This window comes from Pseudomonas sp. BRM28 (assembly GCF_002939405.1).
GTDB classification, from domain to species: Bacteria; Pseudomonadota; Gammaproteobacteria; order Pseudomonadales; family Pseudomonadaceae; genus Aquipseudomonas; species Aquipseudomonas palmensis.
Window position 1 is genome coordinate 906864 of the sequence record NZ_PEFV01000001.1, and the last position, 54275, is coordinate 961138.

Here is a 54275-nt window from a genome sequence, read left to right on the forward strand (position 1 = left end):
CTGGACCATGTTGAACAGCTTGCTGACCACCGTGGCAACACCCTCGAAGTGCCCGGGACGGCTGGCGCCACACAGCCCTTCGGACAGGTGCGGCACGCTGACCAGGGTCTGGGCCGCCATGCCGTCGGGGTACATTTCTTCGACGTTGGGGGTGAACAGCAGGTGGCAGCCGGCCTGCAGGAGTTTTTCCTGGTCGGCGGCGAGGGTGCGCGGGTACTTGTCGAGGTCTTCGTTGGCGCCGAACTGCAGCGGGTTGACGAAGATGCTCGCCACCACGAAATCTGCCCGCTGCGCGGCCTTGGTCACCAGCGCGGCATGCCCGCTGTGCAGGTTGCCCATGGTGGGCACGAAGCCGATGCGCTTGCCCTCGCTGCGTGCGCGGGCGACCGCAGCGCGCAGTTCAAGGATGGTCTTGACGGTATTCATGCGCTGAACCCATGTTCGGTGCCGGGGAAGGTCACGCCCTTGACGGCTTGCACGTAGGCACCGAAAGCACCGGCAATGTCGGGCTGGCCGAGCATGAAGTTCTTCACGAACTTGGGCACGCGGCCGCTGAGCGACAGGCCGAGCATGTCGTGCATCACCAGTACCTGGCCATCGGTGGCGCTGCCGGCACCGATGCCGATGACCGGGATGGTCACGGCCTGGGTGATTTCCGCCGCCAGCTCGCTGGGCACACATTCGAGCAGCAGCATGGCTGCGCCGGCCTGCTCCAGGGCGATGGCGTCGGCGCGCATCTGCCGTGCCTGGTTCTCCTGGCGGCCCTGGACCTTGTAGCCGCCCAGGATGTTCACGGTCTGCGGCGTGAGGCCCATGTGCGCACACACCGGCACGCCGCGTTCGGCCAGCAGGCGAATGGTCTCGGCCAGCCAGGCGGCGCCCTCGACCTTGACCATGTGCGCGCCGGCCTGCATCAGTGCGCCGGCATTGGCGAAGGCCTGCTCGGTGGTGGCGCAGGCCATGAAGGGCAGGTCGGCCAGAATCAGCGCACCCTGGTTGCCGCGCTTGACGCAGGCGGTGTGGTAGGCCATTTCGGCGTTGGTCACCGGCAAGGTGCTGTCATGGCCCTGCAGGACCATGCCCAGGGAGTCACCCACCAGCAATATTTCCACGCCGGCCTGACTCGCCACCTTGGCAAAGGTCGCGTCATAGCAGGTCAGCATGGTTATTTTCTCGCCCTTGGCCTTGAGGCCTTGCAGGGTGGTCAGGGTTACTTCTGGCATGAAAGGAATCCTCGTTCAGGCGCTGTGAAAAACGACTGCGTACAACGCGTGTATTCATCTACTGGAACAGCACATCATCGATTGTGGTGTTTGGAGTACAACCCTGTTCCAGGCCTATATACGCCTTATGCGGCGCCGGGGCGCTGCGGGACGCCTATAGTCGTGAGCACGAAGACTGAAGTCAATTACCCTGTTACCGCATTGTTACGAAGGCGCTGTTACGGGCGTTACCGCGTGGGGGAGCGCCCGGTTACAGGCGCTCGAGGCCAACGAACGGGCATTCTGCCAGCAATCGCGCGAGGGGGCGCTGGTCGGGCAGGCAGAAGTCGCCGGGCACCAGCTCTGCCAGGGGGTACAGCACGAACGGGCGTGCGTGCATGTGATAGTGGGGAACCTTCAGGCGCGGCTCGTCGAGCACCTGATCGGCATACAGCAGGATATCCAGGTCCAGGGTGCGTGGGCCCCAGCGTTCCTTGCGTTCGCGGCCCTGGTCGGCCTCGATGGCCTGCAGGGCATCGAGCAGCGCCAGCGGCGCCAGCGAAGTATCGAGCGCCGCAACCGCGTTGGTGTAGCGCGGCTGGCCAGGCGACAGCGAGTCGCTGGCGTAGAACGACGACACACCGGCCAGTTGCGAACCCGGCAACCGGCCCAGCGCCTCGAGGGCGCTGCGCAGTTGCTGTTGCGGGTCGGCCAGGTTGCTGCCCAGGCCGATGTAGGCACGCACCATGCGGCGTTACTCGCCTGCGCCGTCGGCGCGCTTGCGCTTGCTCGGGCTGCGCTTGCGTTTGCGCGGGCCCGCGCCTGCGCCGTCGTCGCGGCTGCCCAGGTCACGGATCATGTCGCGGCGCTCGCTGTCGTTGCAGTCCTGGTAGTCGGTCCACCATTGGCCCAGGCCGTCGGTTTCCTCGCCCGCGCTCTCGCGCAGCAGCAGGAAGTCGTAGCCGGCGCGAAAACGCGGGTTGTCCAGTAGCAGGTCGGCACGTTTGCCGCTGCGCCGTGGCAGGCGCTCCTGCATGTCCCAGATCTCGCGGATCGGCATCGTGAAGCGCTTGGGGATCGCAATGCGCTGGCACTGTTCGGCGATCAGCTCGTGGGCGGCTTCCTGCAGGGCCGGGATCGGCGGCATGCCGCGGCTCTGCAGGCGCAGGGCACGCCCTGGCAGCGCCGGCCAGAGCATGGCGGCGAACAGGAAGGCCGGGGTGACCGGCTTGCCTTGCTTGATGCGCAGGTCGGTGTTGATCAGCGCCTGGCTGATCAGGGTGTGGGTGTAGGTCGGCTGGTCTTCCAGCGCCTGGGCACTGGCCGGGAACAGCGGGTCGAACAGTTGCAGGTCGACCAGCATCTCGAAGGTGTCGGCCGCATAGCCGGACAGGAACAGCTTCAGGGTTTCTTCGAACAGGCGTGCGGCAGGGATTTCGCGCAGCATCGGGGCCAGCTCGCGGATCGGCTGCACGGTGTGCTTTTCGATACCGAAGTTGAGCTTGGCCGCGAAGCGCACCGCCCGCAGCATGCGTACCGGGTCTTCCTGGTAGCGCTGCACAGGGTCGCCGATCAGGCGGATCAGACGGTTGCGGATATCGTGCACGCCGTTGGCGTAATCGAGAATGCGCTCGCTGACCGGATCGTAGTACAGGGCATTGATGGTGAAGTCGCGGCGCTGCGCGTCTTCTTCCAGGGTGCCGTATACATTGTCACGCAGGATGCGCCCGCTCTCGTTGCGTGAAGAGGTGTGGCTGTTCTCTTCCTCGACCTCGGGATGGTTGGCGCGGAAGGTGGCGACTTCGATGATTTCGCGACCGAAATGGATATGCACCAGCTTGAACCGCCGGCCGATGATCCGGGCGTTGCGAAACTCTGCACGGACCTGTTCGGGGGTGGCACTGGTGGCGACGTCGAAGTCCTTGGGGGTAATGCCCAGGAGTTGATCGCGAACGCAACCGCCGACCAGGTAGGCCTGGTAGCCTGCGTTCTGCAGGCGCTCGACGATGTTCACCGCGTGGCGGCTGAACTGGCCACGTTGCAGTGAATGCTGGCCGCTATTGATCACTTCGGGCGTGGTGCGAATGTGGTGCTGGCCACGCACGGTAGGACGGAATGACTGGAACAACTTCTTCAGCATGGGATGCACTGTTTGAAGGAATGTTCGGCCAAAAACGAAGAATGGCCGCATGATGGGCGGGGATTCTAGCATTTACTCGAAGGATGGTGTAGGCGGGTGCATCGGGCGGGCTGAAAGCCGGAAACTACAAGGGGAGCCGAAGCTCCCCAAGAAGTAGTTGCATGCTCTTATTGTTCTTTTGCCGGGCTTCTTGTTTTTGTTGAGTGCCCTACCCACAAAACCGCAAGGCTTGTGGGTGTTCTCCCTAACCGGGAGTCAAGAGCAAACGGATTGCTTTGGTCGCTGAGGTTGCAGTGATCATGCGATCCAACCAGTTCAGGCCCTGCTTGAGTGCAGTTTTTGTTGTTCTCTGCCTGGTTGTGGGGCAAGCCCCAAATACAACTCCTCTCCAAAAGAATCAGTTAGCTGCGCCTCCGCCGTCTTGTTCTTATTGTGCGTGAGCCGATTCGTCTTATTTTTATTGTCTTTTGCAGTGCTTGTTATTGTTCTTGTACCGAACATATAGCAGGTGCCGTGCCAACTTTTGCAAACCCCAGTAAAACAAGGGGTTAGGCGGTTTTGGGGGCGTCTGGCGGGCATAAAAAAACCGGGGATTCGTTACCGTATGCCCCGGTTTCTGTTACGTGATCAGCGTGAGGTAACATTTTTTTCACACGCCCTGGTGTTACCTGCCGGTAACACCGGTGCGCGTGCTGGTTCAGCTTTCGCTGGTGGCCCCGCTCTTGCGCCGCGGGATACCCAGGCGCTGACGACGTTCCCACAGGCATTTGCGGCTGACACCGAGCTTGCGGGCCAGCTCGGTCTCGGTCATGTGGTCCTGGTGTTCGAGTACAAAGTGCTGGAAGTAGTCTTCCAGTGACAGGTCTTCGGTCGGTTCGTGGCTGGTGTTGCTGGCGGCGCCACCGGCAGACGGCAGGCCGGCGAACACGTCATCGTCTTCCAGGTCGGCCAGCTCGATGTCGATGCCCAGCAGGTCGGCAGAGATTTCCGGACTTTCGCACAGGATCACCGCGCGCTCCACGGCGTTTTCCAGCTCTCGCACGTTGCCCGGCCAGGAGTAATGACGAATGGCCTGTTCGGCGTCATGGGCGAACTTCAGGTCGTTGCGCCCGATGCGTGCGCTCTGGCGGGCGAGGAACGCATTGGCGATCTCGTTGACGTCGGCGCCACGCTCGCGCAGGGCGGGCAGCTTGAGGGCGATCACGTGCAGGCGATAGTAAAGGTCTTCGCGGAACTGGCCGACCTTGGCCAGGTTCTTCAGGTCGCGGTGGGTGGCGGCAATCAGGCGCACATCGACCTTTTGCGATTGCACCGAGCCCACCCGTCGGATCTCGCCTTCCTGCAGTACGCGCAGCAGGCGGGCCTGGGCTTCGAGCGGCAGTTCGCCGATCTCGTCGAGAAACAGCGTGCCCCCGTCGGCCGCTTCGACCAGGCCGGCACGGCCGGCGCTGGCGCCGGTGAACGCGCCCTTTTCGTGACCGAACAGCTCGGACTCGATCAGGCTTTCGGGAATCGCCGCGCAGTTGACCGAAATCATCGGCGCCTTGGCCCGACGTGACAGGTTGTGCAGCGCGCGCGCCACCAGCTCCTTGCCGGTACCCGATTCACCCTGGATCAGTACATTGGAGTCGGTGGGCGCGACCTTGCGGATCTTGCCGTACAGGTCCTGCATCGGCGGGCACGAGCCGATGATGCCGATTTCGCCATTGGCATTGCCCGGCTTGTCCGCCGGGGCCGCCTTGGCGCCGGCGCTGCTGCGCTCGGCAGGGGCGGCGGGGGCGTTCTGGCGGTCGCGCAGGATGCGGGCGACGGCCTGGAGCATCTCGTCGTGATCGAAGGGCTTGGCGATGTAGTCCACTGCGCCCATCTTCATCGAGTCGACGGCCGAGCGCAGACTGGCGTAGCTGGTCATGATCAGCACCGGCTTGCCTTCGCCCAGCTTGATCAGCTCGGTACCCGGTGCGCCGGGCAGGCGCAGGTCGCTGACAATCAGGTCGAAGCTCGGAATGCTGAAGCGTTCCTGGGCCTCCTGTACCGAGCCGGCTTCGCTGACCTGGTACTGGTTGCGTTCGAGCAGGCGACGCAAGGCCGAGCGGATGATGGTTTCGTCTTCGACGATCAGAATATGCGGCATTGATTCAATTCTCTCGACGGTCTCAGTTCACAGCGGACGTCGCTACGACATGACGCGGCAGGGTCACACGGATCCGGGTGCCACGCTGGCTTTGAGTATCGGCCGGGCTGTCGATGGTGATTTGTCCATAATGCTCTTCCACGATGGAATAGACCAGAGCGAGCCCCAGCCCGGTGCCTTCGCCCGGATCCTTGGTGGTGAAGAAGGGTTCGAACAGCCGGTCCATGATGCTCTTCGGAATGCCGCTGCCTTCGTCCTCGACGATCAGGTCGACGGTGTGCTCGCTGGATTCGCTCTTGACCCGTACCGCCGTGCCGGCCGGCGATGCATCGCGGGCGTTGGACAGCAGGTTGATGAGTACCTGCGCCAGGCGCTGCGGATCGCCATCGACCCAGTGCTCGGGGTCGCACAGGTTGAAGAACTGTACTTCGAAATTGCGCCGGTTCAAGGCCAGCAGACCGATGGCATCCTGCGCCACTTCGGCCAGGCACACCGGTTCGTCACTGTGCTGGTGGCTGCCGGCGTGGGCGAAGCTCATCAGCGACTGGACGATGCGCGAGATGCGCTTGGTCTGCTCCAGGATCTGGCTGCTCAGCTCGGTGATCTCGCCGTCGTCCTCGCGCTCTTCACGCAGGTTCTGCGCCAGGCAGGCGATGCCGGTGACCGGGTTGCCGATTTCGTGGGCGACCCCGGCGGCCAGGCGGCCGATGCTGGCCAGGCGCTCGGAGTGCACCAGCTTGTCTTCGAGCATCTGGGTTTCGGTGAGGTCTTCCACCAACAGCACCAGGCCGCTGTTGCCCGGTGCCAGGGGCTCGTCGATGGCCGCCTTGTGCAGGTTGAGCCAGCGGGTCTGCCCGTCCAGGCCCAGGCGCTGTTTGTGCAGGTGCTCGTCGGGCACGTTGATGAACCCCAGCAACAGGCCGCGCCAGGGTTCGCCGATGGTGGTCAGGCGCGAGCCGACCACACGCTTGGCGGGGATGCCGGTCAGCTCTTCCATGGCCCTGTTCCACATCAGGATCTCCTGATCCTTGGCCAGCGAGCAGACGCCCATGGGCAGCTCCTGCAGGGTCTGGCGGTGGTAGCGGCGCAGGGCATCGAGCTCGGCGGCCAGGCCGGTGAGGCGCGAGTGATAGTCTTCCAGGCGGCTCTCGATGAAATGGATGTCTTCGGTCACGTAGTTCTCGCTGCCCGACTTGTACGGCAGGAAGGTCTCGACCATGTCCTGTGCCACGCTGGGGCCCATCAGGCCCGACAGGTTGGCCTCGATGCGGTCGCGCAGACGTCGCAGGGCGTACGGGCGGCGTTCGTCGAAGGGCAGGTACAGGTCGCGCAGGGCTTGCTCGACTTCTTTCTGCGCGGCCTTGGCGCCCAGCGGCTTGGCCAGCTGGGTGGCGAATTCCTGCGGCGAGGCGGCGTGCAGTTCGCGCCGTTGCGGACGGCGCACGTTATCCACGGCGCAGGCCTCGGCGGCGGCGACTTCCTCGGCGCTGGCGTTGCTGAACAGCGAGATCAGGGTGAACAGCAGCACGTTGGCCGCCAGCGAGGCGATCGCCGCCATGTGCCAGCTGGTGTCGTCGAGCACATAGATCATGTTCAGCAGCGGAATGTAGAAGCCCTGCAGGTTGCCCACCAGCGGCAGCAGCATGGTCACCATCCACACCAGGATCCCCGCCAGCAGGCCGGCGATGAAGCCGCGCCGGTTGGCGGTGGGCCAGTACAGCACCGACAGCACGCCGGGCAGGAACTGCAGGGTGGCAACGAAGGCGACGATGCCCAGGTTGGCCAGGTCCTGCTGGGCGCCGAGCAGCAGATAGAAGCCGAAACCGGCGGCGATGATCGCCACGATCAGCGCGCGGCGCGTCCATTTCAGCCAGCGATAGATGTTGCCTTCGGCCGGCGGCTGGTACAGCGGCAGCACCAGGTGGTTCAGCGCCATGCCCGACAGCGCCAGGGTGGTGACGATGATCAGTCCGCTGGCGGCAGATAGCCCGCCGATGTAGGCCAGTAGCGCCAGAGCCTGATTGTTGGCGGCGATGCCCAGGCCCAGGGTGAAGTATTCCGGGCTGGTGCTGGCGCCCAGCTTGAGCCCGGCCCACAGGATAAGCGGTACCGCCAGGCTCATCAGCAGCAGGAACAGCGGCAGGCCCCAGCTGGCGCTGACCAGCGAGCGCGGGTTGAGGTTCTCGGTAAAGGCCATGTGGTACATGTGCGGCATCACGATGGCCGAGGCGAAGAACACCAGCAGCAGGGTGCGCCACGGGCCTTCCTGCAAGGGTGTGTGCAGCGCGGCGAGGGCGGTCTGGTTCTGCAGCAGCCACACCTCCAGCTCGTGCGGGCCGCCGAACACCCCGTACAGCGCATACAGGCCGATGCCGCCCAACGCCAGCAGCTTGACCACCGACTCGAAGGCGATGGCGAACACCAGCCCCTCGTGTTTCTCGCGGGTGGCGATATGGCGTGAGCCAAAGAAGATGGTGAACAGCGTGATCATGGCGCAGAAGGCCAGGGCCACGCGACTCTTGACCGGCTCGCCGGTGAGGATGCTGATGGAGTCGGCCACGGCCTGGATCTGCAGGGCCAGCAGCGGCAGCACGCCGATCAGCATGAAGATCGTGGTGAGGGCGCCGGCCCAGGTACTGCGAAAGCGGAACGCGATGAGGTCGGCCAGCGACGAGAGCTGGTAGGTGCGGGTGATCTTCAGGATCGGATAGAGCAGCACCGGGGCGAGCAGGAATGCACCGGATACTCCCAGGTAGCAGGCCAGGAAACCGTAGCCGTACTGGTAGGCCAGGCCGACTGTACCGTAGAAGGCCCATGCGCTGGCGTACACGCCCAGCGACAGGGTGTAGGTCAGTGGGTGGCGGATGATCGAGCGCGGGATCATGCCGCGCTCGCTGATCCAGGCCACGCCGAACAGCACCAGCAGGTAGGCGGCGCTGATCAGGATCATCTGGGTCAGGCTAAAGCTCATCGGCATCACGTTGGCTCTGCAGGATAAAGGTCACGACGATCAGGATCAGCCACAGCAGGTAGGGGCGATACCAGGCGCCGGTGGGTTCGATCCACCAGTCCATGATGGCCGGGGAGAACAGGTAGATCCCCACTACCAGAAGCAGGACCAAGCGATAGATGTACATGCGGGCCTCGTTGGCTGTGGACGCTGCGTGCCTGGGCTTATTATTGGCGCAAATCGGCGTCGATGGTAACGGAAGGGCCGGTGCCTGCAAACGACCTTCGCCAGAATGCCCAACGAATTGAATTTGTTGGGCTTTGTGCAAGCTGTTTCGGCCTCTTCGCTGTCCAGGTTCTGTACTGGCCTGGAGGGCAACGGTGCACCGATGGGCGCTGGCCTGCCAGCGAAGGGCTCAGCGCCTGTGTCAGCAGTGGGCAGCGATCAATGAAGGTCGGCTTCCGGCACGCTCAGGCGCCGGGGCAGGGCGTCGGTATTCCAGTGCTGGGCGGCGTGCGCGAGTACCTCGCTCGGCGTACCCAGCGCCATGCCCGCCTCGACCGGTTGGCCGAGAGCACGCAAGGCCCGCAACAGCAAGGGTGTGGCCTGGTCCGCCGGCAACGGTGCCGAGCGATACGACTTGCCCAGTTTGTGCCCGTCGGGCTGGGTGATCAGCGGCACATGCAGGTAGCGCGGCTGCGACAGGCCCAGCAGCTCCTGCAGGTACAGCTGGCGCGGAGTGTTGTCGAGCAGGTCGGCGCCGCGCACGATATCGGTCACGCCTTGCCAGGCATCGTCCAGCACCACTGCCAGCTGGTAAGCGTACAGGCCATCGCGGCGCCGGATCACGAAGTCGCCCACCTCGCGTCCCAGGTGCTGCTCGAAGCGGCCCTGCAGACGGTCGGTGAAGTGATAGCTCAGCTCGGGCACGCGCAGGCGAATGGCCGCGTCCTCCTGGGCGTGGCCCAGGTTGCGACACAGGCCCGGATAGATACCGTTGTACCCTTCCAGCTGCTTGCGCGAACAGGTACAGGCGTACGCCAGGCCCTGCTGGAACAGGCGCTGCACCATGGCGGCATAGGCGTCGTGACGCTGGCTCTGGTACACCACTGCGCCGTCCCAGTGCAGGCCGTAGTTTTCCAGGGTGTGCAGGATGGCGGCCTGGGCGCCGGGGGCTTCGCGCGGCGGGTCGATGTCTTCCATGCGCAGCAGCCATTGCCCGCCCACCGCGCGTGCGTCCAGCCACGAGGCGAGGGCGGCGACCAGCGAGCCGAAATGCAGAAAACCACTGGGGGTGGGGGCGAAGCGCCCGATGTAGCGCGGGGTGTTCATCACAGGCGGGTAGATCCGACAGCCAGAAATGAAACGGGGCGCCTTGAGCGCCCCGTTCTGTTCAGGTCAGGCCTTGCCGACCTGTTTTTCCTTGATTTCCGCAAGGTTCTTGCAGTCGAAGCACTTGTCGGCAGTAGGGCGGGCCTCCAGGCGGCGCACACCGATTTCAACACCGCAGTCTTCGCACCAGCCGTAGTCCTTGTCCTGGATCAGTTGCAGCGTCTTGTCGATCTTCTTGATCAACTTGCGCTCGCGGTCACGATTGCGCAGTTCCAGCGCAAACTCTTCTTCCTGGCTGGCACGGTCTGCCGGGTCGGCAAAGTTGGCTGCCTCTTCCTTCATGTGGTCTACAGTCCGATCCACTTCCTTCATCAGGTCCTGCTTCCACTTGTTCAGGATGGAGACAAAGTGGGCCCGCATGTCATCGCTCATGTACTCCTCACCCTTACCAGCTTCATAGGGGGTGAAGTCGCCAACGGCTTGAACGGTTTGTTTCTTTTCTTGGGTGGACATGAATAGACCGCCTCTCACTCTTCTAATCCATTGCGCAGGCTTCTCCATCTCCGGCGCCCGCCGGCCCTGCGACTGCGAGCCGCCGAACTTACCAGATCGAATCGGGGCGCGCTACTCCCGGTTGTCTCCCCGGTTGACCACGGCTTTACCCACACGTTCGTTCCCATGCATGGGTAGAATCATCATTTTAGACCCATTTGAGAGAAGGCCATGGCCCAGCCCTACAGTGCGCGCAGTCGCGCCATCGAACCCTTTCATGTCATGGCGCTGCTGGCGCGGGCCAACGAACTGCAGGCAGCCGGGCATGACGTGATCCACCTGGAGATCGGCGAGCCGGACTTCACCACTGCCGCGCCCATCGTCGAAGCCGGCCAGGCTGCCCTGGCCGCTGGCCACACGCGCTACACCGCGGCACGCGGCCTGCCTGCGCTGCGCGAGGCGATTGCCGGGTTCTATGCCCAGCGTTACGGGGTGAACATCGACCCGCAACGCATCCTGATCACCCCGGGCGGCTCGGGCGCATTGCTGCTGGCGGCCAGCCTGCTGGTCGACCCAGGCAAGCACTGGCTGCTGGCCGACCCGGGCTACCCGTGCAACCGGCACTTTCTGCGCCTGGTCGAGGGCGGTGCGCAACTGGTGCCGGTCGGCCCCGAGGCCAACTACCAGCTCAATGCCGACCTGGTCGAGCGTTACTGGGACAACGAGACCGTCGGTGCACTGGTGGCCTCGCCCGCCAACCCCACCGGCACGGTGCTCGACCGTGAGCAACTGGCCAGCCTGTCGCAGGCCACCCGTGCGCACAATGGCCACCTGGTGGTCGACGAGATCTACCACGGCCTGACCTACGGCATCGACGCCCCCAGCGTGCTGGAAGTCGATGACGACGCCTTCGTGCTGAATAGTTTCTCAAAATATTTCGGCATGACCGGCTGGCGCCTCGGCTGGCTGGTAGCGCCGCCTGCAGCGGTCGCCGACCTGGAGAAGCTGGCGCAAAACCTCTACATCAGTGCGCCGAGCATGGCCCAACATGCTGCGCTGGCCTGTTTCGAACCCCGCACGCTGGCGATTTTCGAGGAGCGTCGCGCCGAGTTCGCGCGGCGTCGCGACTTCCTGTTGCCGGCCCTGCGCGAGCTGGGCTTCGGTATCGCGGTGGAACCGCAAGGGGCGTTCTACCTGTACGCCGATATCAGCGCGTTCGGCGGTGATGCCTTCGCGTTCTGCCAGCACTTCCTCGAAACCGAGCACGTAGCCTTCACCCCGGGCCTGGACTTCGGTCGTCACCAGGCCGGGCACCATGTGCGGTTTGCCTACACCCAGAGCCTGCCGCGCCTGCAGCAGGCGGTCGAGCGGATCGCCCGCGGTTTGCGGAGTTGGCAAGGCTGATGCGTTTTTTCCCCGAACTTGAGCAGGCGCGCCTGCTGCGTCGCTACAAACGTTTTCTGGCCGACATCGAACTGGCCAACGGCGAACAGATGACCATCCACTGCCCCAACACCGGGTCGATGCTCAACTGCATGCTGGAGGGCGGCAAGGTCTGGTTCAGTCGGTCCAGCGACCCCAAGCGCAAATTGCCGGGCACCTGGGAAATCGCCGAGACCCCGCAAGGCCGGCTGGCCTGTGTGAACACCGGGCGGGCCAATGCCATCGTCGAAGAGGCGCTGCACGCCGGGCGCATCACCGAGCTGGCCGGCTTCACGGCGCTCCGGCGGGAGGTGGCCTATGGCGAGGAACGCAGCCGCATCGATTTTCGCCTGGAGTACCCCACAGGGCCGGCCTATGTCGAGGTCAAGAGCGTGACCCTGGGCTTCGACGGCTCGCGGATAGCGGCGTTTCCCGACGCGGTGACCCAACGTGGCGCCAAGCACCTGCGCGAACTGTCGGCACTGGTGCGCCAGGGTGTGCGGGCGGTACAACTGTATTGCGTGAACCTGAGCGGCATCGATGCGGTGCGCCCGGCCGAGGAAATCGACAGCGCCTATGCCGCGGCCTTGCGTGCAGCGGCAGCCGAAGGTGTCGAGGTGCTGGCCTACGGCGTGCACCTGGACGGCGAGCAGATCAGCATCGACCGCGCATTGCCGGTGATGCTCACGTAATGAGCCAGATGCCCTGGCTGTCTTCCCGGCAGTCCAGGGCCTGCAATGCATCCCCGGTACAGGGGCCGGCCACGCATTCACCGGACTCCGGCACGAACAGTGCGCCGTGATGAACGCAGGCGATCAGTTGGGCGCTGGGGTCCAGGAATTGGTCTGCCTCCCAGTTCAGGCCGATGCCACGATGCGGGCAGCGGTTGCGGTACAGGTAGACGCGGCCCTGGCGACGTACGCCGAACAGGTCGATGCCTGCGGCCTTGAAGCCGCGGCTCTGGCCCTCGCCCAGCTCGGACGGGCGGCAAAGAAGGTGCATGGGTAGGTTCACTTGAAGAAACGAGAGTCGGCTTGACGTCCAAATGCAAATAATTATCAAATTGCCCGCAATAGCCGTGCCCGGCGTCTTTATACCGCGAGTACGGGCACTGCCCAACCGTTATCCACCTGGACAACGGTCCGCCTTCATCTAAGGAAGCCTTGCTATGCGCCGACGTGCCAGCCTGATCGCCCTGTGTATCGGGCTTGTTTTCAACTCGGCGGCCCAGGCCGAACCCCTGGCCACCCGCTGGGTCAGTGCCGGCGGTGCGCTGAGCGAGTGGGTGGTGGCGCTGGGCGGCGAGTCGCGGCTGGTGGGCGTCGACACCACCAGCCAGCACCCGGCGAGCCTCAAGGCGCTGCCCAGCATCGGCTATCAGCGTCAGCTGTCGGCCGAAGGGGTGCTCAGCTTGCGCCCGGACCTGCTGGTGGGCACCGAGGAAATGGGCCCGCCAGAGGTGCTCAAGCAGCTCCGGGGGGCCGGGGTGAAGGTGGAGTTGTTTTCGAGCACGCCCGAGCTGCAGGCCGTACATGGCAACCTCCGGCAACTGGGCCGCCTGATGGGCGACGAGGCGCAGGCAGAGCGCCTGTTCGGCGAGTACCGGCAGCAGCTTGACGGGCTGGCGGCACGAATCAAGGCAGTGCAGGGCAGTCAGGCGGCCCCTGGCGTGATTCTGCTGGTGGGGCATGGCGGTGCCAAGCCGATGATCGCGGGCAAGGGGACCGCAGGCGACTGGATGATTCGCCAGGCCGGCGGGCGCAACCTGGCCGACAATGACGGCTACAAGAACTTCTCGGTCGAGGCGCTGGCGGCGCTGAACCCCCAGGTGCTGGTGTTTGCCGATCGCAGCCTGTCGGGCGAGGCGGCGCTGCAGGCCCTGCTCAAGGAAAACCCGGCGCTGGCGGCCTCTCGCGCAGCACGGGACAAGCGTCTGGTCGAACTTGACCCGACCTTGCTGGTGGGCGGCCTCGGGCCGCGTCAGCCGGCCAGCCTGCAAGCGCTGGCGCAAGCCTTCTACCCGGCGGCCAAGGCGCAACTGGCCCCATGAATCGACTGGTACCACCGCGTGCTCTGTTCATCGGCCTGAGCCTGCTGTGCCTTTTGGCGGTGTGGCTGTCATTGGCCCTGGGGCCGGTCAGCCTGCCGTTGCTCGACACCCTGCGAGCCGGGCTGCGCCTGATAGGCGTGCCGATTCAGGCCCAGGGGCTGGAGCAGGCCGAACTGATCCTGGGCCAGATTCGTCTGCCGCGCACCTTGCTCGGGCTGGTGGTCGGCGCGGTGCTGGCGATTTCCGGGGTGGCGATGCAGGGCCTGTTTCGCAACCCGCTGGCCGACCCCGGCCTGGTCGGGGTGTCCAGCGGTGCTGCACTCGGGGCGGCGGTGGCGATTGTGGGCGGCAACTGGCTGGGGGGCGTGCCCGAGGTGTTCGCGCCCTATCTGTTGTCGATCTTCGCCTTTCTCGGCGGGCTGGGCGTGACCGCGCTGGTCTACCGGTTGGGCCGGCGTGACGGTCAGACCAGTGTTGCCACCATGCTGCTGGCGGGCATCGCCCTGACCGCCCTGGCCGCCTCGGTGGTGGGGCTGTTCACTTATCTTGCCGATGACGCCACGCTGCGTACGCTGACGTTCTGGAACCTGGGCAGTCTCAATGGCGCAAGCTACACGCGCCTGTGGCCGTTGTTGCTGGTGGCGGTGGTGGTGACCTGGTGGCTGCCACGCCGGGCCGAGGCGCTCAATGCCCTGCTGCTGGGTGAGTCGGAGGCGCGCCACCTGGGTATCGAGGTCGAAACACTCAAGCGCGAACTGGTGTTCTGCACCGCGCTGGGCGTGGGGGCGGCGGTAGCGGCGGCGGGGTTGATCGGTTTTGTCGGGCTGGTGGTGCCGCACATGGTGCGACTGTTGTCCGGCCCCGACCATCGCGTGTTGCTGCCGGCGTCGCTGCTGGCCGGAGCGTCGCTGCTGCTGTTCGCCGACCTGATCGCGCGGCTGGCACTGGCGCCGGCAGAACTGCCGATTGGCATCGTCACTGCATTTATCGGTGCCCCCTTCTTCCTTTTTCTGCTGCTACGGGGGCGTGCCTGATGCTACGGGTGGAGAACCTGCAGGTGGTGCGCGGGCAGACCCGGGTGCTCGATGGCATCACCCTGGGCATCGAGCCGGGGCAGGTGCTGGGTGTGCTGGGCCCCAATGGTGCTGGCAAGAGCACCTTGCTCGCAGCGTTGTGCGGCGAATTGCCTGCCCATCATGGCCGTGTGCTGCTGGATGAGCGTGCGTTGGGCGACTGGAGCGGTCATGAGCGGGCACAACGCCTGGCGGTACTGCCGCAGACTTCAAGCCTGGGCTTTGCGTTTCGTGTCGAGGAGGTGGTGGCCATGGGGCGACTGCCCCACCGCACTGGTCAGGTGCGCGACCAGGCAATTGTGGTCGAGGCGCTGGAGGCGGCGGATGCCGGGCACCTGGTGGGGCGCAGCTACCTGGCGCTGTCGGGGGGCGAGCGTCAGCGAGTGCACCTGGCGCGGGTGCTGGCGCAGCTCTGGCCAGGGGGCGACGGCTGCACGCTGTTGCTCGACGAGCCGACGTCCATGCTCGACCCCTTGCATCAGCACACCACGTTGCAGGCGGTCAGAGCCTTTGCCGACCGTGGTGCGGCGGTACTGGTGATCCTGCATGACCTGAACCTGGCGGCGCGCTATTGTGACCGCATCCTGCTGCTCGAACGTGGCTGCCCGCATGCGCTGGATACCCCTGAACAGGTGCTTCGGCCCGAAGCGCTGCGCGCCGTGTTCGGCCTTGAAGTACTGGTTCAACCTCACCCCGAGCGGGGGCACCCGCTCATCATCGCCCGCTAGGAGCTCGCCCATGCCTCGCACGTTGCTGTTTGGCACCCTGTTGCTGCTGGCGTTGGGACTGAGCGCTTGCCAGTCCGGCGCAGCGTTGGCGCCACTGCCGCAGTGGCAAGGCCCGCAGGGGCGCGAGCATGCCGAGCTGGGGCAGATCCGCGAGTTGAGCACAGGCCGGTTACTGACACCGGAGCAACTGGTCCGGCGCCTGGCTGCGGCACCGCGGGTGCTGGTGGGGGAGCAGCACGACAACCCCGATCACCATGCCTTGCAGTTGTGGTTGTTACGCGCGCTGGAGCAGCAACGGCCGCAGGGCAGCCTGCTGTTGGAGATGCTGGAGCCGGCGCAGCAGGCGCGGGTGGATGCACTCAAGCAGCAGCCCACGCTGCCGGTCGACCTGGTGTCGGCGCTGCACTGGCAATCAGGTTGGGATTGGGCCCTGTATGGCCCGATCGTGCGCCATGCGCTGGGGCAGCCCTATCCGTTGCTGGCGGCGAACCTTGATCGCGCCGAGGTGCGGGATATCTACCGCCAGGTACCGAAGTTGGAGGGGCAGCACGCTACGACAGCTAGGGTTACCCAGGCCTTGCTCGACCAGGTACGTGAAGGGCATTGCGGGCTGCTGCCTGAATCGCAGATGCCGGCCATGCTGGCGGTACAGCAGCAGCGTGACCGGCGAATCGCCCAGCGCCTGATACAGGCGCCGACGCCGGCCCTGCTGTTGGCGGGGGCCTATCACGTGCGCAACGACCTGGGCGTGCCCTTGCATCTGCTGGACCTGGGGGTAGAGCAGGGCACCAGCGTGCTGATGCTGGCGCAGGTGGGGGAAAAGGTGGACGCAGGCATGGCCGATTACGTGTGGTTTACCGCTGGCGTGGCCGAGCAGGATTACTGCGCGAGCCTGCGCAAGGGCGGGTGATACAGGCTGTGAATGTGTGGTGGCCCTTTTTCGCTGGCTTGCCAGTGCATAGGCCATGACAGGCAACTCAAATCCCAGGCAAAAAAAGACCCGGCAAAGTGCCGGGTCAATAACCGTGATTAGCCTGATGAGGAGATAATCTGAGAGTCCGAACCAAGGTCTTTCAGAATATCCAACCAGTCTCGCGACCAGTTGTGATAATCATAACGATTCTCATTTCGAAGTCAATCCTTTCATTCTGCTTATTTCAATTATTTTTGCAGGGCGCCTTGGCATCCAGCTGTTTGTTCAGCGCATCCTTGCGTTCAACGGGGATGTCGTTCCAGTGCACATCCAGCAGCGCGCCTTCTATCGCGTAGAGCAGCACCTTCGAGGCACGAAAGCCGCGGCTGCGTACCGCGTGGTAGGCGTTCACCGCGCCCAGCCGACGAAGGTCCGAGAGACTGTGGATGCCCACCGCATGCAGCCACTGCGCCGACGTCTTGCCAAGATTTTTCAGATGCTGAAGTTCATCGTTCATCAAGCCTCCTTGCGACGGCTGAACGGGTCCTGGAGATTGATTCGTGGGCAGGTCAAGAAGGAGTGTAGCGGCAGTTGGAAAATACGCGGCGTTTTGCCATGGGCGGTGCACGGCGGGGCCTGCAGCCACCGCCGGCATTGGCAGGTGGTGGCTGTAGGCAGATGCTTTCAGCGGGTGCGGTAACGCAGGCGGGTGCCGAAATTGACCGACATCAGAATCTCGTCGGCACTCAGTTCTGCGGGGAAGTAGGTGCCGGAGATCTGCGCATGGGCCAGGCTGGCACCTTCGAGGCAGTTCTCGCGCAGGTCCAGCCCACGCAGGTCGGAGGCGCGAAAGTAGGCGCCACTGAAATCGATGCCCTCGGTGTCCAGCTTGCGCAGGTCCAGCCCTCGAAAGTCACCGTCCTTGAAGTCGACAATGGCGTTCCTGGGCTTTTCACGATTGAATTCCGCGATGTGTTCCTTGTGCACCAGAGCGTATAGCGCGCTGTCGAGCTGGCGTGGCTGGTTCATGAGGGCGCCTCCTTGTGTGGCCTGATGATGGCATTATAGTGCCACTGTGCGGAGGCGCCCGAGATAGAGGCGTGAAGTGTGGACTGCTTCACGCCCTCGCCGTTTTAAAGGCCGGGCAGGCGCTGGCGAATCTGCTTGACCAGTTCATCCAGGCTGCCGCTTTCGTTGGTTTCCACGCGCTTGGCCTTGAGCAGCTCTTCGCCTGTCAGCGGGTCGCGACTGGCTTGCTGGGCGGCGACCACTTCCAGAGTGGCGTCGGACGGGTCGTTCTGGTCGGCCTGGCGCTGTGCCAGCCAGCTGGCGATCACGGCGTCCGGTGCATTGCAGTCGAGGATCAGGAAGGGAACGCCGGTTTCGCTGGCAACGTCGGCGGCGGCCTGGCGCTGTGCCTGCTTGAGGTAGGTGGCATCGATCACCACCGGGAACCCCGCGCGCAGGATTGTCCCGGCCAGCTGATGCAGGTGCTGGTAGGTCTTCTGGCTGGCGTCATCGGCGTAGATGCCTTGTTGCAGCTGACCGGCGGCCTGCTCGGCCTGCTCGCCGAACAGGCGCTTGCGTTCAACGTCCGAGCGCAGGCGAATGGCACCCAGTGCTTCGACCATGCGCATGGCGACATGGCTTTTGCCAACGGCCGACACACCGTGGGTGATGGCCAGCAGGCGCGACGGGATAGCGCTGTAGCTTTCGGCCAGGTTGGCGTAGTTGCGGTACTGACGCAGGGTGGTGGCCCGTTGTACGCCATCGGCGTCGGCCGGCATGCTGAACAGCGCGACCTTGGCCCGCACCAGAGCACGGTAGGCCTTGTAGAAGTTCAGCAGTTCGAGGCCGGCGTAATCGCCGGTGATTTCCAGGTACTGGCTGATGAAGCGCCGCGCCAGCGACTTGAGGCCGCGGTCTTCCAGGTCCATGGCCAGGAACGCCGTATCGGCGTACACATCGGTCAGGCGGAAGGGTTCGTTGAATTCGATGCAGTCGAAAATCACCACCTTGCCGTCGATCAGTGTGGCGTTGCCCAGGTGGATATCGCCATGGCACTCGCGTATGAAACCTTCGGCCTTGCGCGTTTCGAACAGGCCGTGCAGTCGATCGAAGCTGCTGCGCGCCCAGGCCTGCAGCGCATCGAGCTGCACCAGGTCGGCCTTGTCGCTGAGGAACGGGCGAATCTGTTCGAAGTTCTGTTCAACCGGAGCCATCACGCTGTCGGGCGTGCCCAGCGGGTGTTCGACAGCCACTTTCGGTGCGGCCAGGTGGAACTGGGCGATCTGGCGGGCCATCTGGTCGATATGCGCAGCGGTCAGTTCGCCATTGGCCTGCAGCGTGCTGAGCATCTGGTTCTGGGGGAACTGGCGCATTTTCAGCGCGTACTCGATCGGCGCGCCGTCACCTCCCAGCTGCGGGGCCTCGACGCTGCCGGTGATGGGCAGTACTTCCAGGTACAGGTCGTCGGTCAGGCGCTGGTTGAGGCGCAGTTCTTCGGCGCAGAAATGCGCGCGACCCGACAGCTCGGTGAAGTCCAGGAAGCCGAAGTTCATCGGTTTCTTGATCTTGTAGGCGTATTCGCCCGTGAGCAGCACCCAGGAAATGTGCGTCTCGATGACCTGGAATTCCTTTACAGGGTGCGCAAACAGGGCCGGGTTTTGCAGGGCGGCGATCAAGGCTTGGCTCACGGTCGATCCTTCTGGGTCGTGGGAGATTCGAATCGACCATTATGGCGGCAAGCGGGGCCGCTGCAAACCGCCGGAGGGCGTCTGTCGACAAGCCATAAAGTGCGTATAATCCGCCGCCATGACTCGTACCCGATCTTCCCGTACCTCTAAAAAACGCCCTTCTGGCCGCGCGCGCGCCTGGTTGGGCTGGGCCCTCAAGCTCAGCCTGGTCGGCCTTGTGGTGCTGGCCGGCTTTGCGGTTTATCTCGATGCCGTGGTCCAGGAGAAATTCTCCGGCAAACGCTGGACCATCCCGGCCAAGGTCTACGCGCGCCCGCTCGAGCTGTTCGTCGGGCAGAAGCTGAGCAAGAACGACTTCCTGATCGAGCTCGATGCCCTGGGCTATCGCCGCGAAAGCGTGGCCAACGGCCCGGGCGCGGCCTCGGTCAACGGCAACACCATCGACCTCAATACCCGCGGCTTCCAGTTCTATGAAGGCATGGAAAAAGCCCAGGGCGTGCGCGTGCGCTTCTCTGGCGACTACGTTGCCGGCCTGAGCGGTACCAATGGCTCGAAGCTCGACGTGGTGCGCCTGGAGCCGCTGCTGATCGGCGGCATCTACCCGAAGAACCTCGAAGACCGCATCCTGATCAAGCTCGATCAGGCGCCGCCCTATCTGCTCGAAACCCTGGTGGCGGTGGAAGACCGTGACTTCTACCACCACTTCGGAGTGTCGCCCAAGTCGATTGCGCGGGCCATCTGGGTCAACACCTCGTCCGGCGCCATGCGCCAGGGCGGCAGTACCCTGACCCAGCAGTTGGTCAAGAACTTCTACCTGACCAACGAGCGCAGCCTCAGCCGCAAGCTCAACGAAGCGATTATGGCGCTGCTGCTCGAAGCCCACTACAGCAAGCGCGACATCCTCGAGGCGTACCTCAACGAGGTGTTCGTGGGCCAGGATGGCCAGCGTGCGGTGCACGGTTTCGGCCTGGCCAGCCAGTTCTTCTTCAGCCAGCCGCTGTCCGAGCTCAAGCTGCACCAGGTGGCGCTGCTGGTGGGCATGGTCAAGGGGCCGTCCTACTACAACCCGCGTCGTTCCCCGGAACGCGCGCTGACGCGTCGCAACCTGGTGCTCGACCTGCTGGCCGAGCAGGGCGTGGCGACCCCCGAAGCGGTCGAGGCCGCGAAGAAAATGCCACTGGGTGTGACCAAGCGCGGCAGCCTGGCGGACAGCTCGTTCCCCGGCTTCCTCGATCTGGTCAAGCGCCAGTTGCGCCAGGACTACCGTGACGAAGACTTGACCGAGGAGGGGCTGCGTATCTTCACCAGCTTCGACCCGATCCTGCAGATGAAGTCCGAAGCGGCGATGAACGAAACCTTCAAGCGCCTCAGCGGGCGCAAGGGGGCGGACGAAGTCGAGGCGGCGATGGTGGTGACCAACCCGGAAACCGGGGAGGTGCAGGCACTGATCGGCAGCCGCCAGGCCGGGTTTGCCGGATTCAACCGTGCCATCGACGCCGTGCGTCCCATCGGCTCGCTGGTCAAGCCGGCGGTGTACCTGACCGCGCTGGAAAAACCGAGCCAGTTCACCCTCACCAGCTGGGTGCAGGATGAACCCTTCTCGGTGAAGGGCGCCGACGGCCAGGTGTGGAAGCCGCAGAACTACGACCGGCGCGCCCATGGCACGATCTTCCTGTACCAGGGGCTGGCCAATTCCTACAATCTGTCGACCGCCAAGCTTGGCCTGGAAGTGGGCGTGCCCAACGTGCTCAAGACCATTGGCCGCCTGGGTGTCAACGTCGACTGGCCGGCCTTCCCGTCGATGCTGCTGGGTGCCGGGGGCATGTCGCCGGTGCAGGTTGCGACCATGTACCAGACCCTGGCCAATGGCGGCTTCAACACGCCGATGCGAGGCATCCGCAGCGTGCTGACCGCCGAGGGCGAGCCGCTCAAGCGCTACCCGTTCCAGATCCAGCAGACCTTCGACCCGGGCTCCATCTATCTGGTGCAGAACGCCATGCAGCGGGTGATGCGTGAAGGTACCGGGCGCTCGGTTTACAGTGTATTGCCCAGTTCGTTGAACCTGGCCGGCAAGACCGGTACCAGCAACGATTCGCGTGACAGCTGGTTCGCAGGGTTCAGCCAGGACCTGCTGGCAGTGGTGTGGCTGGGTCGCGATGACAACGGCAAGACACCGTTCACCGGCGCCACCGGCGCGTTGCAGGTCTGGACCAGCTTCATGCGCAAGGCCGACCCGCTGCCGCTGGACATGCCACAGCCTGACAACGTGGTGCAGGCCTGGGTCGATCCGCATACCGGCCAAGGTTCCGATGCCAGCTGCCCGGGCGCGGTACAGATGCCGTATATTCGCGGCAGTGAGCCAGTGGCCGGCGCCGCCTGTGGCGGCGAGCAGGCACCTGCCGAGTCCGTGATGGACTGGGTCAAGGGCTGGATGAATTAAGCCAAAGCACAGCAAAGAGGGTGTGACGTGAACAAGTGGTTGTTTCCTGCCTTGACGGCACTGGCTTTGCTTACAGGTTGCGCCAGCGTGCAGCGTGGCTCGATCCCCGTAGTGGATTCAGGGACGCGGGTTTCCAACAGCGAGCGGGTATCGGCCAACCGTGCCGGCGCTGCCGTGAACACCGGTACTCGCCAGGCGCAGGCGATGCCGCAGGATTCCGGGGTGACGGTGATGGTGCCCCAGGGCGCCGGCTCCGAGCCGATCCAGACCTTTGCGGCGCCTACCGGGCCCGCGTCGATCGACACCGGGCCGATTACCCCAGGCCCGCAGAATTCGGCGCCGTTCCCGAGCACCAGCAGCGGTGGCTACAGCGCACCGAGCGCACCCACCGGCATCCCCAGTTCGAACACCGGCAGCGGCGGCCTCTCGGCTGACGAACAGCTCGATGGCCCGGTGCTGGCGCTGTTGACCACGGCGCAGACGCAGCAGACCGGCGGCGATCTCAACGGCGCCTCGTCCAGCCTTGAGCGTGCCCAGCGCATTGCCCCGCGTGAACCGCAGGTACTCTACCGTCTGGCCCAGGTGCGACTGGCCCAGGGCGATGCGGCGCAGTCCGAACAGCTGGCGCGCCGTGCCCTGACCTACGCCAACGGTCGCCCCGATCTGCAGGCCGGCCTGTGGGACATCATCGCCCAGGCGCGCGACAAGCAGGGTGACGCCGCCGGCGCCGCGCTGGCTCGCCAGAAAGCCAAGGTCAGCCTGTAATGGAGGCGCGCATTCTGGCGATTGCAGACCACCTGCTGCTGATAGAGCACGAGCTGCACAGGCAGGGCTGGTGGTCCGCCGAGGCGCCCAGTGCGCAAGCCCTGGCCAGCACCACGCCGTTCGCCGTCGACGCCATGAACTTCGATCAGTGGCTGCAGTGGATCTTTCTGCCGAAGATGAAACAGATACTCGAAAGCGGTGCGCCGCTGCCCAGTGCCTCGGGCATCCTGGTGATGGCTGAAACGGTGTACGTGGATCGGCCGCAAGAAAGTCGCGAGTTGCGTCGTCTATTAGCAGAGTTTGACCAATTGATCAGTGCTTCTGCCTGAATTTCCCTATTTTCACCCTAAGAGCCGCAGATTGTGGCTCTTTTTGTTTCTGAAGTTTGTTTTTCTGCTGCTGTCTTTGTAATTCGTGGTGGCTGCGGATCGTCATTTGGAAAAATTGGCAATAATTTTTCTTGACTTGCAGGCGCAGAATCAGAAGAATCCAGTTTCCGCTGTAGAGGGACTGCCAGAAGCAGACCCGCTAAGCAGATCATGAGGCGCACACCCGCGCCGACCTGTTACACCCCGCAACGCGTTACCTCGCGCTGGGTGGGAAAACCCCGCAACACTTTGGGGCGCTCCCAATACTTGCTCAGTCAGTGCTGACGTAGTCGGCGATTTCGTCGCTCATGCTCTGCTTGGCAGTAAACCTATTAAGACCCGTCCTGCCTGGACGGTATTCTGGCGTTTTAGAGGTGAACAACGTGGAGCTTTTATCTGGCGCTGAAATGGTCGTCCGCTTTTTGCGTGACGAAGGCGTTAAGCACATCTACGGGTACCCTGGCGGTGCTCTCCTGCATGTATACGATGCCCTGTTCAAGGAACCGGAAGTAAGCCACATCCTGGTTCGCCACGAGCAGGCGGCAACCCACATGGCCGACGGCTATGCCCGTGCCACCGGCAAGGCCGGCGTGGTACTGGTGACTTCCGGTCCGGGTGCCACCAATGCCATCACCGGTATTGCCACGGCGTACATGGACTCCATCCCGATGGTCATCCTCTCCGGTCAGGTGCCCAGCACCATGGTCGGTACCGATGCCTTCCAGGAAACCGACATGATCGGTATCTCGCGGCCGATCGTGAAGCACAGCTTCATGATCAAACATGCCTCGGAAATTCCTGAAATCCTGAAAAAAGCCTTCTACCTGGCTGAATCCGGTCGTCCTGGCCCGGTTGTCGTCGATATTCCGAAAGACATGACCAACCCGGCCGAGAAGTTCGAGTACGTCTACCCGAAAAAGGTCAAGCTGCGCTCCTACAGCCCGGCCGTTCGCGGGCACTCGGGTCAGATCCGCAAGGCCGCCGAGATGCTGCTGGCCGCCAAGCGTCCGATCGTCTACTCCGGCGGTGGCGTGATCCTCGGTGGTGGCTCGGCTGCGTTGACCGAGGTCGCGCAACTGCTCAACCTGCCGGTCACCAATACCCTCATGGGGCTGGGTGGCTATCCGGGCACCGACCGTCAGTTCCTGGGCATGCTCGGCATGCACGGCAGCTACACGGCCAACCTGGCGATGCACCATGCCGACGTGATCCTTGCCGTCGGTGCGCGTTTCGACGACCGTGTGGTCAACGGCCCGGCGCGGTTCTGCCCGAATGCCAAGGTCATCCACATCGACATCGACCCGGCATCGATCTCCAAGACCATCAAGGCCGATGTGCCTATCGTCGGCCCGGTCGAGAGCGTGTTGAGCGAAATGCTCGCCACCTTGCGCGAAATCGGCGAGAAGCCTGATCAGGCGGCGATGGATGCCTGGTGGAAGCAGATTGCCGAATGGCGTGGCGACGGCATCATGTTCCCGTACAACAAGGGCGATGGCAGCGTCATCAAGCCGCAGACCGTGATCGAAACCCTGTGCGAAGTCACCAAGGGGGATGCGTTCGTCACCTCCGACGTGGGTCAGCACCAGATGTTCGCGGCGCAGTACTACCGCTTCAACAAGCCGAACCGCTGGATCAACTCCGGTGGCCTGGGCACCATGGGCTTCGGTTTCCCGGCGGCCATGGGCGTCAAGCTGAACTTCCCGGACCAGGACGTTGCCTGTGTCACCGGCGAGGGCAGCATCCAGATGAACATTCAGGAGCTCTCTACCTGCCTGCAGTACGACCTGCCGGTAAAGATCGTCAACCTGAACAATGGCGTGTTGGGCATGGTTCGCCAATGGCAGGACATGGCCTACAACAGCCGTCACTCGCACTCCTACATGGAATCGCTGCCTGACTTCGTCAAGCTGGCCGAAGCCTATGGTCACGTGGGTATCCGCATCACCGACCTGAAGGACCTCAAGCCCAAGCTCGAGGAAGCCTTCGCCATGAAAGACCGGTTGGTGTTCATCGATATCCAGGTCGACAACAGCGAGCACGTCTACCCGATGCAGATCAAAGACGGCTCGATGCGCGATATGTGGCTGAGCAAGACGGAGCGGACCTAATCATGCGGCACATTATTTCCCTGCTGTTGGAAAACGAACCAGGTGCCTTGTCCCGTGTGGTCGGCCTGTTCTCGCAGCGCAACTACAACATCGAAAGCCTGACCGTCGCCCCGACCGAAGACCCGACCCTGTCGCGCCTGACGTTGACCACGGTTGGTCATGACGAGGTGATCGAGCAGATCACCAAGAACCTGAACAAGCTGGTTGAAGTGGTCAAGCTGGTCGACCTGTCGGAAAGCGCGCACATCGAGCGTGAACTGATGCTGGTCAAGATCAAGGCCACGGGTGCGCAGCGTGCCGAGATCAAGCGCACCACCGATATCTATCGTGGGCAGATCGTCGACGTCAGCAGCACGGTCTATACCGTGCAGCTGTCGGGCACCAGCGACAAGCTGGACAGCTTCATCCAGTCGATTGGTACCGCGTCCATTCTCGAAACAGTACGCAGTGGTGTCACCGGCATTGCCCGTGGCGACAAAGTGCTCAGCATCTAACTCAAAAAATTAGCGAATGGCCTGAAAGGGCCGAGATAACCAGGGGTATTTTCATGAAAGTTTTCTACGACAAAGACTGCGACCTTTCGATCATCCAGGGCAAGAAAGTTGCCATCATCGGTTACGGTTCCCAGGGCCACGCTCAAGCGTGCAACCTGAAAGACTCCGGTGTGGATGTCACTGTCGGTCTGCGTAAAGGTTCGGCCACCGTTGCCAAAGCCGAAGCCCACGGCCTGAAAGTGGCTGACGTGGCAAGCGCTGTTGCCGGTGCCGACCTGGTCATGATCCTGACCCCGGACGAGTTCCAGTCGCAGCTGTACAAGAACGAAGTCGAGCCGAACATCAAGAAGGGCGCCACCCTGGCCTTCTCCCACGGTTTCGCTATCCACTACAACCAGGTCGTTCCACGTGCTGACCTGGACGTGATCATGATCGCGCCAAAAGCGCCTGGTCACACCGTGCGTTCCGAGTTCGTGAAAGGCGGCGGTATCCCTGACCTGATCGCTATCTACCAGGACGCTTCCGGCAATGCCAAGAACGTTGCCCTGTCCTACGCCGCAGGCGTTGGTGGCGGCCGTACCGGCATCATCGAAACCACCTTCAAGGACGAGACCGAAACCGACCTGTTCGGCGAGCAGGCCGTTCTGTGCGGCGGTACCGTCGAGCTGGTCAAGGCCGGCTTCGAAACCCTGGTTGAAGCGGGCTACGCGCCAGAAATGGCCTACTTCGAGTGCCTGCACGAACTGAAGCTGATCGTTGACCTCATGTACGAAGGCGGTATCGCCAACATGAACTACTCGATCTCCAACAACGCCGAATACGGCGAGTACGTGACCGGCCCTGAAGTCATCAACGCCGAATCCCGTCAGGCCATGCGCAATGCCCTGAAACGCATTCAGGACGGCGAATACGCCAAGATGTTCATCAGCGAAGGCGCTACCGGCTATCCTTCGATGACCGCCAAGCGTCGCAACAACGCTGCCCACGGTATCGAAGTCATCGGCGAGCAACTGCGCTCGATGATGCCTTGGATCGCAGCGAACAAAATCGTCGACAAGGCCAAGAACTGATCTTGATCTGATGCGATGAAAACGCGGCTTCGGCCGCGTTTTTTCGTTTAGGCAGTCAGCTTCTGGTATAAAGCTTCATCGTTTGCCGGCGAACCCTCGTCGCAGACGTCTGTCGAAACTTTCCAAACCGTTGCAAGGTAATGTCCATGAGCGAACGTCCCGAAGAGCCGAACAAGGCCTCTGACGCCGAAAGCCTGCTACCGATCGATGAGCATGTTGAAGAAGGGCATGACGCCGAAGGACGCAAGGTACGGCATCGCGGCATCTATCTGCTGCCCAACCTGTTCACCACTGCGAACCTGTTCGCCGGTTTCTATTCGATCATCAACTCCATGAGTGCGCAGAGCGCCCTGAGTGCCGGTGATCCGCGCGAAGCGAGCAAGTACTTCGCTTTCGCTGCCATCGCGATCTTCGTCGCCATGGTGCTCGATGGTCTGGACGGGCGTGTTGCCCGCATGACCAACACCCAGAGCGCCTTCGGCGCCGAGTACGACTCGTTGTCCGACATGGTCGCCTTTGGCGTGGCCCCGGCGTTGCTGGCCTTCGGCTGGGCGCTGGGTGACATGGGCAAGGTCGGCTGGATGGTTGCCTTCATCTATGTGGCGGGTGCGGCATTGCGCCTGGCACGCTTCAATACCCAGGTCGGCAAGGCCGACAAGCGCTACTTCATCGGCCTGGCCAGCCCGGCGGCAGCCGGCGTGGTTGCGGGTACGGTCTGGGCGTTCAGCGACTATGGCATCCAGGGTTCCAAGCTCTCGTTCCTGGTGGCGCTGCTGGTGGCGGCTGCCGGCATGCTGATGGTCAGCAACATCAAGTACAACAGCTTCAAGGAGCTGGACCTCAAGGGGCGGGTGCCGTTTGTGGCGATCCTTGTGGTGGTGCTGGTGTTCGCGGTGGTGTTCAGCGATCCGCCACGCATTCTGCTGCTGATTTTCCTCGCGTATGCCGCGTCGGGTCCTATCCAGTACCTGTTGCGTTCGCGTCGCAAGAAAACCACCGAGCAGTGATGTAATTTCCCCAAGGCTCCGTAGTCTACTGGTGCATCAGCTCACCGGTTCTACGGAGTCTTTATGCTTATCAAGCTGTCCCGGCCTTCCGACTGCAAAGAATCGGATATCACGCCTGAGTCCCTCTATCTCTCCCGACGCGCTCTGCTGGGTGGCACTGCGGCTGCATTGGCGGTCGGCAGCTTGCCGCGCTGGGCCGCTGCCGCCGAGGTTTCGCAGTATGCGGACGTCGACGCCGGTGCTGCCCCCAACTGGTTTGCCGAAAAACTGCCGGGCACCCAATGGCAGGCGGTAACGGTCAAGGGTGAAGCGATCACGCCGTTCAAGGATGCGACGCACTACAACAACTTCTACGAGTTCGGTACCGACAAGGGCGACCCTGCTGCCAACGCGGGTGCGCTGCCGACTTCGCCATGGACGGTGGTGGTGGATGGCGAGGTCGGTAAGCCGGGCCGCTATGCGCTCGAAGACTTCATGAAGCCTTATCAGTTGCAAGAGCGCATCTACCGGCTGCGTTGTGTGGAGGCCTGGTCGATGGTGATCCCCTGGTTGGGGTTTCCGATTTCGGCATTGCTCAAGCAGGTGGAACCGACCTCCAAGGCCCGGTACATCCGCTTCGAAACCCTGCAGGATCCAAAGCACATGCCCGGGCAGCGTTCGGGCTTCGCCCTGATCGACTGGCCCTATGTGGAAGGGCTGCGACTGGATGAGGCGATGAACCCGCTGGCCATCCTGGCGGTGGGCATGTATGGCCGCGAACTGCCCAACCAGAACGGTGCGCCGCTGCGCCTGGTGGTGCCGTGGAAGTATGGGTTCAAGAGCATCAAGTCCATCGTGCGTATCAGCCTGGTCGAGCAGCAGCCGCGCACCACCTGGCAGAACATCGCGCCTGAAGAGTACGGGTTCTATGCCAACGTGAACCCCACGGTGGACCACCCACGCTGGACCCAGGCCCGTGAGCGCAGGCTGCCCAGCGGCCTGTTCAGCCCCAACGTTCGCGATACGCAGATGTTCAACGGCTATGCGGACGAAGTGGCTTCTTTATATAGCGGCCTGGACCTGCGGAAGAACTACTGATGCGCTATCCACTGTTTCGTTTCGCGGCCTTTCTGTTGGCTTGTGTCTGGCCGCTGTACTGGCTGGCCCAGGCTGTGCTCGATGCGCTGGGCCCCGATCCGGGCAAGGTGCTGGTGGACAGGATGGGGCAGGGTGCTCTGGTCATGCTGCTGGTAACGCTTTGCATGACGCCGTTGCAGAAGCTGACAGGCTGGTCTGGCTGGATCGTGGTGCGCCGGCAGCTCGGCCTGTGGTGCTTTGCCTATGTGCTGATGCACTTGTGTGCCTACCTGTTCTTTATCCTCGGGTTGGACTGGGGGCAGTTGGGCGTCGAGTTGCGCAAGCGCCCTTACATCATTGTTGGGAGTTTGGCGCTTGTCGGGCTGCTGGCACTGGCGGTGACCTCCAACCGCTACAGCCAGCGCCGCTTGGGCGCGCGGTGGAAGAAGCTGCACCGGCTTGTTTACGTGATCCTGGGTCTGGGGCTGCTGCATTTTCTGTGGATAGTGCGGGCAGACCTCAAGGAATGGACGGTGTACGCGGTCATCGGTGGGTTGTTGATGCTGCTGAGAGTGCCTTCTATAGAGAGGCGCATTCCCCGTGTGGGAGGACGCAAGCGTGTATCGGTGACGAAAGTTTCAAATTAGCCCTTGACGCACGATTTAATCTCTCTATAATTCGCCCCACTTCCGGCGCAGTCGGAACGAAAAACTCCTTGAATATCAATGAGTTGGACGTTTCAGGTCAGGCTGGAGGTGCTTCGATCGAAAGATCGGTCCGGTAGCGCGCCTGCTTTGGGAGCAGGATGTCAGGAGTTCGAATCCCCTTACCCCGACCATATTTGGGTCGTTAGCTCAGTTGGTAGAGCAGTTGGCTTTTAACCAATTGGTCGTAGGTTCGAATCCTACACGACCCACCATTTTTGAATCCGGTTCGCTGGGTTTGAATCTTAAAAGGTTGGTACGCCATTAGCGTCCAGCCATTAAAAAAGGCACCTTAATCGGTGTCTTTTTTTTACCGGGGTATAGCGCAGTCCGGTAGCGCGCCTGCTTTGGGAGCAGGATGTCAGGAGTTCGAATCCCCTTACCCCGACCATCTTCAGAAAAAGGGCACCTTGCAAAAGGTGCCCTTTTTCGTTTGCGCGGGGTTTAGCGCGTGTGCAGCCAGCTGGCGGTACTGCCTATGCCCAGCACATCCTGCAGGGGGCTGTAGTGCGGGGTGGCCAGGCGTTGCTGCAGGCGCAGCGCGCGCATCCGCGCCTCGTCGAAATACAGCTCGCCCCGGGTCAACCGCACCACGCCGCGGTACTGGCGAAACGCAGGCAACTCCCGATCGATCACCGCATTGAACATCTGCGGCCCACTCACGTGGCTGATGCGACGCGCATAGGCGTCCATGGTCGCCTGGCTGTCCTTGTAGTCGTAAGGGCGGCTGCGGAACAGGTCGCGGTTGCGCAGGTAACGCTGCAGGCTTTCCTCGCTGATGCGATCGAGCAGCGGGTTGTCGGGCAGCGAGCCGAAGTTGCTGTTGTTGAATTCGATGATCATCCCCAGGCGTGGATGGCTTGCCAGCCCGTTGAGCATCAGCTCGCCCGGCTTCACCTTCATTTGTACATCGCCCAGGGCGCGACGGGTGTCGCTGGGGCCATGCACCCAGTCGTCCACATCCATGTACAAGCCGCCCTCCATGCGCAACAACTGATAGCGCAGGGTATCGACCGCGCTGGCGTAGTTGATGGCCGGGCCGCTGCTGGCGCTGCGGTACTGCGGGTAGAACGGGCTCTGGCGAAACTGCTCGAAAAACGGCGTTTGTTCCAGGGTATGCAGGTGGAGGTTGGCCGGGCGCTGTTCCAGCAACTTCAAGGTATCGCGCAAGGCCTGGGGGTCGCCGATCGACAGGTACAGGTGGCATTCGAACGGGTTGGCGCCCCGTGCGGCCACCCGGGCATTGTCCAGCACCAGGCTGGCCAGCCTGCGTGGCAACGGGCCGCCGAGCCATATGCTGTGAATCTTGCGCGGTAGCGGCAGGCTGCCTTCGGCGTCCGGTATCTCGATTTCCAAGGGGATACGCGCCGCAATGTTCAGGGTGTCCAGCGCCTGCTGCATGCTGCTGGGTGATTCGGGTTCGGTGGGCAGTGCCGTCAGCAGATCGAAACCGCCGGTGGCGCTGTTGTAGCGGTAGGCGGTGCCTTGCGCGGTGCGCCAGCTAGCGCTGAACAGGTCATAGCGTACGTATTGGCGTGTGCCACCGGCCTCGATGCTGTAGAGCCAGCGCATTTCGCCAGCCGAGGGTTCGAGCACCCTCACCCCCTGCAGTAGGGTGGGCGCCTGGTGGATGACCCCAGCGTCATTGAGCGAGGGCAGTGACGCCTCGAGTTCGCTCATCGCCATCAAGCGGCTACGCGAGGGCTCCAGACCCTCCAGTTGCAGGTGTACCTCGTCGAACAGCCAGGCCCCGTCGCCGAAGTCCTCCAGTGCGCGCGCCCTCTGCCCACTCCTGCATGAACGATGGCGCCAGCCCCTGTCGACTCAGGGTGAAGCGCCAGTTGTACTGCAGGTTGTGGCGCAGGGACGCGCAGGCCAGCCCCTGGCTGTCGACTTCATACACCACAAACGGGCCATCCAGCTCGGCCTTGGCGTACTCCAGCGCACCCGGCACGCTGGCGAAGGTGCGCACCACCTTGCCGGGCCGCAGGCGCGCACTGAAGTCGAAGCGCAGGGTTTCGCGTGGTACCAGCGAGCCTGCGGGCGAGCCGGTTTCGCCTCGCGCCAGCGCGTGCACCAGGTACACGTGCGGCACATCGATATGCTCGATCAGCCCCAGGCTGTTCCAGCGCTCGCCCGCCTGCAGCACGATGTTGTCCTGATGCAACTGGATCAGCGCCAGGCTTTCGCCGCTGTCCGGCACTTCAATGGGCGCGGGCCGGGGTACCGGGCTGTTCAACGGGCCTTCGGCGGCAAGGGCTTCGTCGGCGAACACGAACGGCAGGCTGAAGGCGGCGGTGATCGCACTGGAAATGGCGTTGATGATCGCCTGGCGTCGTTGCTGGGAATCGGCGGCATGGACCGCCTCGATGCTGTTGAGGATCACGTTGGCCACCCCCGCACCGACCACCACAAGCGCCAGCGGCCAGGCGACCGGGGCGGCAACCCCGGCCAGGCCGATGAAGGCGCCCAGGTAGCGGGTCCACAGCTGGCTGGTGAGGTGGGCATTGCTCATCAGCAGGCGCTGGGCCTGCTGCGACATCTGCGTGATCGCCAGGCTGCGCAGCGCCTGGAAGCCGTCGCCCTGAATATGCTGCTCGGCCTGGTTGAGCAGGTCGATATGGGCGCCCTGCGCATCGCTGGCAAAAGTATCCAGCGCGCGGTTGGCCTTGTCCTGCTCGCTTTGCTGCAACGGGGCGAACGCGCCCAGATGGCGCAGCAGACGCTGACGGCCCGTGGGGCTCGCGGCCTGTTCGCGTACCCAGTCGTACAGCGCCTGGCGGTTGGCGAACGCCAGCAGGCTGGGGCTGCCGCCCGGCAGGTAGAGCACCTGGCGGCCCTGGCCGTTGACCACGCGCAGTGCCTGCGGCACGCGCAGGCCGGCAATGTCGAAGCTGTACAGACGGGTATCGGCCTGGGCGGGGGCCGGCATCAGCAGCCCGTCCAGGGTCAGCGGCTGGCTGACGCGTGCCCCGAGGCCGTGGCGCAGCATGCGCAGCTCCTCGCGGCCCAGCCTGCCGCTGGCGGCCTGCCGGGCCACCTGCGCCAGAAAGTGGGTCTTGGCCAGCAGGATGAAATCGTCGCCGCGGGAGTCCCAGAAGGTACGCAAGGCGTGGGTATAGGTGGCTGCAAAGTCGATGGCCCAGAAGTCCCGTGAAACCGGCGCCGCCAGCATCCTGACTTCATTGCGCTGGTCGAACCAGCTGTGCTCGGCGCCATCGGTGTAGAAGCCGCCCATCACCTGCAGGGTGTCCAGGTCATCCTGATCGCTGGCGGCGAAGCGCTGCAGCATCAATTGCACAAAGGTCAGCGAACGCAGCGGCGGGCCGCGGTGCTCCCACCCCGAAAAGCTCGCCGGGGTGCTGACGGCGCGGTCGAAGCGGTGCCACCAGACCTTCTCGGGGTCGAGCTGGCGGCCGGTATGCTTGAAGATGATGGCGCGGGCCTGGGTGATGGCCAGCTCATGCAGGTCGGGGAAGTGCTCCACCCATTCGCGGGCCTTGCGTGCCAGGGTGCTGGCGTTGACGTTCACGGGTTGCGTAGGCATGCCGATGCTCCAGGTCGATGAAGCTCGAGCCTGGCCCAGCAGGGCAGTTCGGGGAGGGTAGATAAGTATCGCCAGTGGCCTGGCGCCCATCCGGCCCCGGCAGGGCGCCGGGGCGGACGGGGGTAGCCGTCAGTGCAGCTTGAGGCGGGGTTCGGTACCGCGGCCGATACGGCTGCCGAGCATCAGCATCAGCGTGCGGAAGGTGCCATACAGCGCCATCTGGTGCATGCGGTACAGCGACACATAGAACATCCGCGCCAGCCAGCCTTCGAGCATCACACTGCCGGTGAGGTTGCCCATCAGGTTGCCCACTGCCGAGAAGCGCGACAGCGAAACCAGCGAGCCGTAGTCGCGGTACGCGTAGGTGGGCAAAGCCTTGCCCTCCAGGCGCGCCTTGAGCCCTTTGGCCAGCAGCGAGGCCTGCTGGTGGGCGGCCTGGGCGCGCGGCGGCACATTGCGGTCGCTGCCCGGCTGCGGGCAGGCGGCGCAGTCGCCGAACGCGAAGATGTCATCGTCCAGGGTGGTCTGCAGGGTAGGGCGCACCACCAGTTGGTTGATGCGGTTGGTTTCCAGCCCGTCGATGTCTTTGAGAAACGCCGGTGCGCGGATACCGGCCGCCCACACCTTGAGGCTGGCGTGGATCACCTCGCCGTTGGCGGTCTTGAGCGAGTCTGCGGTGACCTCGCTCACCGACGCGTTGGTCAGCACCGTCACGCCGAGTTTTTCCAGGGTTTTGTGCACCGGCACGCTGATGCGCTCGGGCAGCGCCGGCAACACCCGTGGGCCGGCTTCGATCAGGGTGATCTGCATGTCCTTGGGCTGGATGCGGTCCAGGCCATAGGCGGCCAGTTCGTGGGCGGCATGGTGCAGCTCCGCCGCCAGCTCCACGCCGGTGGCACCGGCACCCACGATCGCCACGCTGATCTTCTCGCTGGCAAGGTCGCCGGCGTGGGCGCGCAGGTAGTGGTTGAGCAACTGCTGGTGGAAGCGCTCGGCCTGCTTGCGGGTGTCGAGGAACAGGCAATGCTGCGCCGCACCCAGGGTGCCGAAGTCGTTGGTGTTGCTTCCCACCGCGATCACCAGCGTGTCATACGCCAGGGTGCGCGCCGGCAGCAGCTCGCGGCCGTCCTCGTCGAGGGTGGCGGCCAGCTGGATCTGCTTGCTCGAACGCTCCAGGCCGCTCATGCGCCCCAGCTGGAACTGGAAGTGGTTCCACTTGGCCTGGGCCACGTAGTTGAGCTCGTCTTCGGAGGAATTGAGCGAACCGGCCGCCACTTCGTGCAGCAGCGGCTTCCAGATGTGGGTCAGGTTGGCATCGACCAGGGTAATCGCGGCGGTGCCGCGCTTGCCCAGGGTCTTACCCAGGCGGGTCGCCAGTTCCAGGCCGCCGGCGCCGCCGCCGACAATCACGATACGGTGAGTCATGGGGATATCTCATAAGGTTTGCGGAATTCTGGGTTGGGTCCTGAGTGGCCGGCCGCGCAGGGCGGGCGGTTTGGGCGAGCGCAAGGCAGCTCATAGCACCAGGTGGCTCAGGAGGCGGCTCAACAGGCCAAGGCTGATCGTCACGCCCACCACCAGAGCAAGGAGCAGCCATGGCCTGAAAGGCTTGCGCTCGACTTGGTGTTGGGGGGCACGCAGGTATTCATCGACTCGTCGCTGGTCTTCGGGGTTCAGGCGGCTGGTCATGGAGGCCTCGTCAGGTAGACGCATGTGACTGTGGGAACGCTACAGTGTTCACTGTAGTCCGTCGCCAAAGGCTTACCTGGGGGATCGAAGCGCTCGTGACAGCGAATGATTGCGCTTTGTATCACCCGCGCCGCATTTATGCCATCCCGCTTTGGCAGGGGGCAGCGATCACAGGCTGATCCCCACATCGAAGACGATGCTGCGCCCCAGGTTGGCGCGCAGAAAATCCGGCGCATCGGGGTGGGCGAACAGCACCCGGGCAAAGGTAGGGCCCACCAGCGACAGCGAGCGCCAGCCCTGGCGCAGGTATTCGGTAGGCGGCGGGAAGTGGCTGTTGAGGTCGAGCACTTCGCGCTTGAGGCTGGCGAAGGCAATGATGTCCAGTTCGCCCAGGTCCAGGTTGCGTTCGCGGTAGTTGTGCGACTTCTTGCGCAGGGTGGGGGCCAGGCGCTGCAGCAGCTCCTGCGCACTGATGCGTCGCGGCCGTGCCTCGCGCCTTACCAGCTGCGCGAGGGAGAACGCGCTGCGCCGGCGCTGCAGTTCTTCGCGCCATTCGTCGTTGAGCCGGCGCCCTTCGTCGAGCACGAAGAACACCTCGAAGGCGGCATCGCGAAACAGCACGTCGGGTGGTTCCTGACCGGCGGCGGTGAAGTCCTCGCTGCGGTAGGGGATGTTCAGGCCTTGCAGCAGGCGCTGGCATACCCAACGCTCGCGCTCCCATTTGCGGGCATTGGACAGGAACGCATTGGCTTGTTCGGCCTGAATGGTTAGCAGGCGCAGGTAGTCTGAGTCATCCATGGGCACAAGCTTAGCGCCCAAATCATGACAACGCTGCATTCCAGGCCCGGTGGATGGCGGCAACAGGCCATGGAACGGTGTGTAGAATGAGCCATCGTCGGGCGCAATGCACACAAGGGGCAGACAGCCGTGATTGGCGCACAAGTGTTATCGGAACAAAGCCTGCTGCTGGGCTGGCTGTGCTACATGCCGCTGCTGCTGTGGGCGGTGTGGCGCGCGCCGTGGGTCGAGCTGTTCACCGACCGGCGGCGCCAGCACCTGCTGTTCGGCACCATCTTCGCACTGTTCGCGTTGTGGCTGGTACGCCGCGACTTCGACACCGGCGTGTCGTACCACTTCATCGGCATGACCGCCGTGACCCTGCTGCTGGACTGGCCGCTGGCAATCGTCGGTGGCCTGGTGGCGCAGGTGGGGCTGGTGGCGCTGGGGCGTCAGGACCTGGCGGCGATGGGCGTCAACGGCCTGCTGCTGATTGGCCTGCCGGTGCTGGTGACGGAGGGGGTGGCCATACTGGTGGAGCGTGCACAGCCGAAAAACCTGTTCGTGTACATCTTCTGTTCGGGGTTTTTCGCCGCCGCGCTGGCGACCTTGCTGTGCCTGCTGGCCAGCCTTGGCTGGCTGTGGCTGGACGGTATCTTCGTGATGCCCGAATGGCTGTCGGACTTCATCGGCTACCTGTGGCTGATCATCTTCCCCGAGGCCTTCATCAACGGCATGGTAATCAGTGCGCTGGTGGTGTTCTGCCCCGAGTGGCTGGAAACCTTCAACCGGACCCGCTACCTGCAGGCCCCGTGGAAGGACGACGAACCGCGCGGCTAGTGTTCGCGCGGGTTGAAGTCGCCGGAGAACAGCTCGTCTTCGGCATCCGGTGCAACCGGAATCTTGTGCTCTTCAGCGGCCCAGGCACCCAGGTCGATCAGCTTGCAGCGGTCGGAGCAGAACGGCCGGTAGGTATTTGTGGCACTCCATTCAACAGGGGCGCCACAGGTCGGGCAGTCTACGGTCAGGGGTTGGCTCATGCTTGGCCTCCACGCAAAGTCAGGTAAAAGTGATGCAGGCGGTCGACCTCCGAATGCAGCCAGGCCAGGTCGCGGTCGTTGACGATCACGTCGTGGGCATGGCGCAGGCGCTCTTCGCGGCTGGTCTGCGCCTTGAGAATGGCCTGCACCTGTTCGGGGCTGGTCTGGTCGCGCTGCAGTGTACGTTCGATCTGCAAGGCCTGCGGCGCGTCGATCACCAGCAGGCGCTGGGTGCGCTGATACTGGCCCGACTCCACCATCAGCGGTGAAACGAACACCGCATAGGGCGACTCGGCCTTGGCCAGGTAGCTGAAGATCTCCTGGCCGATCAGCGGGTGCAGCAGGGCTTCCACCCAGCGGCGTTGCGCCGGGTCGCTGAAGATCAGCTGGCGCAGCGCGGCGCGGTCCAGTTGCCCGTCGCTTTGCAGCACGCCGGGGCCGAAATGCTCCACCAGGCTGGCCAGCGCCGGGCGCCCGGGCTCGACCACCCAGCGTGCGGCCTGGTCGGCATCCACCAGGTGCACGCCCAGCTCGATGAAGCGTTGCGCCGCGGCGCTCTTGCCACTGCCGATGCCACCGGTGAGGCCGAGAATCCAGGGTGTGAAGGCGGGTGTGGTCATTGCAGTCCGGCAAATTGCAGATAGGAAGTGGTCATTTGACCACCCCAGAGCAGCGCGATCCAGCCCGCAATGGCCAGATAGGGCCCAAACGGAATCGGCGTGCTCGCCTGCTGGTTGCGCAGGCGCAGCAGTACCAGGCCCAGCAGCGCGCCCACCAACGAGGCCAGCAGCAGCGTCAGCGGCAGGATCTGCCAGCCGCCCCAGGCACCGAGCATGGCCAGCAGCTTGAAATCGCCATAGCCCATGCCCTCCTTGCCGGTAACCAGCTTGAACAGCCAGTACACCGTCCACAGGCTCAGGTAGCCGGCCACGGCGCCCCACAGCGCCTGGTCCAGCGGCACGAACACCTCGAAGGCATTGAGTATCAGCCCCAGCCACAGCAGCGGCAGCACCAGCACATCGGGCAGCAACTGATGCTCGATATCGATCAGGCTCATTGCCAGCAAGCCCCAGCTCAACAGCATGAACGCCGCCGCGCTGGCGCTGAAGCCGAAATGCCAGGCCGCGAACAGGCCAAGCCCTGCGCAGGCCAGCTCCACCAGCGGGTAGCGCGGGCTGATCGATGCCTTGCAGGCCGAACAGCGCCCGCGCAGGCACAGGTAACTCAGCACCGGGATGTTCTCCCACGCGCGGATGCGGTGCTGGCAGTGCGGGCAGTGGGAGTGGGGCAGCATCAGGTCGAAACGTGGCTCGGCCGGGCTGGGCAGCTCCAGCACTTCACGGGCCTCGCTGCGCCATTGGCGCTCCAGCATCATCGGCAGGCGATGCACCAGTACATTGATGAAGCTGCCCACAATCAGGCCAAGCAACAGGGCGACGCATTGGTAGGCCAGCGGCTGGCGGGCCAGGGTTTCGAACAGGTCCATAGTCAGATCACATCGCCCAGCTGGAAGATCGGCAGGTACATGGCGACCACCAGGCTGCCCACCACCAGCCCGAGAATCAGCACGATCATCGGCTCCAGCAGGCTGGCCAGTTTGTCGAGCCATTCGTCGACGGCCGTTTCGTGGTGGCTGGCCATCCGGTCGAGCATATCGTCGAGCGTGCCGGATGTCTCGCCAATGGCGCACATCTGTACCGCCAGGCACGGGAACAGCGGCTCGTTGCGCATCGCCGCGCTCATCGACAGGCCGTTGCCGATGGCCTGGCGCAGGCGCAGCACGGCCTGCTCGTACAGCGTATTGCCGCACGCGGCGGCCACCGGCCCCAGGGCTTCGGTGAGCGGTACCCCGGCACTGAACGACGTGGCCAGGGTGCGCGCAAAACGAGCCAGCGCCGCATGCTGCATCACCGGCCCCAGAACCGGCATGCGCAGCGCCTGGCGCAACATCCACAAACGCACCGCCTGCTGACGCTCGAAGGCGCGGCGCAGGGCAAATCCCGTGGCCAGCATTACCCCAAGCACCCACAGCAGATACTGCCCCAGCCAGTCGGCCAGGTTGATGACACCCTGGGTGAAGGCCGGCAATGGCGCGCCGAAGCCTGCAAACATGGCCTGAAACTGCGGCACCACCTTGAGCAACAGCAGCGCCGCCACCCCCAACCCCACCAGCAGCACCAGCGCGGGGTAGGCCATGGCCTTTTTCAGCCGGGCCCGCAGCGCCTGGCGTTTCTCCTGCAGCGTTGCCAGCTGGTCGAGCAGGCTGTCCAGGCAGCCGGTTTGCTCGCCCACGGCCACCAGGTTGCAATACAGGCTGTCGAACTGGCGCGGGTGCCTGCGCAGCGCATCGGCCAGGCCGCAGCCGGCGGCGATATCGTTTTTGAGGGTGCCCAGCAGGCGGCGCAGCGGTGGGTTGTTGATGCCTTCGGCGATCATGCCCAGCCCTTGCAGCAGCGGCACGCCGGCCTTGAACAACGTTGCCAGCTGGCGGCTGAAGCGGGTGATGTCCTGGGCGCCGAGCGAAGCGGGCAGTTGCAGGGTAAATCGGCGTGCCGGGCTCACCTGGGTAGGGCGTATGCCGCGACCGCGCAGCAGCGCCTTCACCAGCGCACTGTTCTGCCCGCTGCTGTGCCCGCTCACATGGGTGCCGGAGCGGTCGATGCCTTGCCAGGCATAGGTTTTTGTCTTGTGGTTCATCGCTACCTCCCTGCAGCGGTGGACAGTCACAAACCCTGTAACAGCTTCAGGGTGATAGGCCCGGGCAATCCCGCCCGGTGGCCACTAGAGTAGTCGAGCGCGGTGCTGGGTTAAGCACCCGCAGGGTGACAAAAGGTGTCTGTTCGGGCCTACTGGCGCGCTGGTCTGCGGCGGTGCCCGTGGCGGGATTTGTGAGTTTTTGCGAGGGGAGTGCCCATGAAGGGACAGCGCGGTATTACATTGATCGAGTTGATGATCGTGGTGGCGATCATCGGCATTCTGGCGACCATTGCCATGCCCATGTACACCAACCACCAGGCGCGGGCCAAGGCCACGGCGGCGCTGGCCGAGGTGTCGGCATTGAAGACCGCCTTCGAAGTGCAGATCAACCAGGGCAAGGACGTGGCCGATGTCGCCGCCCTTGGCGGCCAGCCGACCACGGCCAACTGCACCTTGAGTGCGCAGGGCGTGGCGGCGACTGGTGTGGGCACCCTTGCATGCGTGCTGGTGGATGCGCCGGCGCCGGTGGCGGGCAAGCACCTGACCTGGGCCCGTTCGGCCACGGGCTGGGCGTGCAGCACCGATATCGAGGCCGACTTGGCCCCGGCCGGGTGCACCGCGGTGCAGGCGAGTGGTGGGCAATAGCTGTTGATAAACAGTGATTTGCGAAAGCGTGGCGGCAATGGTAGCGTTGTCGCCACGCCGGTGTAGCTCAGTCGGTAGAGCAGCGCACTCGTAACGCGAAGGTCGCAGGTTCGATTCCTGTCTCCGGCACCAGTTCAGGTTCCAGCGAAGGCTAACAACATCTCTGGAACCCCCGTAAAACCCGCCTTCTGGTGGGTTTTTTCGTTATGGCGTTCCAGCGTATTCCGATAGCTGCCAGCCGATATCCTGCCGCGCCACCGTCGCCTTTTTGTAGGCATGTGAGCAGGGTTGCTTGCTGATCAACTTCATCTCGCTCATCAGCTAGCGCACCTTGAATCGCACAATCGCTATGCCGTCCTCACGCATCATGAACATGGTGCTTCGGCTGCCCGCAGCGCTGCGGCTTTAAGTGAACTGGACTGCCCCCAGCATCGTAGACATCTCCAGCCTATGCTTTGAGCATAGGAGAAAGTCTATGAGTACCCAACGATTCACGCCGGAATTCAAGGCCGAAGCAGTCAGGCAAGTCATTGAACGCGGATACTCCGTTGCGGAAACAGCCGAGCGCCTCGGCGTGTCGACCCACTGCCTCTACAAGTGGGTTAAATCCGTGACGCCTGAAAAAACCGAGAAACAGGCCAGCGAACTGCTCGAAGCCAAAAGCGAGATTTTAGGCTGCGAGCCCAAATGCGGCGCTTGGAAGAAGAGCGCGACATATTAAAAAAGCAGCGCGGTACTTCGCCAGGGAACCCGAGTGAAATACCGCTTTATTAACGAGCATCGGCATCAATACGCGATCGCTACGCTGTGCCGGGTTTTGCAAGTTGCTCGTGCCAGGTTCTATCAATGGCTACATAAGCCTGTATCTGATCGTGAAAGAGAGAATGGTCGACTGTTAGGACTGATCCGCGACTCCTATGCAGCCAGCCGAGGTGTGTATGGCGCACGGCGGGTGTTTGCTGACTTGCGTGAGGCTGGAGAAAGCTGCGGTAAAGCACCGTGTCGCCGGATTGATGCGCACCTACAAAATCAGGGCGCTCAGAGGCTACAAAGCTCCGCGCGCAATCAAAGAGCGGCCATCGATCATTGCCCCTAATCGACTCAACCGGGTGTTCACGGTCGATACCCCTAATAAGGCTTGGGTGACTGACATCACTTACATCCGAACGTGGCAGGGATGGTTATATTTGGCCGTCGTGCTGGATCTCTATGCTCGCAATGTGGTCGGCTGGTCTATGAAGCCAAGGAGTTGGCGTTGGATGCATTGCTAATGGCGGTGTGGCGCCGTAAACCCAAAACCAGAGTTATCGTGCATCCGGATCAGGGTAGCCAATATGGCAGCGATGACTGGAAGCGTTTCTGTCTGGCCAACCACCTAGAGCCTAGTATGAGTCGTCGGGGAAACTGCTGGGACAATGCCGTGGTGGAGTCTTTTTTCAGCAGTCTGAAAAAAGAATGCATCCGCAAAAGGATCTACAAAACCCGAGACATGGCACGAGCTGATGTGTTCGATTACATTGAAGTTTTTACAACCGAACGCGTCGTCACAGTCACCTGGGCGGCGTCAGCCCTGAGGCCTTTGAAAGCGCCTCACTTTGAGGCTGGAAAATGTCTACGGGAACGGGGTAGTCCAGATCCAGCACAACATGTGGTGGTAGATGAAAGAAACATGAGTAACTCAACGAATACTAACTCTAGAGGCCAGTATATGAAAAAAGTGATTTTGCCATTTGTCGTGATCTGCCTTGTAGGTTTCGGTGTTTTTCTCATTGCAGAGGCTTGGGAAGGCTACGCTTTCGAACCTGTGACATTAGGCTACGGAGCCGCTGCGCTTATAAGCGCCTTTTTTGTCTACCGGTCCTGGAATCGAAACTAAACCTGCGCAAATTCTTCTGTTTCCAACAAGCTCAAGTTTTAGGGAAAACCTTTATGAATAACGAAAAAGTCGAAGCACAAATTGCTCGCTTCGAGCGAATCATTAAAGCCACCATGGTCATGACTGAGGCGGAGAAAACCGCGCTGGCCGAATGGGAAAAAAAGCACGTAACTGGTACCGGTGAATTTGGGACCAGCGATTGGCCAGGTTGGGAAGCGGTCATTGCCCGTATCTCTCATTGATAGGAAAGAGACGCTAATCTTCCGCACTAGGTACTCCAAAAACAGCACAACAGGAAAGCACTGCACCATGCTGACGATTAAACCCGCTGCCGTAGGTCGATTGGTTTTACACCTAGCTGAGGTCGATGCCGCCGACCAGGCGGTTTCAGATGCCGTAGACAAACTGGAAGCCGCCGCGAACTTGGCCACCCGCTACCCTGACAAGGAGCCAGCTCGTCTGCAGTGCGTGGAGTCGTTGAGAGTGGCTATCGATGAACGCGACGACAAGCAATTCGATTTGGTCGAAGCCGTGCGCGAGGCGCTTTATGGCACTGATCCCGATGACGACCAGTAGTCACGCAAGCTACAAAACCCGCCCAGGTACGCGCAAGCCCCGCCGTCAAACGTGGGACTGAGCCACTAGAAGCGCACTGGGATGGCCCGGACGCCAAGAAAGGAAATTTATGAAGTAGACTCGCATTACTTCAAAGCCTGATGGCGTCAGGCTTGGGTGGGCACGCACGTCTGGCGAGAAAGTATCCGCCTGAACAGGCGCTCCTGATCTTCAGGAAGGCTGCCGCCATGGCCGAGACATTCGAGAGCAAGGCGCTCCACCAGATAGCCAGTGGTGCCAGCATGGCTCTGCGGGTGGAACCGCGCAGGATCATCAGGTAGATGGGACGACAGTTTGTCTTCTCGCACTCCTTGGACATGCTTCTGGATCATTCCAAGGAGGACACTTCATGCCAAACGACAATTTCAGTGCACACACCCACTATGGCCATTTCAAGGGAACTGCGGCAGCCGACGATTTCGATCTGCATTCGATCAGCCAGTTTCTTGAGAAGAAGGGTTTGGTCCAGCCAGGTGAGTTCCTTGCAGGAGTGAAAGTGTTCTGTGGGGGCTCCTAAAGGGGCGGTGAAAATGGTAACTGTTCATGCCCTACTCGCTAAGACCACTGATTATGACGGTCTGAAAGCCTGGCGGAAAGTGATGAGCCGCTCTCTCTGCGTAAGGCAAATATTGATGTATCTCTTGAGGATTTCTTTGGCTGCTTTAAGCAATTTGAAATCGCCCTGTCTCCCAAAGGGGAGATTGACGGGAAGGAAATCAGCTAGTAGCGGCACAAAGAATCGTGTCGGAGTAGTAGGGCACCTTCTGATTTAGGTATACGGTTTATGGATGTCAAAAGGTAATAGCCCAGATTTACTGGTCTGGAGGTGCCTGATTCGACTCCTCTCTCCGCATCAGAGATCGGTTTCCAGAAGTCTATGACTGTCTACGAAACACTCCAAAAAGCCCGCCTGGTGCGGGCTTTCTTGTTCTGCCTGTCTCGTTTTGTCTCTTTAATGCTGTAGTTCGGAAAATAAGTTGGCCGTAAGAAGACACCGTACATCCAGGTTGTAGGAAATCAGTTTTTTGATCCCCCTTCCTTCAAAACTCTAGGAAATTTCCACCAGCCTCAGCGCTTGCGAATCGATCCCACGAGGCATAAATTCCTCCAGTCGCAGAAAAATCTGCGATCAGGTGTAGGAACCTGCTGGTAAACTTGGCGCATGCACTAGGCGCCCCCATCACAACGGCTGGCGTTTTTTTTCGCTTGCTGTGACGTGTCATGGCGGCTGTGCGTGGGCAGGCTTCGGCCTGGCCGGGTTCCAAGTTTCCCGGTATTCCTACCCCATGCACAGCTGCCACCCAATCCCGTAGGAAGGATCGTGGTAGCTCCAAAATCAAACTTGGAGTCTCATGCATGCCTATCCGCATTCTGAGCAGGATCCTCGCATCCGCTCTCCGCCTCGGTACGCCGGCGGCGTATTCCACGCACCATTTCTACTCGATCTTCACGCAGGCCAGCTACAAGTCACAGGGCGGAAATTCTCATGATTGACCTTGAGCGCCTGTCTATCCTCCAGCGCTACGCCTGGACCCTCGAATTGCTCGGTGAAGCGCTCGTTCAACATGACGAAGTGCTGGAGTGTGAACACAACCCGCAACTGAGCTTCCGCAACACAGCAGGTATTCATCAGGCCATCCGGATCATCAGCCGGCTTGCCAGTGAGCAGTGTGGCAAGTTGCTTGAACTTGAAGATTCAATGGCGGGTGAGGGCGGCTGAGAAAATTAGGGTTGTAAAGCGTTGGGTATGCCGCGCCACAGATTAGCCGCGGCTTATCAAAGTCCTATTAAACGAAACTTTAATCAATTCCTAAAAAGCACACTTAAGTCTGTTCCTGCAATTCAATGGCAATTAATATAAATAACAATTATCACTTGCTGATGGCTATTTGACACTATCCGTATCCCTGCCTATAAACCCTTGCGGTCTTTTTTTGTTAAACAAAAACTGTTTAGGGGAAAGCGGCATGGATCAGGATTTTCACTTCTACGGTACTTACCACTCAGCACTGTGCGGCGGCTTCAACAAGGACGATGCAACCCTTATTGCCAAGGCAGCCAACTTCATCGACTTCTTCAGCGAGAGCACCTATGCCTCTTACTGGAGCCTGGTCAGCGACACCCAAAAATCTGCCAAGTACAACGTCGTGGCCAAGATGGACAACCCTCGCTACACCTACCAGGGCGGGCTGCTGGGTACGATGGGGGAGCCTGAAGATGGCCTGTGGTGCTCGTACCACTTCATCCCCGGCAACTACAACGACCCGGCCGGCACGCCCAGCCGAGAAGAAACCCATGGCGCTGAAGTGGCCAACTACCTGCCCAAGTTCATCAAGCGCGACACCTTCGGCGGCGAGCAGATACTGAGAAAGTACAACGCCAGCAAGGTGAAGGATCTGCAATACGGCAAGATGCTCAACCGGCCGCAAAGCGCACTCTCGCGCAGGCTTGTTCAAGATGCCGTGCTCTGCGCCACCGATGACGATCGGCTGGAGAAGATCATCAGCCTGGCCATCGGCGGGGCGGAGGTGCTGAAGGACAATCGTGCAGACGTGCTGCGCAGGTTCAGGCTGATCCTGCTGGGGGTCAGGGCGCATGTGATCGCCGACACCTGGGCCCACCAGGACCACTGCGGCCTCGACAACGTGATGAACACCTACTGGGATGCGGACTACGACCCGGACTCCTGGGAATGGTCCAAGATGGGCTACGGCCCACAGGCCATCTACTACATGGACGGCTCGTCGAAAAACTGGAACAGGAAAGTCCTGAAGTCATCCGACACCAAGGGCGTGCCGTTCGCGAACCCCAACTTCGAAGCGGCCCCCAGCGGTACCAGTTACCTGGGGCACGGCTGGCTCGGGCACTTCCCCGACTACAGTTTCGCCAAGTTCAGGTACAAGCCTTGCTGGTCCAACCCCAAGCAGATGGTCGAGCGCGATAACCCCAAGGAATATGAATCCGCCTGGCTCGAGTTGACCAGTTTGTTTTGCCAGGTAAAAACAGGCAGGAAGTTGCAGTTGGATGACCGCATCAAAGACGAAATGAGCAAAGCCCGCCAGGCCATCGAGGCCCCCTGCGACCTTACCAAGGGCACCTCGGGAAGAAAGAGTTCGGAGCTCGCCTGGAAGCGCATTCTTACCGAAAAGCCAAGTTCTGAAATCAATGTGGACCTGGAGCCCGACACCCATGCGGTTCTGGAGGGCATGGTCCAGATCAGTACCGAGATCCATCGCTTCGGCACCAACTACGTGAATATCCAAAGCGATCTGTACCTGTTCCAGATTGCCGCCGACTATCACTTCCAGTTCGTGAAGCACTACGTTCAGGCCAACGATATCTATCACTTCACAAGCTCGTGGTCGCGGCAGCGGAGTACGTTGTCGGATGCCATCGTGAACCTGTTCGAGTAGCGCCGGATAACGGCTATCAACCCCCCGGCGCGATGCCGGGGGCTTGCCGTTCGGCACCGTCGCGCCATCCACCCCTTGCATTGGGCCAAGGGTCAGGAATATAGTTGACTGATTACTCAGTCTTCTTAAGCGAACCTCCCTCCATGGCACGTCCCCTCAGCCCCGAAAAACGTGAAGCCTTGCTGTTGTCTGCAATGCAGGCGGTCGCCGAGCTGGGCGTGATGGCCAGCACGTCGAGCATTGCGCGGCGCGCCGGGGTTGCCGACGGCACCTTGTTCACCTACTTCAGCAGCAAGGAGGTGCTGTTCCAGGAGCTCTACCTGCACCTCAAGCAAAGCCTGGTGACGGCCATGATGTCGGACTTCCCGGCCCAGGCCGACTACCGCCGGCGCATGGAGTACATCTTCAATCGCTATGTCAGCTGGGGCCTGAACAATGCCCTGGAGCGCGTGGTGCTGGCACGGCTGTCGGCGTCGGGGCAGGTGACCGCAGACACCCGCGCACTGGGCGCGCAGCCGTTCCAGGCCGTGTCCAGGACGATGGAGGGCGGGGTAGAGGACGGTGTGCTGATCGACGCCCCGATCAGCTTCATTTCTTCCGTGATCGAGAGTATCGCCACCACCACCATCGAACACATCGAGAAGTCCCCGGAGGAGGCCGACGGCCACCGCCAGCTGGGCTTCCATATGCTGTGGCGCGCCATTACGGCGTAAAAGCCTTGCCTTTTAACTGAGTGATTAATCACTCACAATTTGTAACAGGAGTATCTTCATGGCTGTTCAAAAGTGGTTCATTACCGGTGCTTCGGGTGGCCTGGGCCTGGCCCTTACCGAAAAGGCGCTGGCCCAGGGGCATACCGTGGTCGCCGCCGTGCGTCGTGTGGAGGCGATGCAGGCGTTGCAACAGGCGTATCCAAAGCGCCTTCATGTGGAAGCGCTCGACGTGACCGACCGCGAACAGGTACGCGCCGTTGCTGCCCGCCATCCCGATGTGGAGGTGGTGGTCAACAACGCGGGCGGGGCGGTGATCGGTGCGATGGAAGAGATGACCGACGCCGAAGTCGAGCAGCAGATCGCGCTCAACCTGATGGCGCCGATACAGGTCACCCGCGCCTTCATGGCGGCGATGCGCGCACAGCAGCGCGGTACCTTCATCCATGTCAGCAGTGTCGGCGGCCGTACCGCCTACCCGGGCGGCTCGCTGTATCACGCGGCCAAGTACGGTCTGGAAGGCTTCGCCGAAGCGGTGGCGCAAGAGCTGGCCGAGTTCGGCATCAACACCCTGATCATCGAGCCAGGTTCGATCAAGACCGGCTTCGTGGCCAACATCCGCTGGACCGAGCAGCTCGACGCCTACAAGGGCAGTGCGGTCGGCAACCTGCGCGGGTGGATCGAACAGCATGGCGAAGACACCGCCTCGGGCGACCCGCTGAAAATGGCCGACGCCATCTACACCCTCAGCCAGTTGCAGAAGCCGCCGCTGCGCACCGTGCTCGGCGGGGATGCCTATGCGGCGCTGGAGGCCGGCTATGCCCGCAGCCTGGCGGACATTCAGGCACAGAAGGCGCTTGCCGAGTCGGTGATGCTGGAAGGCAAGGCCGGCTTTCGGCCCGAGTGAGCAGCCCCCTCTTTTTCGTTGCCCATGCGCCGCGTCGGCGCTTTGAAAAGGTTGAATGATCATGTCTGAAGTCTGGTTGATTACCGGTGCGTCCCGAGGCCTGGGGCGCGCCATTCTGGAGGCGGCGCTGCACAGCGGCGCCAAGGTGCTGGCCACTGCACGCGACATCACACGCTTCGTCGAGCTGCAGGCGCAGTACGGCGCCAACCTGGCCACGTTCGAACTGGACGTGACCGACGAACGGCAGGCCAGGCACGCCGTGGCCGAGGCCGTGCGCCGTTTTGGCCGGCTGGATGTGCTGGTCAACAACGCGGGCTTCGGCCATATCCAGCCGTTCGAGCACATCCCCACCGATGATTTTCGCGCCGAGGTCGAGACCAATCTGTTCGGCGTGGTCAACCTCACCCGTGCGGCCATCCCGGTGATGCGCGCCCAGGGCCGCGGCCATATCTTTCAGGTGTCATCGGCCGGCGGTCGCATCGCAAGCCCGGGCCTGTCGGCCTATCAGGCGGCCAAATGGGCCGTGGGCGGGTTCAGCGACGTGGTCGGCAAGGAGGTCGCGCCGTTCGGCATCCAGGTGTGCACCCTGGAGCCCGGCGGCATGCGTACCGACTGGGGCCACCAGGCCCGCAGCACGCTCACCGAGCTGGCCCCGGACTACATGGCGTCGATGGCCGCGTTCAAGGCCTTGATCGAGTCCTACGTGGGCAACGAAGTGGGCGACCCCGAGCGCATTGCACAGCTGATCGTGGCGCTGGCCGCTCGTGAAGGGCTGCCGTCGCGTCTACTGTTGGGGTCGGACGCCTTGTATGTGGTCGAGGTGGAAGAGGCCGCCCGCAGCGAAGCGATGCAGCGCTGGAAGCCGGTCAGCCTCGCGGCCGATTTCGGCACGGCACCGCCGCAATGGCCGTCGGCATGAAGCCGGCGCACCCTTCAGACTGAGCGAGGCCAGCCTACGCCATGAACATAGTGATCTTTGGTGCATCCGGCATGATCGGCAGCGGGGTGCTGCGCGAATGCCTGGCGGCGCAGGATGTGGAGTCCGTTCGCTTGATCGGGCGCTCACGCCTGAACGCCCAGCACCCCAAGCTCCGGCAGGTGGTCAGGCCGGCCTTCGCCGATAACCCGTCCACGCTGCTCGACGACGACCTGCGCGATGTGGATGCGTGTTTCTTCTGCCTGGGCGTTTCGGCGGCGGGCATGACCCAGGCGCAGTACACCCACATGACCTACCGCCTGACCCTGGCGGTGGCCCAGCGCGTGTGCGAGCTCAACCCGCATGCCACCTTCATCTACGTCTCCGGGGCGGGCGCCGACAGCAGCGAAACCAGCTCGACGATGTGGGCGCGGGTGCGCGGCATGACGGAGAACAGCCTGCTGCGCCTGCCGTTCAGGCGCGTGCACATCCTGCGCCCGGCGGTGATTCAACCGTTGCATGGGGCCACCTCCAGAACCCGCGCGTACCGTGTGTTCTACCGGTTCACCGGCCCGCTGCTGAGCCTGGCGCGTGCGCTGTTGCCCGAAAAGGTGCTGAGCACCGAGGTCATCGGCCAGGCAATGCTGTCGATCGCCCGCCATGGTGCCACCCAGCCCGTGCTCGATTCGGCGCAGATCTACCACGTAGCCTTGCGCGAAAAACCGGCCCCCAACGGCGGGTGACGCGCTGGGGAGGTTGATGGCAGGCGCTGAAAAATCCGGTTGCAGATAACATATGGATATCCGTATATTCGGTTATCCATATGTAAGGGCCGCCCACAATGATTACCCCACCCGAGCTGTTCAAGAGCCTGGCCGACGAAACCCGCGCTCGCGCTGCGCTGCTGATCGCAGAGCAGGGCGAGTTGTGCGTGTGCGAGCTGATGTGCGCCCTGGGCGACAGCCAGCCCAAGATCAGCCGTCACCTGGCGCAGCTGCGTACCAGCGGCCTGCTGCTCGACCGTCGCCAGGGGCAGTGGGTGTACTACCGTCTCAACCCGCAACTGCCCGGCTGGGTGCACGACCTGCTGCAGGTGACGCTGCGCGCCAATGCCGACTGGCTCAAGGACAACACCACACGCTTGCACAACATGGACGGTCGCCCCGTTCGTGCTGCTGCCTGCTGCTGAGCCAGGAGCGCCCCGATGCTGACTGCCATCGCTGTTTTCCTGCTCACCCTGACCCTGGTCATCTGGCAACCCCGCGGCCTGGGCGTCGGCTGGAGCGCCAGCCTCGGCGCACTGCTGGCCCTGGCGCTGGGCGCGGTGTCGCTGCACGACATCCCCACGGTGTGGGCGATTGTGTGGAACGCCACCGCCACCTTCATCGCGATCATCGTCATCAGCCTGCTGCTCGACGAGGCCGGCTTCTTCGAATGGGCAGCCCTGCACGTGGCCCGCTGGGCGCGCGGCAACGGGCGCCGGCTGTTTGCCTTCATCGTGCTGCTGGGCGCTGCGGTGTCGGCGCTATTCGCCAACGATGGCGCGGCGCTGATCCTTACCCCTATCGTCATGTCGATGCTGCTGGCGCTGCGTTTCTCCCCGGCTGCGACCCTGGCGTTCGTCATGGCCGCAGGCTTCATTGCCGACACCGCCAGCCTGCCGCTGGTGGTCTCCAACCTGGTGAACATCGTCTCGGCCGATTACTTCGGCCTGGGCTTTGGCGAATACGCAGCGGTGATGGTGCCGGTGAACCTGGTGAGTGTGGCGGCCACCTTGCTGGTGCTGTTTCTGTACTTTCGCCGCGACATACCGGTGGTGTACGAGGTACAGGCACTGAAGGCGCCGGTGCTGGCGATCCGCGACCGCGCCACCTTCCGCGTGGGCGGGGGCGTGCTGGTGGCGCTGCTGGTGGGCCTGTTCCTGCTCGAGCCGCTGGGCATTCCTATCAGCGCCGTGGCGGCGGCCTGTGCAGTGGTGCTGTTCATTGTCGCTGCGCGCGGGCATGTGATCTCTACCCGGCGCGTGCTGCGCGATGCGCCCTGGCAGATCGTGGTGTTCTCGCTGGGCATGTACCTGGTGGTGTACGGCCTGAAAAACGCCGGCCTTACCGACCTGCTCACCCAGTTGCTGGACCGTCTTGCCGCCTACGGCGTATGGGGCGCGTCGCTGGGCACCGGGCTGCTTGCCGCAGTGCTGTCCTCGGTGATGAACAACCTGCCCAGCGTGCTGATCGGCGCGCTTTCGATTCACGCCAGCGAAGCCCAGGGTGTGGTGCGCGAGGCGATGGTCTACGCCAATGTCATCGGCTGCGACCTGGGCCCCAAGATCACCCCCATCGGCAGCCTGGCCACATTGCTCTGGCTGCATGTGCTGGCGCGCAAGGGTACGCGCATCACCTGGGGCTACTACTTCAAGGTCGGCCTGCTGCTGACCGTGCCGGTGCTGTTGATCACGCTTTCGGCCCTGGCCCTGCGCCTGAGCCTTTGACCATTCTGCCTGCCAAAGGGAGTACACCACCATGCGAGTTCTGTTCATGTGCACGGCCAACAGCTGTCGCAGCATCCTCTGCGAAGCGATGTTCAATCACCTCGCCCCGGCGGGCTTCGAGGCGTTGAGCGCCGGCAGCTTCCCCAGGGGGCAGGTGTTGCCGCGCAGTCTGCTGACCCTGCAGCAGGCCGGCATCAGCACCGCGGGCCTGAGCAGCAAGGGCAACGAGGCCTTCGCGGCCAACCCGCCGGATATCGTCATCACCGTGTGCGACAAGGCCGCAGGCGAGGCGTGCCCGGTGTTTTTCGGCCCGGCGCTCAAGGCCCACTGGGGCCTGGCCGACCCTTCCGAACAACCCGGCACCGACGACGAGGTGGAGGCGAACTTTCACCATGCGCTGGCGCGTATCGAGCGTCGCTGCCGGGCGTTTTTCGCGCTGCCATTCAGCCAGCTCGATGCCCACGCGCTCAAGCGTGAACTCGACCGCATTGCCACGCTCTGACCCGGAGGCCCCATGCACCACGACCTGCCCAACCTCGACCCGAGCCTGTTCGAAGGCCTGCCTACCGCCCTGCAGGCCGGCGAGCGAAAGCCGCGCATTCTGTTGCTGTACGGCTCCACCCGCGAGCGTTCCTTCAGCCGGTTGCTGACCGAGGAGGCCGCGCGCCTGCTCCAGCATTTTGGCGCCCAGACGCGCATCTTCGACCCCAGCGGCCTGCCACTGCCGGACGACGTACCGGTGGAGCACCCCAAGGTTCAGGAACTGCGCGAGCTGGTGCTGTGGTCCGAAGGCCAGGTGTGGTGTTCGCCTGAACGGCACGGCGCGATGTCGGCGGTGTTCAAGGCGCAGATCGACTGGGTGCCGCTGGCCCTCGGCGCCATTCGCCCCACCCAGGGCAAGACCCTGGCCGTGATGCAGGTGTGTGGCGGTTCGCAGTCGTTCAACGTGGTCAATCAGCTGCGCGTGCTGGGGCGCTGGATGCGCATGTTCACCATCCCCAACCAGTCGTCCGTGCCCAAGGCGTACATGGAGTTCGACGAGCAGGGCCGCATGAAGCCCTCGCCGTATTACGACCGGGTGGTGGATGTGATGGAAGAACTGGTCAAGTTCACGCTGCTGCTGCGCGACAGCCAGGCGCACCTGGTGGACCGCTACTCCGAGCGCAAGGAAACGGCGCGGGCGTTGTCCGATCGCATGCGCCAGGCGTCGATCTGACGCCAGGGCGCAACCGGCGGGCAGCCCTCAGGCAGCCCGCTCCAGCGCCCCCAGCAGGTCGACGAATTCGCGCGACAGCTTGTGCCGCGGTGCCATGTGCACCAGCGGTACCGACAGCTCGTGGGATTCGCGCATCTTCACCGAGCTGCTCAGGTACACCGGCAGCACCGGCAGGCCCTCGGCCAGCAGTTCATCAACCAGGCTCTGGTGCAGCGCGGTGCGCGCGACGAACTGGTTGGCCACCACGCCTTCCACCTGCAGTGACTCGTTGTGGTCCTGGCGCAGTTCTTCCACCTGTTCGATCACGCTGTACAGCGCCTGGCGCGAAAAGCTGTCGCAATCGAACGGAATCAGCAGGCGGTCGGCGGCCACCAGCGCGCTGAAGGTGTAGAAGTTCAGCGACGGCGGGGTGTCGATGTAGATGCGCTCGTAGTCTTCGGACAGTTCAACCAGCAGCTTGCGCAGCTTGTTGATCTTGAACTTGCTCTCCAGCTTGGGCTGCAGGTCGGCCAGGTCGGGGCTGGCGGTCACCAGGTCGAGGTTGTCGTAGCGGGTGGGGGTGATGCACACGCGCCCGCGCTTGCTGCCCGGTGCGCTGGAGAGGGTCTGCTTGAAGAAGTCGCTGATGCCGGCCGGGATGGCGTCGCCGAGCAGGCCGGTGAGGTAGTGGGTGGTGTTGGCCTGGGGGTCGAGGTCCACCAGCAGCGTCCGATACCCTTCGGTGGCGCTGACGGCGGCAAGGTTGCAGGCGATGCTGGTCTTGCCCACGCCCCCTTTCTGATTGAATACGACACGGCGCATTGAGTTTCGAGTCCTTGTCAAAGGCCCGCTGCAACAGGGCTGCAGCGGGAACAGCTTCCATACTATGACCAAAAAGTTGCAGTTTTAAGACAACTGCGGGGCGGGCACCTCAGTCGGCGAGCGGGGCAACGATGGCCTTGCGGCACACCTCGATGATTTCGTCGGCCAATGGCGCATCGTCCGGGCAGGCGCGCGACAGCATGATCGCGCCCACCGCCTGGGCAAAGCGCTCGATCATCCTGGCGCGTGCGGTGTGCGGGTCTTGATCGCCGTTTTCGACACCTGCGTGCTCGGCCCGCTTGAGCAGGCCCTCCAGGCCGTCGGCAAAGGTCGCCTTGATTGCGGCCGGCTGGCGCGCCGCGTCGCCACACAGGGCGGCCATGGTGCAGCCGGTGCTGCGTGCATCGCGGTGTTCGCGCGACAGGTAACGCTGGAAAAATTGCGCCACGTCCAGCGCTTCTTCGGCGCTGGCAGTCTTGGCCAGCCCGCAGGCAGCAGCCTCGGCCATCAGGTCGGCCTTGGAGCCGAAGTGCTTGTAGAAGCCGCCGTGGGTAAACCCTGCCGCCGCCATCAGGTCTGCCACGCCCACCCCGTCATAGCCGCGCTCGCGAAACAGTTCGGACGCGGTTTCGACGATGTGCGTGCGATTGGCTTGCGCCTGTGCCTTGGTGACCCTCATGTGCAGATTCCTCGCTGCGTGTGCCGTCAATCAGGGGCCCACTATACATTGATGTCAACCATCATCAAAACCGTTGACGATTAAGATTATGGTCATCATCATAGCGGCTCGTTACCCACCCATCGAGAGCGCAACCCCATGACTACCCTTGCCACTGTTCTCATCACTGGTGCTTCTTCCGGTATCGGCGCTACCTACGCCGAGCGTTTTGCCCGTCGTGGCCATGACCTGGTGCTGGTAGCCCGCGACAGGCCTCGCCTCGACGTGCTGGCCAGCCGCCTGGCCCAGGCTCATGGCGTGGCCGTCGAGGTGTTGCAGGCCGACCTGACCCTGGCCGAAGACCTTGCCAGGGTCGAAACCCGCCTGCGCGAAGATGTCCGCATCGGCGTCCTCATCAACAACGCCGGGGCGGCGCAGTCGGGGGCCTTCGTCGAGCAGAGCGCCGACAGCGTCACGCGCATCATCACGCTCAACACCCTCGCGCTGGCGCGCCTGGCCCATGCCATCGCGCCACGGTTGGCGCAGGCCGGGGAGGGGGCCATCGTCAATATCGGCTCGGTGGTAGGGCTGGCACCGGAGCTGGGCATGACGGTGTACGGCGCCACCAAGGCGTTCGTGCAGTTCCTGTCGCAGGGGCTGAGCCTGGAGCTCTCGCCCAGCGGCGTATACGTGCAGGCGGTGCTGCCTGCGGCCACGCGTACCGAGATCTGGGAGCGCTCGGGCATCGACATCAACACCCTGACGCAGGTGATGGAGGTGGACCACCTGGTGGATGCGGCGCTGGTGGGGTTCGATCGCCGCGAGGGCGTGACCATCCCGCCGTTGCATGACGACGCCCGCTGGACGGCCTTCCAGGCGGCCCGTCACACGCTGATCTCGGACATCCGCCAGGCCGAGGTGGCGGCGCGCTATACCGAGCTTGCCTGAGGCGGGCGCGGGCCGGCGCGCCGGTGATCGGCGGCCAGCGCCCGCGCAACCTGCCGGTGGGCGAACCCACAATGATAAGTCGCTGCGCCCCTGGGGCTGGATGACCTGTTCGGGCTGGTACTGCGCCGCACCGCGCGTTACGTTAGCCAGAAACAGACGGTCTACGCCTCGCGCATCACCCACAAGGG

Annotated in this window: 56 protein-coding genes, 3 tRNA genes and 2 pseudogenes (2 of these 61 cut by a window edge); 36 read left to right on the forward strand and 25 right to left on the reverse strand. The window is 63.0% G+C overall.

The genetic code is table 11. The annotated features are described in order from the left end of the window. The 9 genes from panC to dksA all read right to left on the reverse strand — a co-directional run. Positions 1-426, reverse strand: the start of a protein-coding gene (panC, locus tag CR917_RS04265) for a pantoate--beta-alanine ligase (RefSeq protein ID WP_054916534.1). The gene continues 432 nt to the left of window position 1, outside the view; the window shows 426 of its 858 coding nt (coding positions 1-426); it begins with the start codon at positions 424-426; its stop codon lies beyond the left edge, outside the window. After that, positions 423-1223 (reverse strand): 3-methyl-2-oxobutanoate hydroxymethyltransferase, encoded by an 801-nt coding sequence (gene panB / locus CR917_RS04270; RefSeq protein WP_043863808.1) that lies wholly within the window; start codon positions 1221-1223, stop codon positions 423-425. Before panB ends, panC begins: the two co-directional genes overlap by 4 nt. Positions 1224-1473: 250 nt before the next feature. Further along, the gene (folK, locus tag CR917_RS04275; RefSeq protein ID WP_104571929.1) at positions 1474-1950 is read right to left on the reverse strand and encodes a 2-amino-4-hydroxy-6-hydroxymethyldihydropteridine diphosphokinase; all 477 of its coding nucleotides are present in this window, start codon (positions 1948-1950) and stop codon (positions 1474-1476) included. Positions 1951-1956: 6 nt separating this feature from the next. Beyond that, entirely contained in the window at positions 1957-3342 is a 1386-nt protein-coding gene (locus CR917_RS04280; protein ID WP_043863806.1) for a polynucleotide adenylyltransferase PcnB, read from the reverse strand. A gap of 697 nt (positions 3343-4039) precedes the next feature. Then, the gene (locus CR917_RS04285; RefSeq protein WP_043863805.1) at positions 4040-5476 is read right to left on the reverse strand and encodes a sigma-54 dependent transcriptional regulator; all 1437 of its coding nucleotides are present in this window, start codon (positions 5474-5476) and stop codon (positions 4040-4042) included. A 22-nt stretch (positions 5477-5498) separates the two neighbouring features. Next, positions 5499-8453 (reverse strand): sensor histidine kinase, encoded by a 2955-nt coding sequence (locus CR917_RS04290; protein ID WP_173925036.1) that lies wholly within the window; start codon positions 8451-8453, stop codon positions 5499-5501. After that, positions 8437-8613 (reverse strand): hypothetical protein, encoded by a 177-nt coding sequence (locus tag CR917_RS04295; protein WP_003250005.1) that lies wholly within the window; start codon positions 8611-8613, stop codon positions 8437-8439. The genes CR917_RS04290 and CR917_RS04295 overlap by 17 nt, the downstream gene beginning before the upstream one ends. Before the next feature lie 257 nt (positions 8614-8870). Continuing rightward, complete coding sequence (gene gluQRS / locus CR917_RS04300) at positions 8871-9758, reverse strand: tRNA glutamyl-Q(34) synthetase GluQRS (protein ID WP_104571931.1); 888 nt, start codon at positions 9756-9758, stop codon at positions 8871-8873. Between the two features lie 66 nt (positions 9759-9824). After that, entirely contained in the window at positions 9825-10271 is a 447-nt protein-coding gene (dksA, locus tag CR917_RS04305; protein WP_043863802.1) for an RNA polymerase-binding protein DksA, read from the reverse strand. Positions 10272-10481: 210 nt separating this feature from the next. Between dksA and CR917_RS04310 the strand changes: the two genes are divergently transcribed. Both CR917_RS04310 and sfsA read left to right on the forward strand, forming a co-directional pair. After that, positions 10482-11654, forward strand: a complete 1173-nt coding sequence (locus tag CR917_RS04310) for a pyridoxal phosphate-dependent aminotransferase (protein ID WP_043863801.1) — start codon at positions 10482-10484, stop codon at positions 11652-11654. Further along, complete coding sequence (sfsA, locus tag CR917_RS04315) at positions 11654-12364, forward strand: DNA/RNA nuclease SfsA (RefSeq protein WP_043863800.1); 711 nt, start codon at positions 11654-11656, stop codon at positions 12362-12364. The genes CR917_RS04310 and sfsA overlap by 1 nt, the downstream gene beginning before the upstream one ends. Here sfsA and CR917_RS04320 read toward each other — a convergent pair. Continuing rightward, positions 12357-12674, reverse strand: a complete 318-nt coding sequence (locus CR917_RS04320; protein WP_043863799.1) for a Rieske (2Fe-2S) protein — start codon at positions 12672-12674, stop codon at positions 12357-12359. The two genes, sfsA and CR917_RS04320, sit on opposite strands and share 8 nt — an antisense overlap. A gap of 166 nt (positions 12675-12840) precedes the next feature. Here CR917_RS04320 and CR917_RS04325 point away from each other — a divergent pair, with 166 nt between their 5' ends. The 4 genes from CR917_RS04325 to CR917_RS04340 are packed head-to-tail and all read left to right on the forward strand — an operon-like array spanning position 12841 to position 16433. After that, positions 12841-13722, forward strand: a complete 882-nt coding sequence (locus CR917_RS04325) for a hemin ABC transporter substrate-binding protein (protein ID WP_104571932.1) — start codon at positions 12841-12843, stop codon at positions 13720-13722. Then, complete coding sequence (locus CR917_RS04330; protein ID WP_088514006.1) at positions 13719-14756, forward strand: iron ABC transporter permease; 1038 nt, start codon at positions 13719-13721, stop codon at positions 14754-14756. Before CR917_RS04325 ends, CR917_RS04330 begins: the two co-directional genes overlap by 4 nt. Further along, positions 14756-15523, forward strand: coding sequence for a heme ABC transporter ATP-binding protein (locus tag CR917_RS04335; RefSeq protein ID WP_043863796.1), 768 nt, complete (start codon positions 14756-14758; stop codon positions 15521-15523). The genes CR917_RS04330 and CR917_RS04335 overlap by 1 nt, the downstream gene beginning before the upstream one ends. Before the next feature lie 10 nt (positions 15524-15533). Continuing rightward, complete coding sequence (locus tag CR917_RS04340) at positions 15534-16433, forward strand: ChaN family lipoprotein (protein ID WP_104571933.1); 900 nt, start codon at positions 15534-15536, stop codon at positions 16431-16433. A 247-nt stretch (positions 16434-16680) separates the two neighbouring features. Here the strand turns inward: CR917_RS04340 and CR917_RS04345 are convergent, their stop codons facing one another. From CR917_RS04345 to CR917_RS04355, 3 genes are all read right to left on the reverse strand, one after another. Beyond that, the gene (locus CR917_RS04345) at positions 16681-16953 is read right to left on the reverse strand and encodes a TfoX/Sxy family protein (RefSeq protein WP_043863794.1); all 273 of its coding nucleotides are present in this window, start codon (positions 16951-16953) and stop codon (positions 16681-16683) included. 167 nt (positions 16954-17120) lie between these two features. Further along, positions 17121-17465, reverse strand: a complete 345-nt coding sequence (locus CR917_RS04350) for a pentapeptide repeat-containing protein (protein ID WP_043863793.1) — start codon at positions 17463-17465, stop codon at positions 17121-17123. A gap of 104 nt (positions 17466-17569) precedes the next feature. Continuing rightward, complete coding sequence (locus CR917_RS04355; RefSeq protein ID WP_043863792.1) at positions 17570-19132, reverse strand: bifunctional aminoglycoside phosphotransferase/ATP-binding protein; 1563 nt, start codon at positions 19130-19132, stop codon at positions 17570-17572. A 118-nt stretch (positions 19133-19250) separates the two neighbouring features. On the opposite strand from CR917_RS04355, the gene mrcB reads away from it, so the two are divergent. From mrcB to CR917_RS04410, 11 genes are all read left to right on the forward strand, one after another. Then, positions 19251-21572 carry a penicillin-binding protein 1B gene (gene mrcB, locus CR917_RS04360; RefSeq protein ID WP_104571934.1) on the forward strand — a complete coding sequence of 774 codons (2322 nt, stop codon included), beginning with the start codon at positions 19251-19253 and terminating at the stop codon, positions 21570-21572. A gap of 27 nt (positions 21573-21599) precedes the next feature. After that, positions 21600-22337, forward strand: coding sequence for a hypothetical protein (locus tag CR917_RS04365; RefSeq protein WP_054916524.1), 738 nt, complete (start codon positions 21600-21602; stop codon positions 22335-22337). After that, on the forward strand, positions 22337-22666 hold the full coding sequence (locus CR917_RS04370; protein WP_054916523.1) for a YqcC family protein: 330 nt from the start codon (positions 22337-22339) through the stop codon (positions 22664-22666). Before CR917_RS04365 ends, CR917_RS04370 begins: the two co-directional genes overlap by 1 nt. Positions 22667-23088: 422 nt before the next feature. Further along, the gene (locus CR917_RS04375; RefSeq protein WP_043863936.1) at positions 23089-24813 is read left to right on the forward strand and encodes an acetolactate synthase 3 large subunit; all 1725 of its coding nucleotides are present in this window, start codon (positions 23089-23091) and stop codon (positions 24811-24813) included. A gap of 2 nt (positions 24814-24815) precedes the next feature. After that, positions 24816-25307: an acetolactate synthase small subunit gene (ilvN, locus tag CR917_RS04380; RefSeq protein WP_043863788.1), complete on the forward strand. Its 492-nt coding sequence runs from the start codon at positions 24816-24818 to the stop codon at positions 25305-25307. 53 nt (positions 25308-25360) lie between these two features. Beyond that, positions 25361-26377 carry a ketol-acid reductoisomerase gene (gene ilvC / locus CR917_RS04385; RefSeq protein WP_043863787.1) on the forward strand — a complete coding sequence of 339 codons (1017 nt, stop codon included), beginning with the start codon at positions 25361-25363 and terminating at the stop codon, positions 26375-26377. Between the two features lie 146 nt (positions 26378-26523). Next, positions 26524-27384, forward strand: coding sequence for a CDP-diacylglycerol--serine O-phosphatidyltransferase (pssA, locus tag CR917_RS04390; protein ID WP_043863786.1), 861 nt, complete (start codon positions 26524-26526; stop codon positions 27382-27384). A gap of 63 nt (positions 27385-27447) precedes the next feature. Further along, positions 27448-28461, forward strand: a complete 1014-nt coding sequence (msrP, locus tag CR917_RS04395; RefSeq protein WP_054916522.1) for a protein-methionine-sulfoxide reductase catalytic subunit MsrP — start codon at positions 27448-27450, stop codon at positions 28459-28461. Next, positions 28461-29087 (forward strand): protein-methionine-sulfoxide reductase heme-binding subunit MsrQ, encoded by a 627-nt coding sequence (gene msrQ / locus CR917_RS04400; protein ID WP_104571935.1) that lies wholly within the window; start codon positions 28461-28463, stop codon positions 29085-29087. Before msrP ends, msrQ begins: the two co-directional genes overlap by 1 nt. Positions 29088-29283: 196 nt before the next feature. Continuing rightward, positions 29284-29359: transfer RNA gene (locus tag CR917_RS04405), tRNA-Lys, on the forward strand. Positions 29360-29458: 99 nt separating this feature from the next. Then, positions 29459-29535, forward strand: a tRNA-Pro gene (locus CR917_RS04410). Between the two features lie 53 nt (positions 29536-29588). Here CR917_RS04410 and CR917_RS04415 read toward each other — a convergent pair. From CR917_RS04415 to CR917_RS04435, 5 genes are all read right to left on the reverse strand, one after another. Next, positions 29589-30824, reverse strand: a complete 1236-nt coding sequence (locus CR917_RS04415) for a glycosyltransferase (RefSeq protein ID WP_158255575.1) — start codon at positions 30822-30824, stop codon at positions 29589-29591. 13 nt (positions 30825-30837) lie between these two features. Next, on the reverse strand, positions 30838-32691 hold the full coding sequence (locus tag CR917_RS04420) for a dermonecrotic toxin domain-containing protein (RefSeq protein WP_104571937.1): 1854 nt from the start codon (positions 32689-32691) through the stop codon (positions 30838-30840). Between the two features lie 129 nt (positions 32692-32820). Then, the gene (locus CR917_RS04425; protein ID WP_043860321.1) at positions 32821-34116 is read right to left on the reverse strand and encodes an NAD(P)/FAD-dependent oxidoreductase; all 1296 of its coding nucleotides are present in this window, start codon (positions 34114-34116) and stop codon (positions 32821-32823) included. Positions 34117-34206: 90 nt separating this feature from the next. Further along, entirely contained in the window at positions 34207-34380 is a 174-nt protein-coding gene (locus tag CR917_RS04430) for a DUF3094 family protein (protein ID WP_043860322.1), read from the reverse strand. A 168-nt stretch (positions 34381-34548) separates the two neighbouring features. Next, positions 34549-35178: a DUF1780 domain-containing protein gene (locus CR917_RS04435; protein ID WP_043860323.1), complete on the reverse strand. Its 630-nt coding sequence runs from the start codon at positions 35176-35178 to the stop codon at positions 34549-34551. Between the two features lie 129 nt (positions 35179-35307). Here CR917_RS04435 and CR917_RS04440 point away from each other — a divergent pair, with 129 nt between their 5' ends. Then, on the forward strand, positions 35308-35997 hold the full coding sequence (locus CR917_RS04440; protein WP_104571938.1) for an energy-coupling factor ABC transporter permease: 690 nt from the start codon (positions 35308-35310) through the stop codon (positions 35995-35997). Here CR917_RS04440 and yacG read toward each other — a convergent pair. From yacG to CR917_RS04460, 4 genes are read right to left on the reverse strand one after another with little or no spacing between them, the layout of a single operon-like run. Then, positions 35994-36197, reverse strand: coding sequence for a DNA gyrase inhibitor YacG (gene yacG / locus CR917_RS04445; protein ID WP_043860325.1), 204 nt, complete (start codon positions 36195-36197; stop codon positions 35994-35996). The two genes, CR917_RS04440 and yacG, sit on opposite strands and share 4 nt — an antisense overlap. Continuing rightward, the gene (gene coaE, locus CR917_RS04450; protein ID WP_054914907.1) at positions 36194-36817 is read right to left on the reverse strand and encodes a dephospho-CoA kinase; all 624 of its coding nucleotides are present in this window, start codon (positions 36815-36817) and stop codon (positions 36194-36196) included. Before coaE ends, yacG begins: the two co-directional genes overlap by 4 nt. After that, positions 36814-37683 (reverse strand): A24 family peptidase, encoded by an 870-nt coding sequence (locus CR917_RS04455; protein ID WP_104571939.1) that lies wholly within the window; start codon positions 37681-37683, stop codon positions 36814-36816. The genes coaE and CR917_RS04455 overlap by 4 nt, the downstream gene beginning before the upstream one ends. A gap of 2 nt (positions 37684-37685) precedes the next feature. Continuing rightward, a complete protein-coding gene (locus CR917_RS04460) occupies positions 37686-38894 on the reverse strand; it encodes a type II secretion system F family protein (RefSeq protein ID WP_104571940.1) in 1209 nt (402 codons plus the stop codon). Between the two features lie 216 nt (positions 38895-39110). Here CR917_RS04460 and CR917_RS04465 point away from each other — a divergent pair, with 216 nt between their 5' ends. Further along, positions 39111-39539, forward strand: a complete 429-nt coding sequence (locus CR917_RS04465; RefSeq protein WP_043860329.1) for a pilin — start codon at positions 39111-39113, stop codon at positions 39537-39539. Positions 39540-39595: 56 nt separating this feature from the next. Then, positions 39596-39671: transfer RNA gene (locus tag CR917_RS04470), tRNA-Thr, on the forward strand. Between the two features lie 108 nt (positions 39672-39779). On the opposite strand, the pseudogene CR917_RS04475 reads toward CR917_RS04470, so the two are convergent. Further along, positions 39780-39944 (reverse strand): annotated as a pseudogene (locus CR917_RS04475) (IS3 family transposase); the annotation flags it as partial. A gap of 70 nt (positions 39945-40014) precedes the next feature. Between CR917_RS04475 and CR917_RS04480 the strand changes: the two are divergent. From CR917_RS04480 to arsH, 14 genes and pseudogenes are all read left to right on the forward strand, one after another. Further along, a pseudogene (locus CR917_RS04480) lies at positions 40015-41138 on the forward strand (IS3 family transposase). A 330-nt stretch (positions 41139-41468) separates the two neighbouring features. Continuing rightward, positions 41469-41657, forward strand: a complete 189-nt coding sequence (locus tag CR917_RS04485) for a hypothetical protein (protein ID WP_104571941.1) — start codon at positions 41469-41471, stop codon at positions 41655-41657. A 67-nt stretch (positions 41658-41724) separates the two neighbouring features. Further along, positions 41725-41991, forward strand: coding sequence for a hypothetical protein (locus CR917_RS04490; RefSeq protein WP_104571942.1), 267 nt, complete (start codon positions 41725-41727; stop codon positions 41989-41991). 388 nt (positions 41992-42379) lie between these two features. Next, positions 42380-42547: a hypothetical protein gene (locus CR917_RS27250; protein ID WP_158255576.1), complete on the forward strand. Its 168-nt coding sequence runs from the start codon at positions 42380-42382 to the stop codon at positions 42545-42547. Positions 42548-43516: 969 nt separating this feature from the next. After that, complete coding sequence (locus CR917_RS04500) at positions 43517-43750, forward strand: hypothetical protein (RefSeq protein WP_043860445.1); 234 nt, start codon at positions 43517-43519, stop codon at positions 43748-43750. A 247-nt stretch (positions 43751-43997) separates the two neighbouring features. Next, positions 43998-45443: a DUF6765 family protein gene (locus CR917_RS04505; RefSeq protein ID WP_058540834.1), complete on the forward strand. Its 1446-nt coding sequence runs from the start codon at positions 43998-44000 to the stop codon at positions 45441-45443. Positions 45444-45586: 143 nt separating this feature from the next. After that, positions 45587-46156, forward strand: coding sequence for a TetR/AcrR family transcriptional regulator (locus tag CR917_RS04510; RefSeq protein WP_104571944.1), 570 nt, complete (start codon positions 45587-45589; stop codon positions 46154-46156). Positions 46157-46214: 58 nt separating this feature from the next. Beyond that, positions 46215-47060, forward strand: coding sequence for an SDR family NAD(P)-dependent oxidoreductase (locus tag CR917_RS04515; RefSeq protein ID WP_104571945.1), 846 nt, complete (start codon positions 46215-46217; stop codon positions 47058-47060). 61 nt (positions 47061-47121) lie between these two features. Then, positions 47122-47979 (forward strand): SDR family NAD(P)-dependent oxidoreductase, encoded by an 858-nt coding sequence (locus tag CR917_RS04520; protein WP_104573144.1) that lies wholly within the window; start codon positions 47122-47124, stop codon positions 47977-47979. A 41-nt stretch (positions 47980-48020) separates the two neighbouring features. Continuing rightward, a complete protein-coding gene (locus CR917_RS04525) occupies positions 48021-48719 on the forward strand; it encodes an epimerase (RefSeq protein WP_104571946.1) in 699 nt (232 codons plus the stop codon). A 98-nt stretch (positions 48720-48817) separates the two neighbouring features. Continuing rightward, the gene (locus tag CR917_RS04530; RefSeq protein ID WP_043860440.1) at positions 48818-49165 is read left to right on the forward strand and encodes a metalloregulator ArsR/SmtB family transcription factor; all 348 of its coding nucleotides are present in this window, start codon (positions 48818-48820) and stop codon (positions 49163-49165) included. 15 nt (positions 49166-49180) lie between these two features. Then, positions 49181-50464, forward strand: a complete 1284-nt coding sequence (locus CR917_RS04535) for an arsenic transporter (RefSeq protein ID WP_104571947.1) — start codon at positions 49181-49183, stop codon at positions 50462-50464. A 31-nt stretch (positions 50465-50495) separates the two neighbouring features. Next, the gene (locus CR917_RS04540) at positions 50496-50966 is read left to right on the forward strand and encodes an arsenate reductase ArsC (protein ID WP_043860438.1); all 471 of its coding nucleotides are present in this window, start codon (positions 50496-50498) and stop codon (positions 50964-50966) included. A gap of 12 nt (positions 50967-50978) precedes the next feature. Next, positions 50979-51680: an arsenical resistance protein ArsH gene (gene arsH / locus CR917_RS04545; protein ID WP_104571948.1), complete on the forward strand. Its 702-nt coding sequence runs from the start codon at positions 50979-50981 to the stop codon at positions 51678-51680. 27 nt (positions 51681-51707) lie between these two features. On the opposite strand, the gene CR917_RS04550 is transcribed toward arsH, so the two are convergent. Both CR917_RS04550 and CR917_RS04555 read right to left on the reverse strand, forming a co-directional pair. Further along, positions 51708-52481, reverse strand: coding sequence for a ParA family protein (locus tag CR917_RS04550; RefSeq protein WP_043860436.1), 774 nt, complete (start codon positions 52479-52481; stop codon positions 51708-51710). Between the two features lie 109 nt (positions 52482-52590). Continuing rightward, positions 52591-53160 carry a TetR/AcrR family transcriptional regulator gene (locus CR917_RS04555; RefSeq protein ID WP_043860435.1) on the reverse strand — a complete coding sequence of 190 codons (570 nt, stop codon included), beginning with the start codon at positions 53158-53160 and terminating at the stop codon, positions 52591-52593. Positions 53161-53298: 138 nt separating this feature from the next. On the opposite strand from CR917_RS04555, the gene CR917_RS04560 reads away from it, so the two are divergent. Continuing rightward, positions 53299-54087: an SDR family oxidoreductase gene (locus tag CR917_RS04560; protein WP_104571949.1), complete on the forward strand. Its 789-nt coding sequence runs from the start codon at positions 53299-53301 to the stop codon at positions 54085-54087. Positions 54088-54177: 90 nt separating this feature from the next. Further along, positions 54178-54275, forward strand: partial view of a nucleotidyltransferase family protein gene (locus tag CR917_RS27010; RefSeq protein WP_116055232.1) — the 5' portion only. The gene runs 43 nt beyond the window's last position; only the first 98 of its 141 coding nucleotides appear in the window; the start codon lies at positions 54178-54180; the stop codon falls past the right edge of the window.

Coding starts and splice junctions, on each gene's coding strand:
- CR917_RS04285 (WP_043863805.1), bottom strand. CDS start 5,476: ATGCCGCATATTCTGATCGTCGAAGACGAAACCATCATCCGCTCGGCC.
- ilvN (WP_043863788.1), top strand. CDS start 24,816: ATGCGGCACATTATTTCCCTGCTGTTGGAAAACGAACCAGGTGCCTTG.
- CR917_RS04500 (WP_043860445.1), top strand. CDS start 43,517: ATGATTGACCTTGAGCGCCTGTCTATCCTCCAGCGCTACGCCTGGACC.
- CR917_RS04485 (WP_104571941.1), top strand. CDS start 41,469: ATGAATAACGAAAAAGTCGAAGCACAAATTGCTCGCTTCGAGCGAATC.
- CR917_RS04425 (WP_043860321.1), bottom strand. CDS start 34,116: ATGACTCACCGTATCGTGATTGTCGGCGGCGGCGCCGGCGGCCTGGAA.
- CR917_RS04330 (WP_088514006.1), top strand. CDS start 13,719: ATGAATCGACTGGTACCACCGCGTGCTCTGTTCATCGGCCTGAGCCTG.
- CR917_RS04290 (WP_173925036.1), bottom strand. CDS start 8,453: ATGCCGATGAGCTTTAGCCTGACCCAGATGATCCTGATCAGCGCCGCC.
- CR917_RS04325 (WP_104571932.1), top strand. CDS start 12,841: ATGCGCCGACGTGCCAGCCTGATCGCCCTGTGTATCGGGCTTGTTTTC.
- CR917_RS04510 (WP_104571944.1), top strand. CDS start 45,587: ATGGCACGTCCCCTCAGCCCCGAAAAACGTGAAGCCTTGCTGTTGTCT.
- CR917_RS04430 (WP_043860322.1), bottom strand. CDS start 34,380: ATGACCAGCCGCCTGAACCCCGAAGACCAGCGACGAGTCGATGAATAC.
- dksA (WP_043863802.1), bottom strand. CDS start 10,271: ATGTCCACCCAAGAAAAGAAACAAACCGTTCAAGCCGTTGGCGACTTC.
- CR917_RS04515 (WP_104571945.1), top strand. CDS start 46,215: ATGGCTGTTCAAAAGTGGTTCATTACCGGTGCTTCGGGTGGCCTGGGC.
- ilvC (WP_043863787.1), top strand. CDS start 25,361: ATGAAAGTTTTCTACGACAAAGACTGCGACCTTTCGATCATCCAGGGC.
- CR917_RS04455 (WP_104571939.1), bottom strand. CDS start 37,683: ATGGACCTGTTCGAAACCCTGGCCCGCCAGCCGCTGGCCTACCAATGC.
- mrcB (WP_104571934.1), top strand. CDS start 19,251: ATGACTCGTACCCGATCTTCCCGTACCTCTAAAAAACGCCCTTCTGGC.
- CR917_RS04540 (WP_043860438.1), top strand. CDS start 50,496: ATGCGAGTTCTGTTCATGTGCACGGCCAACAGCTGTCGCAGCATCCTC.
- arsH (WP_104571948.1), top strand. CDS start 50,979: ATGCACCACGACCTGCCCAACCTCGACCCGAGCCTGTTCGAAGGCCTG.
- CR917_RS04555 (WP_043860435.1), bottom strand. CDS start 53,160: ATGAGGGTCACCAAGGCACAGGCGCAAGCCAATCGCACGCACATCGTC.
- CR917_RS04490 (WP_104571942.1), top strand. CDS start 41,725: ATGCTGACGATTAAACCCGCTGCCGTAGGTCGATTGGTTTTACACCTA.
- CR917_RS04350 (WP_043863793.1), bottom strand. CDS start 17,465: ATGAACCAGCCACGCCAGCTCGACAGCGCGCTATACGCTCTGGTGCAC.
- CR917_RS04310 (WP_043863801.1), top strand. CDS start 10,482: ATGGCCCAGCCCTACAGTGCGCGCAGTCGCGCCATCGAACCCTTTCAT.
- CR917_RS04435 (WP_043860323.1), bottom strand. CDS start 35,178: ATGGATGACTCAGACTACCTGCGCCTGCTAACCATTCAGGCCGAACAA.
- CR917_RS04465 (WP_043860329.1), top strand. CDS start 39,111: ATGAAGGGACAGCGCGGTATTACATTGATCGAGTTGATGATCGTGGTG.
- sfsA (WP_043863800.1), top strand. CDS start 11,654: ATGCGTTTTTTCCCCGAACTTGAGCAGGCGCGCCTGCTGCGTCGCTAC.
- msrP (WP_054916522.1), top strand. CDS start 27,448: ATGCTTATCAAGCTGTCCCGGCCTTCCGACTGCAAAGAATCGGATATC.
- CR917_RS04420 (WP_104571937.1), bottom strand. CDS start 32,691: ATGCCTACGCAACCCGTGAACGTCAACGCCAGCACCCTGGCACGCAAG.
- CR917_RS04535 (WP_104571947.1), top strand. CDS start 49,181: ATGCTGACTGCCATCGCTGTTTTCCTGCTCACCCTGACCCTGGTCATC.
- CR917_RS04370 (WP_054916523.1), top strand. CDS start 22,337: ATGGAGGCGCGCATTCTGGCGATTGCAGACCACCTGCTGCTGATAGAG.
- pssA (WP_043863786.1), top strand. CDS start 26,524: ATGAGCGAACGTCCCGAAGAGCCGAACAAGGCCTCTGACGCCGAAAGC.
- msrQ (WP_104571935.1), top strand. CDS start 28,461: ATGCGCTATCCACTGTTTCGTTTCGCGGCCTTTCTGTTGGCTTGTGTC.
- CR917_RS04520 (WP_104573144.1), top strand. CDS start 47,122: ATGTCTGAAGTCTGGTTGATTACCGGTGCGTCCCGAGGCCTGGGGCGC.
- CR917_RS04280 (WP_043863806.1), bottom strand. CDS start 3,342: ATGCTGAAGAAGTTGTTCCAGTCATTCCGTCCTACCGTGCGTGGCCAG.
- CR917_RS04525 (WP_104571946.1), top strand. CDS start 48,021: ATGAACATAGTGATCTTTGGTGCATCCGGCATGATCGGCAGCGGGGTG.
- folK (WP_104571929.1), bottom strand. CDS start 1,950: ATGGTGCGTGCCTACATCGGCCTGGGCAGCAACCTGGCCGACCCGCAA.
- CR917_RS04505 (WP_058540834.1), top strand. CDS start 43,998: ATGGATCAGGATTTTCACTTCTACGGTACTTACCACTCAGCACTGTGC.
- yacG (WP_043860325.1), bottom strand. CDS start 36,197: ATGAGCCAACCCCTGACCGTAGACTGCCCGACCTGTGGCGCCCCTGTT.
- CR917_RS04295 (WP_003250005.1), bottom strand. CDS start 8,613: ATGTACATCTATCGCTTGGTCCTGCTTCTGGTAGTGGGGATCTACCTG.
- coaE (WP_054914907.1), bottom strand. CDS start 36,817: ATGACCACACCCGCCTTCACACCCTGGATTCTCGGCCTCACCGGTGGC.
- panB (WP_043863808.1), bottom strand. CDS start 1,223: ATGCCAGAAGTAACCCTGACCACCCTGCAAGGCCTCAAGGCCAAGGGC.
- CR917_RS27250 (WP_158255576.1), top strand. CDS start 42,380: ATGCCAAACGACAATTTCAGTGCACACACCCACTATGGCCATTTCAAG.
- CR917_RS04560 (WP_104571949.1), top strand. CDS start 53,299: ATGACTACCCTTGCCACTGTTCTCATCACTGGTGCTTCTTCCGGTATC.
- CR917_RS04530 (WP_043860440.1), top strand. CDS start 48,818: ATGATTACCCCACCCGAGCTGTTCAAGAGCCTGGCCGACGAAACCCGC.
- CR917_RS04415 (WP_158255575.1), bottom strand. CDS start 30,824: ATGAGCGAACTCGAGGCGTCACTGCCCTCGCTCAATGACGCTGGGGTC.
- CR917_RS04460 (WP_104571940.1), bottom strand. CDS start 38,894: ATGAACCACAAGACAAAAACCTATGCCTGGCAAGGCATCGACCGCTCC.
- CR917_RS04335 (WP_043863796.1), top strand. CDS start 14,756: ATGCTACGGGTGGAGAACCTGCAGGTGGTGCGCGGGCAGACCCGGGTG.
- gluQRS (WP_104571931.1), bottom strand. CDS start 9,758: ATGAACACCCCGCGCTACATCGGGCGCTTCGCCCCCACCCCCAGTGGT.
- CR917_RS04340 (WP_104571933.1), top strand. CDS start 15,534: ATGCCTCGCACGTTGCTGTTTGGCACCCTGTTGCTGCTGGCGTTGGGA.
- CR917_RS04320 (WP_043863799.1), bottom strand. CDS start 12,674: ATGCACCTTCTTTGCCGCCCGTCCGAGCTGGGCGAGGGCCAGAGCCGC.
- CR917_RS04550 (WP_043860436.1), bottom strand. CDS start 52,481: ATGCGCCGTGTCGTATTCAATCAGAAAGGGGGCGTGGGCAAGACCAGC.
- CR917_RS04345 (WP_043863794.1), bottom strand. CDS start 16,953: ATGAACGATGAACTTCAGCATCTGAAAAATCTTGGCAAGACGTCGGCG.